Consider the following 57671-nt stretch of genomic DNA (forward strand, 5'->3'; position numbering starts at 1 on the left):
TAAGCCCGCCTGCGCAGATGGTACTGCAGTTATGTGGGAGAGTATGTCGTCGCCTTTCTTTGAAAAACCCTATCCAAAACGGATAGGGTTTTTTGTTTATAAAGAGTTTTTTACTTTTATATTAAATCCAATTTATACAATCATTCATATTCTGTTAAATTAAAGTCAATTTTGAGTTTTAAATTATAGTGAATTAGCCATATTGAATGCTAAACTGTATTTTTGTATTGTAATATTATAATTGAAATATGAAAAAAAGTATTGTATTGCTGACATTATTTGTTATCTCAAATTTAAGTGCTCAGCAACGCCCTAAGTTAGTTGTAGGTATCGTAGTCGATCAAATGAAAATGGAATATTTATATCGGTTTTCTGATGATTTTTCCCCAAATGGATTTAAGAGGTTAATGAATAATGGATATGTTTTTCAGAATATGCATTACAATTATATGCCAACATATACCGCTCCGGGCCATGCTTCAATTTATACAGGTACAACGCCTTCTACTCATGGAATTGTAGGTAATGAGTGGTTTAGCAGAACACTAGGAAAAGATATGTACTGTACTGACGATGCAGGAGTGAAAACACTAGGAGATGGAACAGTGGAAGAAGGAGCTATGTCGCCGAAAAATCTTCAAAGCACTACAATTACTGACGAAGTGAGAATGGCTACTAATTTCCAAGGAAAAGTAATTGGAATGAGTCTTAAAGATCGCGGGGCAATTTTACCGGCTGGTCATTTCGCTAATTGGGCATTTTGGTATAGTAAAACTGGTGCTTTTATTTCAAGTACTTTTTATGGTGATAAATTACCGGAATGGGTTACTCAGTTTAACAATGAGAAGCATTATATGCCTTATATTAACAAAGGCTGGGATTTATATAAACCAACTGCAACTTATAATGAGAGTCTGGCAGACAATAATCCATATGAAGGAAAACTTTATGGTAGTGCCGCACCAGTTTTTCCATATGATTTGAAAACAATGTACGAGAAGAATGATGCCGGAATCATCAGAGCTACTCCATATGGAAATGATTTATTGGCTGAATTTGCAATGAAGGCGATCGAAAAAGAAGAATTAGGTAAAGATAATATTACTGATTTTTTAACTGTCAGTTTTTCTTCGACAGATTATGTAGGGCATTTATTGGGACCTCGTTCTATGGAGCTTCAGGATACCTATTTAAGATTAGATCAAACTATAGCAGACTTTTTGACTTATTTGGATACGACTATTGGTAAAGGTAATTATCTTTTATTTTTAACTGCCGATCATGCTGGTGCAGAAAATGTTATCTATTTAAAAGACCATAAATATAATGTTGATAATTATCCATCAAAAGACGTTAAAAAGAGTTTACAAGACTTCTCTGTTAATACATTTGGTGTGGATTTAGTTTTGAATTATTCTAATTTCAATCTATATTTTAATAAACAAATTATTAAAGAAAAAGGTTTAGAACTATTAAAAGTAAAGCAAGCTTTTAAAGATTTTTTAATTACTCAGCCACAGGTTAAAAGGGTTTATACTGAAGAAGAAATCTTGGCTAATTCGGGAAATGATTATTATTTAAATTTTGTAGCGAAAGGATATGACGTTACGCAAGATGGAGATATAGTTATAGTAGATAAACCTGGTGATATCGAATATGCAACTACAGGAACTTCACACGGAACACCTTACAGTTACGATACTCATGTGCCAGCTATATTTTTTGGTTGGCATATCAAAAAAGGGGAATCTTATGATAAAAAGGCAATTACTGAAATTGCACCAACAATAGCTCAGAAAATTAAAGTCACTTTCCCAAATGGAACTGAAGCAAAAGTATTGCAGGAAGTTTTGGATGAAAAGAAAGAAGAGAAAAAATAAGATATTTATAAACCTGTCATCATTTTAAATGACAGGTTTTTTTATGCCATAAAAAAAGGCCTTTCAATTAAGAAAAGCCTTTTAAAATTGAGTGTTTAGTAAGCACTTATTTTAATGTTAGCACTATGCGTTTGCTAACACTAATTCTTCGTTGAAAGGTAAATTCCAAGCTTCAGCTACTCCTTTGTAAAGGATTTTTCCGTTAGCAATATTTAGTCCTTTTTTCAATTCTTCATTTTCGGCACAAGCTTTTTCCCATCCTTTGTTAGCCAATTGTACTGCATAAGGCAAAGTAGCATTTGTTAAAGCTAAAGTTGAAGTATAAGGTACAGCACCTGGCATATTAGCTACACAGTAATGAACAATATCATCAATAATAAAAGTTGGATTTTCGTGAGTTGTTGGAGTACAAGTTTCAATACATCCACCTTGATCTACGGCAACGTCTACAACAACAGTTCCTGGACGCATTAATTTAAGCATATCACGAGTAATTAAGTGAGGCGCTTTTGCTCCTGGAATTAAAACCGCCCCAACGATTAAATCAGCTGTAGCGATCGCTTTTGTAATATTATAGTGGTTAGACATTTCTGTATTTACGTTTGCAGGCATAATATCGTCTAAATAGCGTAAGCGTGGCAAACTTAAATCCATAATAGTTACCTGAGCACCAAGACCAGCTGCCATCTTTGCAGCTTGAGTCCCTACAATACCTCCTCCTAAAACTAATACTTTAGCTGGTGGTACACCTGGAACACCTCCTAAAAGAATTCCTCTTCCTTTTAATGGTTTCTCAAGGTATTTTGCTCCTTGTTGAATAGCCATACGACCTGCAACTTCAGACATTGGAACTAATAATGGTAAACTACGATCTGCTTTTTCAACTGTTTCATAAGCTAAACATACAGCACCTTTTTCAAGCATAGCATGAGTTAATGGTTCTGAAGATGCAAAGTGAAAGTAAGTGAAAAGTAATTGATCTTTTTTGATTAATGGATATTCAGAAGCAATTGGCTCTTTTACTTTAATAATCATTTCTGCAATTGCATATACTTCTTCAATAGTTCCTAAAACTACTGCTCCTGCATTTGCATACTCATCATCACTAAACCCACTTCCTAGACCTGCAGTAGATTGTACATAAACAGTATGTCCGTGTTTTTTCATTTCAGAAACACCAGCTGGAGTTAAGGCTACACGGTTTTCGTTATTTTTAATTTCTTTAGGAACACCTATTATCATTTGTTATATTTTTTTAGTTTTTTGAAATTGTTTTTACAAATTTACAGACAGAGAATATATTATGGAGAAACGATCTATAAATAAGAAAATATTATTTTATTTAGTATTTTTACAGAAAAATATTCTTTTTAAGATGTGTTTTTATTCTTTAAAAAGAAAAAATGACTGATTTTTAATTATTATTTATATCGTTTTCGTTATGGCTTTAGATGAAATTGACAAAAAAATCCTACGCCTTTTACAGGTAGATGCGCACTATACACTAAAAGATATTGCAAACAAAATAAATTTATCATTAACGCCAGTTCATGATAGGGTTAAACGCCTTGAAAAAGAGGGGGTTATTGAAAAATACGTTTCGATTTTAAATAAGAAAAAGCTTGGAAACAACTTAACAGTATATTGCCAGGTGACACTTACGAAACAAACCTATGATACTTCTGAAGGTTTTAATCAGTCGATTTTAAATATGCCTGAAGTTGTAGAATGTAATTATGTGTCTGGAAATTTCGATTATATGCTTAAAATTATAATTCCTGATATGGAAAGTTATCATCATTTTCATCAAAAAAAATTGTCTGTTTTACCCGAAGTCTCATTGATTAATACTGTTTTTGTAATATCTGAAGTAAAAAGTACCACAGTTCTGCCTATTTAAATAAACAAAAAACCATCAAAAGATTTGATGGTTTTAAGCAATAGTTGGTTTTGGTTTATTTTAGTAGTAAGTAAAACGTCTTACTTTGGCAATATATTTTGCTAAACGAATTACTTGATGGCTATAACCATATTCATTATCATACCAAATATAAAGCACAATATTTTTCCCATCTTTAGAAACAATTGTGGCATTACTATCGTAAATTGACGGAGCCGAAGTCCCAACAATATCAGAAGAAACAAGTTCATTATTTAATGAATATTTGATTTGCTCTACCAGTTCGCCTTCTAAAGCATATTTTTTCATTATTTTATTAATAGCAGCTATAGACGTTGCTTTTTTAACTTCAAGATTTAATACAACTAAAGAGCCATTAGGAACAGGAACTCTAATTGCATTTGAAGTTAACTTTCCTTCAAGAGATGGTATTGCTTTTGCGACCGCACTTCCTGCACCAGTCTCTGTAATAACCATATTTAACGCTGCAGCTCTTCCACGACGGTATTTTTTGTGCATATTATCAACCAGATTCTGATCGTTTGTATAGGCGTGAATCGTTTCCAAATGGCCTTTTACAACTCCTAGACTATCTTCTACAACTTTTAAAATAGGGGTTATAGCATTTGTAGTACACGATGCCGCCGAAAAAATATCTATTTGATCTGGATCGTATTCATTATGATTAACACCATGAACTATATTGGCAACACCTTTTCCTGGTGCGGTCAACAATACTTTACTAACTCCATTCGAAGTTAAATGTCTTTTTAAAGCTTCTTCTGTTGTAAAAGCTCCAGTATTATCAATAACTAAAGCATCACTAATGCCATATTCTGTGTAATCTATTTCTTCTGGTGTATTTGCATTGATGATATGAACCGTAGTTCCGTTAATAATCAAAGCATTATTTTTTGGATCAACAGTTACTGAACCTTGAAAATCTCCATGAATAGAATCGTATCTTAATAAAGAAGCTCTTTTTTCTAAAATAGAGACATCGTTTTTATCCCGGGTTACAATTGCTCTCAGGCGCAATTGATTTCCCTTTCCGGTTTTAGACATTAATTCTCTGGCCAATAATCGGCCTATCCTGCCAAAGCCATACAAAACAACATCTTTTGGCTGAATTTCTTTTGTAGATTTGGCTTTTTTCAATTTATCCATTACAAAATATCGTGCATCCGGATATTTGTCTTCTTCCAGATAATATTCGTATGTCAATTTTCCTAAATCTAATTTTGCAGGTGGAAAATCTAACGATAGAATAACTTTTGCGATTTCAACCGAATCAAAAATACTAATTGGTTTGCCTACAAATTCAGCCGCATATTGATGTAAATTGATAATGTCGCTGACATTTTTATCTAACAATTGATTTTTAAATAAAACCATTTCGATTGATTTGTCATACCATAAATCACTTATGACCTTTATTAATTCGACACCGGCTCTTCTTCGGTCGACTTGTAATGATACCTCTTTTTGGTACAAAGATTTTTTACTCATAATTGATTGAATTGAAAAAATAAAATGCTCACTATTTTAAAATTTTGCGCAAAAGTATCCATTTCAATCGATTTCGTAAACTATTTTAGCATTTATTTTGAATAAAAAAAAGTCACCTTAATTTCTAAGATGACTTTTTTACATTTTAAATTTTTAAAATTTTTAAGTCTCGGTATCAGTTTTCAATCCTTTAAAACTGCAAACGGCGACTGACAACTACGATTAAATGATGATTCTAAATATTTCACCATTTTTATTTATCATTTCAATTCGAACACTTTGGCCTTCATCTTTTCTGTTTAAAAGTTTTGAAACCGTTTCAACATTTGTTGCTTTCACATTATCGATGCTTAAAATGATACTGCCTTGTAATTCGTTTTGATATTGCATTAGATTCTCATTGGTTATGTTTTTAATTTTTACTCCATAATCAATTTTGAATTTCTTTTTATCTACAGCATCAATATTTTCTAATTCGATTCCTTTAAATTCAGTGCTAAAAAACTCATTTTTACTTAAAGTTACCGGAACAACTTTTGATTTGCCTTCTCTAATATAAGTTACTTGTACCACATCATTTGGTCTTTTAGTGTTAATATAGCCCGAAAGATCTGCAAAAGTTGATATGTTTTGATTGTCAAGTTTTACAATAATATCTCCTTTTGTAAGACCTGCTTTTTGAGCTCCTGATTTTGGAGTAACTTTATTAATGTAAAAACCTTGTGTTTCAGAGATGCCTAATTCTTTAGATGCACTACTATTTAATTCGCCACCTTCAACGCCTAAGATTCCTCTTTGAACATTTCCAAACTCCATAATGTCCTCAATAATTTTACGGGCATTATTGGATGGAACTGCAAAAGAATATCCAACATAAGACCCCGTCATTGAAGAAATCATAGTATTAATACCAATTAATTCACCACGGGTATTAACTAGTGCACCACCACTGTTTCCAGGGTTCACAGCAGCATCAGTCTGAATGAAGGATTGTATCCCGCTTGTATCTAAGTTTCTGGCTTTCGCCGAAACGATCCCGGCAGTCACTGTAGAAGTCAAATTATATGGATTTCCAACTGCCAAAACCCATTCACCAACTTTGACACTGTCAGAATTTGCAAAAGCAGAGTAAGGAAGTTTTTCATCTGCATCAATCTTTAATAAAGCAATATCCATTTTAGAATCGGTACCAATTAATTTTGCCTTATAAGATTTTTTGTTGTTCAAAGTAATTTCAATTTCAGTGGCATCCTTAATAACGTGATTGTTCGTTACAATATAACCGTCTTCAGAAATAATTACACCAGAACCGGTTCCTACTTGTTCCTGCTGCTGTTGTCCCCCATAACCGTAGAAAAATTCCAGCATAGGATTGCTTACCGTCCTGCGGGAAACATTTTTTACGTGAACAACAGTATGAATTGTTTTATCTGCAGCTTCTGTAAAGTCAACAGTTTCGGCTGCTAAACCAACATTTTTTCCGTATGAGTCGGGGGCAAGAGTTACAACAGAATTTCCTTTTCCAAAAACAGAATTGTTACTCTCAAATAATAACTTGTATGCACCAAGAGTAGTAGCACCACTCATTAATGACACTAAAAATAAGGTTGAAAATCTTTTCATAATTAGAATATAGGTTTAAGTTATTTACACGTAAAATTAATTGAAAAAATTATTTTGTAAAATGGTTTAACGCTCTTTAACAATGATTAACATTTCATTAATTAATAGTTCGTACTTTTGTACTTATTAATAGGATAAAAATGCAAATAGAATTTTATAAATATCAGGGTACTGGCAACGATTTTGTAATGATTGACAATCGTACTAATTTTTTCCCAAAAGAAGATATCAAACTAATTGAGCGCTTATGCGACAGACGTTTTGGAATTGGTGCAGATGGTTTGATTCTGTTAGAAAACGATTTTGAAACTGATTTTAGAATGGTTTATTATAATTCGGACGGAAACCAAAGTTCAATGTGTGGCAATGGCGGTCGATGTTTGGTTGCATTTGCCAATCAATTGGGCGTTATTGACGATAAAACTACCTTTATTGCGACAGATGGTTTACATCATGCATCAGTAGGGAACGACGCTATTATTTCATTGCAAATGATTGATGTTGATAAAATTCAAAAGAAAGATTCTTATACTTTTTTAAATACAGGTTCACCGCATCATGTTCAAATTGTAGATGATTTAGAACATTACAATGTAAAAGAAAACGGTGCTGCAATTCGTTATGGTGAATTATATGGAGAAAAAGGAAGCAACGTAAATTTTGTAAAAAAAGTGGATGATAGTACTTTTTCACTTCGCACTTATGAAAGAGGTGTTGAAGATGAAACCCTTGCTTGCGGAACCGGAGCAACAGCAGTTGCAATCGCTATGAATGCAACTGGACAAACAGACAAAACTTCAATAAACTTAAATGTTGAAGGTGGAAAACTAGTAGTTTCTTTTGATAGAATGGGAGATCATTTTTCTAATGTTTTCTTAACCGGTCTGGCCAAATTTGTATTTAAAGGTACAATTGAAATATAAAATTCCAAATCGAAAAATCTACACTCTAAAATCTTAAATCTAAAATGATAACACTCAAAGGCGATTCTGTTTATCTGCGTGCGTTAGAACCTAATGATTTAGAGTTTGTATATGCGATGGAAAATGACCAAAGTATTTGGGAAGTCAGCAATACACAAACACCATATAGCCGTTTTTTGGTTCGTCAATATCTTGAAAATGCACATCAGGATATTTATGAAGCAAAGCAGTTGCGTTTGGCAATTTGTCAGGACGAAGATTTTCCTGCTATAGGATTGATTGATTTATTCGAATTTGATCCAAAAAATAACAGAGCGGGAGTTGGAATTGTGATCCAAAATAAACAAAACAGAAACCAAAATATTGGTTCAGAGGCCTTAGAGTTGTTAATTAAATATTCGTTTCATAATTTAAATTTGCATCAATTATATGCAAATATTAGTGTAGGAAATGTAGCAAGTATAGCTCTTTTTACTAAATTTGGGTTTGAGAAAATAGGAATTAAAAAAGATTGGATTTTGCTAAATGGCCACTATCAAGATGAAGCAATTTTTCAGTTAATTAACAAACAAATTTAAATTTTTAGCTTTGAGTATAAAAAAGATCATCACATTAAGTGCCGTAGCCGTAATTTCAGTTTTAATAATTTACGGATTTATTTTAATCAGCAGAATTTTTAGCGCCAACACTAAATTCGAAGAAAAAGAAGTTTACGTATACGTTCCAACCGGAGCTAATTATACAGATGTAAAAAAAATATTAGCGCCTTATCTTAAGAATTATGATAATTTTGAAATGGTAGCCAATAAAAGAAGCTATCCTGAAAATGTAAAATCAGGTCGTTTTTTACTTAAAAAAGACATGAATAATATTGACCTGGTTCGTGCAATGCGATCAAATGTTCCGGTTAAATTAGCTTTTAACAATCAGGAGCGTTTGGAAAATTTTGCGGGAAGAGTAGGCTCAGAAATTGAAGCCGATAGTTTATCATTAATGAAAGCCATAAAAGATTCTACTTTTTTAAAAGAAAATGGTTTTAATGAAGAGAATGTTTTTGCCATGTTTATTCCAAATACCTATGAAATTTACTGGAATACTTCTGCAGAGAAATTCCGCGATAAAATGATCAAGGAGTATCATAATTTCTGGACAGCGGAAAGAATTGCAAAAGCAGAAAAACAAGGATTAACACCGGTTCAGGCAACAATTTTAGCTTCGATTGTTCATAAAGAATCTGTAAAAAAAGATGAAAGACCGCGCATTGCAGGCGTTTATTTAAACAGATTACGTTTAGCGATGCCTTTACAAGCAGACCCAACCGTTATTTATGCATTAAAACTAAAAGCGAACGATTTTGATCAGGTAATTAAAAGAGTTTTCTATAATGACTTGATAATGAAATCGCCATATAACACTTACGTGAATGTTGGACTTCCACCAGGCCCAATTGCAATGCCAGACATTACGGCTCTTGAAGCTGTTTTAAATCCTGAAAAACATGATTATATTTATTTCTGTGCAAGTGTAGACCGTTTTGGTTATCATGAATTTGCTTCAACTTATGAGCAGCATCAGGTAAATGCAAAAAAATACTCAGATTGGATCGCTAGTCAGGGAGTAACAAGATAAAAAGTATAAAACATATTAAAGAACCGAAGTTTTAAAAGCTTCGGTTTTTTTATTTCCAATATTTGTGTTTATGAACTTCTTATTTTAGAGGTGAATATTAATATGTTTTAATTAAAAATGGCAATTAATTAATGCTGAATTTGCTCTTTTTGCCAAGAATATTAATTTAATAACCTTTTTGCTTCGATTTTTTAACCTACAATCAGAATAATTTTAGCCCAAACATTTAAATTAAGTCAAAAACGATCTAAATACTGTAGGTTTTTTATTTCAATTTTAACATAATTGCTAAAAATTTGATAAAAATGATACTTTTAAAGATTTTTTTTTCGCCATTTAACAGCTTAATTTGATTTTTATCGACCGCCCGAAAAGTGCATCAATAAAGGGATTAAGGGGAATTTAAGATTTTGTAATAATTGCTAAAATATTGAAAATCAGTCTTATTTTGTATTTCTTATCTTTGCACCGTAGAAATTTCAAAAGGGTGACAGCGTTTTGAAGAAAAACAATTTATGATAAAGAAATGGTATTATTACACAAGTTTAATCGTTATTATTACTTTTTTAAGCCTCGGGTTTAAACCCTTTAACCTAAAAACCAAACCTTGGTTTTTAATCGAAAAAACAGATGGAGCCGAATACTCCCTTCCATCTCAAGACAAGGATGATTATCCTGTTGAAAAAAACTTAAACATTCCATACACCGGAAATCATCTTATAGGTTTTAAAGAAGCAGTTGCTTTTAAAGAATCTCAGGGAAAATACCGAAAAGTAAATTCTCTTGGCTACATGGGAAAATACCAATTTGGTTCTAAAGCTTTGAGAGCCATAGGTGTTAAAAACAACAAAGAATTTCTAAAGGATCCAGCTTTACAAGAAAAAGCCTTTATTGTATTATTATCTATCAATAAATGGATTTTGCGTAATGAAATTCAAAGGTATGAAGGGAAAATCATTAACGGTGTCGAAATTACTGAATCCGGAATTTTAGCTGCTGCGCATCTAGGTGGCGCAGGATCGGTAAAAAACTTCTTTAGAAACAAAGGAAACAGACATTTTAGAGATGCTTACGGCACTTCATTAAGAAGTTATATGAAAGCCTTTGGAGGTTATGATCTTTCTTATATTGAAGCAGATAGTAACGCGACAATACACGATTAACAAAAATTGTAAAAATAAAAAATCCCGATTATTCGGGATTTTTTTATGCCTTGTTTTTAATCAATTAATATTTTTAAAATTTTAATGGCAGCTTCGCTAATTTTAGTTCCTGGGCCAAAAATAGCAACAGCTCCGGCGTCAAATAAATATTGATAATCCTGTGCCGGAATTACACCGCCAACAATTACCATAATGTCTTCTCTGCCATGTTTTTTAAGTTCTTCAATAACTTGGGGAACCAATGTTTTATGCCCTGCTGCTAAAGATGAAACACCTAAAATATGTACGTCATTTTCTACCGCTTGTTTTGCAGCTTCTGCAGGAGTTTGAAATAACGGGCCAATATCAACATCAAAACCAACATCGGCATAACCAGTCGCTACAACTTTTGCGCCTCTGTCGTGGCCGTCTTGCCCCATTTTGGCAATCATAATTCTTGGGCGTCTTCCTTCGTGTTTTGCGAAAGCATTAGCTAATTGCTTGGCTTTTTCAAAATTTTCGTCGTTTTTTATTGCTGCACTATACACACCGCTAAAGGATTTAATTTGTGCTTTATACCTACCGAAAACAGTTTCAAGGGCATCGCTTATTTCTCCCAAAGTTGCCCTGTTTCGGGCAGCTTCAACAGCAATTTCCAGCAAGTTTCCTTGTTTGGTTTTGGCACAAAGAATTAATTTTTCGAGTGATTTATTTACTTCTTCTGTATTTCTTTTTGACTTTATTTCCTCCAATCGATCAATTTGCTGTTTTCGAACCATTTGATTGTCTACATCCAAAATATGCAAAGGATCTTCTTTTTCTAATCGATATTGGTTTACACCAACAATAATATCTTGTCCGCTATCAATTCTGGCTTGTTTTCTCGCAGCGGCTTCCTCAATTCGAAGTTTCGGAATTCCTGCTTCAATGGCTTTTGTCATTCCGCCTAATTCTTCCACTTCTTCGATAAGTTTCCAGGTACTTTCAAGAATCTCATTAGTCAAACTCTCTACGTAATAACTGCCCGCCCAAGGATCAACGGTTTTAGTAATTTTAGTTTCTTCCTGCAAATATATCTGCGTATTACGTGCAATTCTGGCAGAAAAATCAGTTGGTAAAGCAATGGCTTCGTCAAGTGCATTTGTGTGCAAAGACTGAGTGCCTCCAAAGGCTGCTGCCGTCGCTTCGATGCATGTTCTGGCAACATTATTAAAAGGATCTTGTTCTGTTAAACTCCATCCGCTTGTTTGGCAATGTGTTCTTAAAGCCAGAGATTTATCGCTTTTAGGATTAAACTGTTGTAATAATTTTGCCCAAATCATTCGCCCAGCACGCATTTTTGCAATCTCCATAAAATGATTCATCCCAATTGCCCAAAAGAAAGACAGACGGGGAGCAAACTCATCAATTGACATTCCTGTTGATAATCCGGTTCTGATATATTCCAATCCATCAGCCAAGGTATAAGCTAATTCAATATCGGCAGTTGCTCCGGCTTCCTGCATATGATAACCGGAAATAGAGATAGAATTGAATTTTGGCATTTTTTTGCTGGTAAACTCAAAAATATCAGCAATAATCTTCATCGAAGGCGTTGGCGGATAGATATAAGTATTTCGAACCATAAACTCTTTCAAAATATCATTCTGAATTGTTCCTGAAAGCTTTTCAATTGCAACACCTTGTTCTTCTGCGGCCACAATATAAAAAGCCATTATAGGCAAAACAGCGCCATTCATGGTCATAGAAACCGACATTTCATCCAAAGGAATCTGATCAAAAAGCACTTTCATGTCTTCAACAGAATCTATGGCAACGCCAGCTTTTCCAACATCACCAACAACTCTTTCATGATCAGAGTCGTAACCACGGTGCGTTGGTAAATCAAATGCTATGGATAATCCTTTTTGCCCTGCAGCCAGATTTCTTCTGTAAAAAGCATTGCTTTCTTCTGCGGTTGAAAATCCGGCATATTGGCGAATTGTCCAAGGACGTCTCACATACATTGTAGCGTAAGGCCCGCGCAAATTGGGTGCAAAACCAGCTCCAAAATCAAGAAACTCTAAATCTTCAATATCTTTTTCAGAATAAGTTTCTTTCAACTCAATTCCTTCGGCTGTAAAAAAGTTTTGAGTTTTGGGTTCAGAGTTATGCGTCACTCCGTGCAACGTATCACTTTTAACATCTAACTTTATATGTTTAAGGTCTTTTCTTATCATTGAAATACTCTTTTTGAGTAGGTTATTAATTACTTCGAAAAATGATTATTCTTGTTCAAGTCGCTCCTGTTCCATCTTTTCGGCCAATCTCTTTTCTATAATTGGTGTAATTAATGTTTTTCTTGGTTTTATTTTTACAAAAGGAAACAGCTCTAAATCATGTTTCATTTTGTCTTCTTTATTTGGATATTTATTTGTGCCAAGCAAAACTTCTTTTTTAGCATCAAACAACTCTTGTTCTTTATTGGCGCTTTCCTGAATTTTCTTTTTGATGGTTCCGTCGTTCAAAAGTTTTAGGAAACCTCCATTGGCTTCAATATCTTTAAATAGTGTCAAACTTTTTTCTGCCAATTGCATCGTTAAACTTTCGATATAATAACTTCCATCAGCAGGGTTGTTTACTTTGTCAAAATAACTTTCGTGTTTTAAAACCAATAATTGATTGCGGGCAATTCGATCGCCAAATTCGTTGTCTTTGTGATACAAAGAATCATAAGGTAAATTAGCAACTGCATCTGCACCGCCTAAAATAGCCGACATACATTCTGTCGTTGTACGAAGCATATTGACATTATAATCATAAATTGTTTTGTTGCGTTTCGTTGGTGTAACTAATAAATGACAATCTAAATCAGGATTATATTCAGCAGCAATTAATTTGAAAAGCATGCGCAAAGCACGAAGTTTTGCAATTTCAAAGAAATAATTAGTTCCTACCGAAACCTGAAAAACAATTGGTTTGGAAACATTCGGCAAACGATTCAGATATTCATTGGCGTGAGCCAGACTATAAGCGATTTGCTGTGTAATATTTGCGCCTGCATTTTGATACAAACCCAAATCAACACTTAGTAAAGAAAGATTTGTAGTTGTTTTTAAAATTTTTTCAATCGTTTCAAAATTATTTTTATCAGATGTTGAAAACCAGTTTCCTTCTCTCGCAAAATGACCAATCGGATCTAAGTTACAGTAAAAAATCGCTTTTTTCTGAATCGAAATGGTATCTAATAATTTTACGAAATCGATTGAAATAAATTTCAAATTAAAGTAAACGGTTCTGTTTTCTAAAGGAAGATTTTCTAATAATTTCTGAATATCAATTTTTTCGTTTTCGATAGTAAAACGTAAACTTTCAGCACCTCTTTCGATAGTGTTTATGGCTCTTTGAATTGATTTTTCAATATCATAAACAAAGATATTTTGGCAAATCTTAAAATTTGAAGCACTTGTTTTTACAGAAGCAGTTTTAGAGAATTCATCTCTGTGGTAAAATGGTTTTACCTGAATATCTTCGGGAGAATTCCAAATTACGGTTTCGTTATAATCAGCTCCATCTAATTCAAACTGAATTTTTTGCTTCCATTGTTTGGATGAAATCGGATTAAAATCGTCGAAAAGGGTAGTAGCCATTTGGTGTTTTTTTCTGATTATTCTTTATCTTGAATAGTGTCTCCTTCAAAGTGAATGATGTAAATATCCTCGCTGTCTTTTTTCATGAAATATTTTTCGCGGGCATATTTTTCTATTTGTTCAGGATTTTTTAATTGTTTGATTTGTTCCTGATCCTTTTTAATTTCCTCTTTATAATAACTTTTATTGTCTTCGAGTTCATTAATTTGATTGTCTAAAAAACGATGATCAAAATAGGAGTAATTGTCTAAAAATAACATCCAGACCACAAAAAAGAGTAAAACCCAGACATATTTATTGCCTAGAAATTTAAACCAAGATTTGTCTTTATACGGATTTTTCATTTTAGTTTTCAATTTTACCCGATAGTCGAAAGCTGGTCACGATCACTATCGGGATTATGGAATAAATTTACAATAAAAATTATGAAATTCGCTGATTAATTACAGCGCGAACTACATCGATTGCAACAGTATTGTATTTGTCATTTGGTATGATAATATCTGCAAAAGCTTTAGATGGTTCTATAAATTGCTCATGCATAGGTTTTAATGTGTTTTGATAACGAGTTAAAACTTCATCAATATCACGGCCTCTTTCAGAAATATCACGTTTTAAACGACGAATTAATCTTTCATCAGAATCTGCGTGAACATATACTTTGACATCAAAAAGCTCACGAAGTTCCGGATTTGTTAAAATCAAAATACCTTCAACAATCATTACTTTTCTCGGATGGGTAGAAACCGTATCATCTGTTCTGTTGTGCTGAATAAAAGAATAAACCGGCTGATCTATAGTTTCTCCTTCTTTTAATGCTTTTAAATGTTTTACCAGCAATTCAAAATCAATAGCGCGCGGGTGATCAAAATTTATTAATGCTCTTTCGTCAAACGACAAATTATGGGTTTCTTTATAGTACGAATCCTGAGAAATTACGCCTACTTCAGTGTCTGGTAATTCATTCATAATCTGGTGTACTACCGTTGTTTTTCCACTTCCTGTTCCTCCTGCAATTCCAATAATGAGCATAAATTTGATGTTATATATTTATTCGGCAAAAATAATAATTTAAGTGAATTGTCTCAACATATTATTTATTTAAACCATATAAGTGATATATGTAAATTTAAGCAGACAGATATTTAAACAATTTATTACTTCATTGAACTTATATTACTTATATGGTGAAAAAGATAAAAAAAATCCCGAAAGCGAACTAACGGGATTTTGTGCAATCAGTATAGTTTTAATAAAATATTCTGAATTTAGTAAGCACTTGTAATTATTTATTCTTTTTTGCTTTTATCATCATTTCAAGCTGATCCCAAAGTTCTTCCGGAATCGCTTCTAATAAATTAAATTGTCCTGCACCTTTCAGCCATTCGCCGCCATCAATTGTAATAACATCTCCATTTACATAAGCTGAAAAATCAGACACTAAATAAGCTGCAAGATTTGCTAATTCCTGATGATCACCTACACGTTTCAATGGTACTTTTTTTGCCATATCAAATTTCTCGGCAAGATCTCCAGGCAATAATCTGTCCCACGCACCTTTAGTAGGGAAAGGTCCCGGAGCGATTGCATTAGAGCGAATTCCGTATTTAGCCCATTCAACAGCAAGACTTCTTGTCATAGCCAAAACTCCGGCTTTTGCTGTCGCACTTGGCACAACATACGCAGAACCTGTCCAGGCATAAGTAGTAACAATATTCAAAATCGTAGCCGATTTTTGTTTGCTGTCAATCCAGTGTTTTCCAAAAGCAAGCGTACAGTTTTTCGAACCCTTAAGTACGATATCGATAACAGTATCAAATGCATTGGCAGATAAACGCTCAGTTGGAGAAATGAAATTTCCTGCCGCATTGTTTAAAAGAACATCTACTTTCCCGAAAGCTTTTAAAACTTCCTGAAGCATATTTTCTACTTCTTCATAATGACGAACATCACATTGAAGTGGTAAACATTTTCCACCAGTTTCAGTTTCAAGTTCAGTAGCAGTATTTTTTAGCTTTTCTAAATCTCTTGAAGTAATCGCTACCTGAGCTCCTAATTCTAAAAAATATTTAGTCATTGCTTTTCCTAAACCGCTTCCGCCGCCTGTAACCACTATAACTTTGCCCTTTAAAGCATCGTCGCGTAACATTTTATCTGTATAACTCATACTTTTCTTTTTTACAATATTAATTAAATAAAATAGGATGCGCGCATAATATTGTTATAAAATTTTAAAAAATTTTATATTTTGCATATTTTTTTTGCTGCAGATTCTAGAGTGAAATCATCTTTGGCAAAACAAAAACGTATTAATTTTTGGTCTTTGTGATCAGAATAAAAAGTTGAAATAGGAATCGCGGCAACACCATGATCGGTAATTAGTTTTTTGCAAAAAGTGACATCATCTTCATCTGATATGTTGGCATATGAAGCCACCTGAAAATAAGTTCCTTCACAAGGTTTTAATTCAAATCGGCTGTTTTGAAGCAATTTCTGGAAATAATCGCGTTTTTCCTGATAGAATTTTCCAAGTAAATTGACATCGACAATATTTAAATACTGGCTAATAGCAATCTGTGAAATACTATTTACGCTAAAAACCAAAAACTGATGTACTTTTTTAATTTCTTTCATTAAATATTCCGGTGCTATTGTATAGCCAATTTTCCAACCGGTAATATGAAATGATTTTCCAAAAGAAGAAACCATAATGCAACGATCTAAAAGAAAACTTTTAGTATGTGCAGAAATATGTTTTTCTTCAAAAGTAATGTATTCGTAAACTTCATCAGATAAAACAAGAATGTCAGAGTATTTTGAAAGCAATTTTTCCAGTTGCAAAAAATCATTTTGAGTTAAGATTTTCCCCGTTGGATTATGCGGATTATTGATAATAATCATTTTCGTTTTTTCAGAACAAGCCTTTTCGATCGTTTCCCAATTTGGTGTGTAGTCATCATTTAAAGCAACTCTGACAGGTTTTGCGTTACAAAGTAAAACCGGAGATTCATACGAATCATAACTCGGATCTAAAATAACTACTTCATCGTCGGTTTTTACCAAAGCCAAAATCGAAGTAAAAATTCCCTGAGTAGCACCAGCCGTTACCAAAATTTCTGTTTCAGGATCAATAGTTCTGTTATAAGAACTTTGAACCAATTTTGAAATCTGGTTCAGCAAAGGCGGGTAACCCGACATTGGAGTATATTGATGCACATTTTCTTTGGCAAGTTTTGCAATAATATCGGTTAATCTTTCATCAACTGGAAAATTCGGAAATCCCTGTGAAAGATTAATTGCATTATATTCAGCTGCCATTTTAGACATTACCGTGAATATGCTTGTAGTTATGTTGGGAAGTTTACTCATTAGAAAGTTTAATTAGGGAAAACTTGTGAGCGAATAGAAGATATGACTAGCTTACAGTTATCAATCCGGCATTTAAAGTTCTCACTTCTTTATTTTTATGTTTGCCGGGATTCCATTTTGGGGCTAATTTGATAACTCGAAGAGCTTCGTCGCCAGTTCCATAGCCAAGATCTCTTAATATTTTTATATCACTTAATGAACCGTCTTTTTCGATGATAAAAGTAAAATAGATTTTCCCTTTCAATTTTGGTTTATCTGCTGGCTTGATAAAATTTTTATCAAGAAAACTATTAAATACAGCCACGCCGCCAGAAAATTCAGGTTTTACATCTACAGCTTGAGTACTATAAACTAAATTTTCATTATTGATGCCCGACACATCATCCACGTTAGATTTTTCAACTTCTTTAGTTGTTTGTGAAAATGTAATTTGGGCAAAGCAAATCAAGATCAGAAGTAGAAACTTTTTCATAACGGACGGTTTTAAGATTTACATTTTATGAAGGATAAAAATTGTTGGTCGGTTATGTAAATCAACCTTAATTTTTTTCCAGTCGGCAACGCGCATTGTTTTAATGAATTCTGTTGGTAGCGTAATATCTGTAGCAATACAAAGATGTGTTGCAGGATTTAGAATTTGTAAAAGATCTTCAACCAGTTTATTGTTTCTATATGGTGTTTCAATAAAAATTTGTGATTGATTTTTATCTTGGGATAATTTTTCAAAATGTTTTAAAGCCGATTTTTTCTCGTCTTTATCAATTGGTAAATATCCGTTAAACGTAAAACTTTGTCCGTTCATTCCGGAAGCCATCATTGCCAATAAAATAGAAGAAGGACCGACTAAAGGCACAACCTGAATTCCTTTTTCGTGCGCTAATTTTACAATTACAGCACCTGGATCGGCAACTCCCGGACAGCCCGCCTCGCTCATTAAACCCATATTTTTTCCTTCTAACAAAGGTTTAATAAAGTCTAAATGTTCGCTTGGTTCAGTACGTTTATTCAAAGTAAAAAGAACCAATTCTGACTGCTTTTTTTCAGGATAAACTGCTTTTATTGACTTTCTTGCGGTTTTGTCATTCTCAACAATATAATAATCTATAAGTTCAATACTTCTTTTTACTGTTTGCGGCAAAACATCCATTGGATCGCTTTCGCCCATAGTAGTCGGAATTAGATATAGTTTTCCTAAAAGTTTCATGTGATTTATTTATAGATTATAAAATGAAAAATTTTCAATTATTACGCAATGAATAATTGAAAATAAATAAGTTAAGAATGTTTTTCGATGAGTTTATTTGCAATGATATCTGTCACTTCATTAAGCATTTGATATACATTGTCAAATCCGTTAGAAACGCCAAAGTAAGGATCGGGTACATCAACATTTTCATCTGGAAATAATTCATTTAGAATTAAATGAACTTTATTTTTATGTTCTGGTGTTTTGGCATGATGAATAACATCACGATAATTCGAATTGTCCATTACATATATATAGTCAAATTCGTCAAAATCAGAAATTTTAAATTGTCTTCCTTTTTGACCATCAATGCACAAACCGTTTTTTTGGGCAACAGCGATAGAACGTTTATCCGGCGAATGACCTACATGCCAGGAACCAGTTCCGGCCGAATCAACTATAAATTTTTCGTTGGGTAATTTTGATGCTAAAATCCCTTCGGCTAAAGGTGATCTGCAGATATTTCCCAAACAAACCATTAAAATTTTTACTGGCATGATGCGCGTTTATAGCGTTAGTTTTTTGTTGATGTCTTCTACAAATTTCTTGAATTGTTTGTCTGTAGAAACTAAATTGTCAACTGTTTTACAAGCGTGTAATACGGTAGCATGATCGCGATCTCCAATTTGTGAACCAATGTTTGCCAAAGAAGCTTTAGTAAATTTCTTTGCAAAAAACATAGCCAATTGTCTCGCCTGAACCACGTGTCTTTTTCTTGTTTTAGATTGAAGTGTTTCAATATCCAACTGAAAATAATCCGACACAATTTTTTGAATATAATCGATAGAGATTTCTCTCTTTACGTTTTTAACAAATTTTTCTACAACGCTTTTAGCCAACTCAATTGTAACTTCCTTTTTATTGAAAGAAGATTGGGCAATTAAGGATATAATTGCACCTTCAAGTTCACGAACATTGGTTTTGATATTGCGGGCAACATATTCAATAATGTCTTCCGGCATTTCAACACCGTCGCGGTACAGAATGTTTTTTAAGATCGAAATACGAGTTTCGTAATCCGGCTGGTGTAACTCTGCAGATAATCCCCATTTAAAACGAGATAATAAACGCTGCTCAATATCCTGCATGTCAACAGGAGCCTTATCCGAAGTTAAAATTACCTGTTTTCCGTTTTGGTGCAGATAATTGAAAATATGGAAAAATACGTCCTGAGTTCCTGATTTTCCTGATAAAAACTGAACATCATCAATAATTAAAACATCGATTAACTGATAAAAGTGAATGAAATCATTACGATTATTCTTTTTTACAGAATCAATATATTGTTGTGTGAAAATTTCGGCAGAAATATATAAAACCGTTTTTTCCGGATATTTATCTTTTACTTCAACACCAATAGCATGTGCTAAGTGTGTTTTTCCTAAACCAACTCCACCAAAAATCAATAACGGATTAAATGAAGTTCCTCCAGGTTTATTGGCAACAGCCATACCCGCAGAACGAGCCAAACGGTTTGAGTCTCCTTCTAAGAAATTATCAAAACTATAATTTGCATTTAATTGCGATTCAATTTTTAAATTTCTAATTCCCGGAATTACAAACGGATTTTTAAGTTCTGGATTTAAGTTTTTAAACGGAGCATCAACCTCTTGCGGTTTCATTGGTACTCTATTGGCACTTGGCAACTGTTCGGTAAACGGTTGTTTATTGCCATAAGTGTTTTCCATTTTAATTTTATAGAGTAACTTTGCGTTTTTTCCCAGTTCTTTGGTAAGCGCAACTTTCAATAATTTTACGTAATGCTCTTCGAGCCATTCGTAGAAAAATTTACTTGGAACTTGAATATATAACGCGTTGTCGGTTAGCTCAACTGATTTGATTGGTTCGAACCAAGTTTTGTATGCTTGATCTTGAATATTGTCTTTTATAAAGGACAAACAGTTTTCCCATACCGATTGAGCAGTTTTAGTCATAAATTCAGATAAATTTTTTTATTATTGATAAAGATTCTCCTAATAAAAATGGAGCAATTTTATTCCGTATTTCGGGATAACAAATATGTGAACAAATTTCTGTAAAAAAAAATATTTTGCCCTCTAATTTTATAAAAAAAAGTTGTAAGTGAACTTTTAAAAGTTTAAATTTTTTAATCTGTAAATAATGAAAAATCATCAAACGCAAGTGCGTGTTCGTTACTCTGAAACCGATCAAATGGGAGTTGTTTATCACGGAAATTATATCCCGTATTTTGAGATCGGGCGCGTGGAATGGCTTAGAAATAAAGGGATTTCGTATAAAAGCATGGAAGAAAGCGGAATTGGATTACCAATTGTTTCAATGCAGATAAATTATAAAAAATCGGCGCGTTACGATGAGCTTCTTACAATTCATACAACTTTCAAAAGTCAGTCCTCTGTTAAGATTGAATTTGACTGCGCAATCTATAATGAAGCGAATGAGTTATTAACAACTGCGATGTTTATTTTAGTATTTATTTCGTTAAAAACAGGTCGCCCAACAGCCCCTCCGGATTATATTTTAGAATTATTTAAAACGCTTGTATAATTGTTAAAACGCACTGTGTTTTTATATTAAATTATATAATTTTGATGTCAATTTCAAACATTAAATCAAAAATGTCGAATATCATTTCGGCATTTTTTTTGCGCGTTTTTGTTATTATTTTTCCAATTGGCAAACCTGATTCTTCGTCAATTTCCATTTCCTGAGAAACAATTTCAAGCTTCTTTTCTTTAATTACCCGCATTACTTTATTCATGTTTTTATAATCAAAAGAAATTAAGAAATGCACATCAATTGTTTTTTCTACAATTTCACAAACTTCCAATGTCATTTGTGCTGTTGTTTTGTAAGCTGCAATTAATCCGCCAACACCTAATTTAATTCCGCCAAAAATGCGAACAACGACTACAAGAACGTTAGTCAGGCCAAAAGATTGTATTTGCCCGTAAATTGGTGCTCCGGCTGTGTTGCTTGGTTCGCCATCATCATTAGCGCGATAAGAAATTTTTGGAGCCGTACCAATTTGATACGCATAACAATAATGTACCGCGTGCGGATGCTGTTTTTTTAAGTTCTCTATTATAGGTTTTACCGCATCCTCATTTTCTATAGGAAAAGCATATCCAAAGAATTTACTTCCTTTTTCCTTAAAAAGTACTTCCTCAGATTCAAAAGCAATGGTTTGATACGTATCGTTATATTCCAAAAGTAAATTTCTAAATTATGTTTATTTTTTTTAGCCACGAATTTCACGAATTCACACAAATTACTTTATTTAATTATTATAACAAAGCTTTGCGAACTTCCCTTGAGAATCAACTCAAATCAAACTTTGTGAACTTTGCGTAAAACTTTGCGCCTTTGCGGTAAATTTCTAAGCTACAATATTTTTTTATCAAATAAATCAACCACATCTTCGTGGCCAACCTGTAAATTCCAAACATGAAGCCCTAAAGCCGCGGCTGCATCTGTATTTTCTTTTTTATCATCTACAAACAAAGTTCGTTTGGGAGATAATTCGTGTTTGTTAATAATATATTGATACGCTTCCGGATTTGGTTTTCGCTTTCCAATTTCAAATGAAAAATAAACTTTTTCAAAGCATTGATAAAAATCACTGTAGAATGAAATTCCAGTTGTGTTTTGAAAAGTTTCAATATGAATAGAATCCGTATTGCTCAATAAAAACAAACGGTATTTTTTTGAAAGCATTTGCAGAAATTCTAATCGGTACAATGGAAAATCAGCCAAAACGGCATTCCAGGCTTCCAGGATTTCTTCTTTAGAGGCATTTGGAAGCTGTTCCTGAAAACCTGCCAAAAAATCATCATGCGAAATATCTCCAGTTTCAAACAAAAGATTTAATCGGTCAAATTCAGAATTCCATTCTGTCATTCCTAATTTCTGTAATCCCGAAATAGTGGCTTGTTTATCTAAATTGATAAAAATATCTCCAAAGTCAAAAATTATAGTATCAATCATGATTTCTAACGTATATTAATTCATCGCCTTGAATGAAAGTTTTGGTTGCATTTTTCTTTAGAATAAATGGAGCTTTGGTTCCTTTTTCGAAAGAAGTTTTTCCGATAAAAATTCGCGCTTCATCCCAAACGTTTTCATCTATAAAAGATTGTAAAGTTTTTAAACCGCCTTCAATAATAATAGACTGAATTTGATTTTGATATAAAACATCTAAAATCTGCTGAATTATATTCTGATCAAAATCAATAATCTCAAAAGTTGTGTTTTCTGTAGAAAAGTTACTTTCAGATTTTGTAAATACAATCGTTTTTACGCTGTCATCAAAAATAAAACTGTCTTTAGAAATTCGGTTATTTTGATCTAAAACTACTCTTACGGGATTGTTTCCAACCCAATCTCTTGTGTTCAATTTTGGATTGTCATCAATAACCGTCTGCGTGCCTACCAGAATTGACTGTTCTTCACTTCGCCATTTATGTACCAATTGTCTCGAGTATTGATTGGTAATCCAAATGGGTTTTCTGTCCTGGTTTATATCTTTTTCAGGGGCTAAAAAACCATCCTGACTTTCTGCCCATTTCAAAATAATATAAGGTCTCTTTTTATTATGAAAAGTAAAAAAACGTTTATTAAGTTCGTTGCATTCTTTTTCTAAAACACCAACCGTAACATTGACACCGGCGGCAATTAATTTCCTGATTCCGTTTCCGGCTACTTTTTCATTTGGATCGACAGTTCCCACTACAACATTCGGAATTTCATTTGCAATAATTAAATCACAGCACGGCGGCGTTTTTCCAAAATGACTGCAAGGCTCTAAACTTACATAAATTGTTGCTTTTTTTAAAAGTGATTTGTCTTTTACAGATCGAACGGCATTGACTTCGGCGTGTGGTTCTCCGGCTTTTTTATGCCATCCTTCGCCAATAATTCTATCTTCATAAACGATTACACTTCCCACCATTGGGTTTGGATATGTAGTTCCAAAACCATTTTGAGCCAGTTCAATGCAACGCTTTATGTATTTCTCATGTATATTCACTTTACAAAAGTAGTTATTTTTGCCTTTATTGTCTATAGATTTGGTATAGTTGTGAAACATTCTGATTTGTTATAAAACTATCGGAAAAGTATTTCTACTTTTGTAATAAATCAGACGAATTTGAAATATGGAAAATTGGATTATCAGAAGAATTAAAAAAGAAGACAATCAGGCAGTTGCCCAATTAATAAGATCGGTTTTTGACGAAATGGAAATCCCAAAAATTGGAACAGCTTATGCAGATCCGTATTTAGATTTGATGTTTGAAGAATATAATAAACCACAATCTGTTTATTTTGTTGTGGAAAATGAAGGTGAAATTGTTGGCTGTTCCGGCATTGCACCTTTAGAAAATGGTGATCCAAAAATTTGTGAATTGCAAAAAATGTATTTTTTGCCTAAAACCCGCGGATTAGGAATTGGAAGTCAAATGATGGAAAAATGCTTGTCGCAGGCAAGAGATTTTGGCTTTGAAAAATGCTATATAGAGACGATGCCTTTTATGCATGCCGCTCAAAAATTATATAAAAAATCAGGTTTTGAGTATTTAGATGCTCCATTAGGTTGTACTGGACATAGTTCTTGTCCGGTTTGGATGTTGAAGGAATTGTAAAATAAGATTGTAACAAATTTTAATTTGCAATACTTATTGTATAACAGGGTTGGATTTAGCTAAAAAATGCTCAAAACGAAATGAGAATCAAACAATATAGAACTCAATTTATAAAAGAACTTTCTCCTTTTTATGATGCTTATGAAGCAGAGAGTTTTTTTTATCTAATATTAGAAAATAAACACAAGCTTAGACAAATTGATTTGGCACTCAATCATGAATTAACTTTTTCGGATGCTGATTTAGCTGTTTGGAGTGGTTTTTTAAATGAGTTGAAAAAAGAAGTCCCAATTCAGTATTTACTGGGGAAAACAAATTTTTATGGTTTGGATTTTGAAGTAAATGAAAATGTTTTGATTCCGAGACCGGAAACGGAAGAATTGGTCGAATGGATTATAAATGAAAACAAAAAAGAAGAAAAATCTAAGAAAATAAAAGTTTTAGATATCGGAACCGGAAGCGGCTGTATTGCAATTTCTTTAGCAAAAAATCTCCCAAATGCCGAAGTTTACGGAATTGATGTTTCGAAAAAAGCGATAGAAACTGCAAAAAGAAATGCCATCAATAATAATGTTGATGTTACTTTTATGTATTTGGATATTTTAGATACAGATGTACTTACTTGTAATTTTGATATTATTGTTTCTAATCCGCCTTATGTGCGTAACTTAGAAAAAGAAGAAATCAAAAAAAATGTCCTGGATTACGAACCACATTTGGCACTTTTTGTAGACGATAATGATGCTTTGATTTTTTATAGAAAAATAGCTGCTTTAGCAAAAAGTGGGCTTAAAGATGATGGGCAATTGTATTTTGAAATCAATCAGTATTTAGGGAAAGAAATGACCGATTTATTGGAGAAAATGGATTTTAAAAACATCGAATTAAGAAAAGATATCTACGATAACGACCGCATGATTTCCTGCAAGGTTTCTATTTAGTCTCAGTTTTGAGTCTCAGTTCACAGTTTTTACTGTAAACTAAAAACTGCGACTGAAAACTGCGACTGAAAACTAAATTATTCGTAACGCAAAGCCTCAATAGGGTCTAATTGCGAAGCTTTTATTGCGGGATATAATCCGGAAACTATCGCTACCATAAAACTAGTTGCAAAAGCGGCAAAAATCGCCATCCACGGAATCACAAATGCAAAACTCATTGCGGCCGCAAATGCAAAACCAATTAGAATTCCCAATACAATTCCAACCAAACCGCCAATTTGTCCGATCAATAAAGTTTCGATAAAAAACTGAACAGAAATTGTGATTTTTGTTGCGCCCAAAGCTTTTCGAACACCAATTTCGCGAGTACGTTCTGTAACCGAAACAATCATAATATTCATTAAGGCAATTGATGAACCTAAAATTGTAATAATACTGATAATCCAAGAAGCCCAGCCTAAATATTTAGTTATTCCGAGAATTCTGTTGATTAAATCGTCGCTTCGGCCAATTCCAAAATTATTATCACGAACCGGACTCAATTTACGAACTCTTCGCATTGTACTTGTAGCGTTATCAACAGCTTCGTCTAAAAGTTCTTTTTTAGAAACCATGACGCTCATTGTATAATTGATATTTGGTGCAGTAAATAAGGAACGCGCCACCTGAATCGGAATCAACACACGTAAATCCTGACTGTTTCCAAACGTTGAACCTTTTTCTTTTAAAACACCAATAACTTTAAAACGCGCTCCGCGAATTGAAATAACTTTGTCAATTGGTTTAATGTCTTTTAATAAACCTTTTTCAAAATCAGAACCTACAATACAGGAATAAGTATTGTTGTCAATGTCAAATTGGTTGAAAGAACGACCTAAAGTAGTTTCTAATCCCGAATTTGAAATAAAATGCTCGTCGACACCAACAATTGTAATTTCAGGATCGGTTTTTTGATCTAAATACTTTACCTCGGCAGTTGTTGTGGCTGTAAACGAAAGAGAAGTTTCTGTAAAAGGGTATTTGAATTTGTTTTTGAAAGCAACAGCCTCGGGATATGAAATAATCGGATTTATAATTTCCCGTTCATTTCCTCCTCGGTTTTTAACGTTATTTTCGTATTGATTGATGTTGAAAGTATTAGCTCCCATTGAAGCAAAATTGGTAGAAACAGTATTTTCAAGTGCTGTTACGACGGTCAAAATCCCAACCAAAGCGGTAATCCCGATAGCAATAATTAATACCGTAAGAATGGTTCGCAGTAATTGTGTTTTGATTGAACCAAAAGCAATTCGGATATTTTCTTTAAATAATTTTAGCATCATGACCAATTTGTCACGAAAATACGTTTTTTGTTACAAGTTTGTTTTCGAACTGCCAATATTTATTTTAAAAAATAAGATATTTGCAGTCCATTAGAAATAGAGAAATCTAAAAATAAATAATCCAAAAAGATTTTAATTCAGATTTCTAAAAGCAAATCTAAAATCTAAAATCAGAAATCTAAAATAAAAAAGATGGCTTCAAAACCAAGCATACCACAAGGAACAAGAGATTTTTCGCCTGCAGAGGTGTCAAAACGTCAATATATTATTCAGACGATAAAAAACAATTTTGAGAAATTTGGCTTTCAGCCGATCGAAACTCCGTCGTTTGAAAATTCAGATACCTTAATGGGAAAGTATGGAGAAGAAGGAGATCGCCTGATTTTTAAAATACTGAATTCAGGTAATTTTTTCTTCAATAAAAATAAAATTGAATTACCGGAATCTATAGAATCGCTTCAATTAAATTCGGCAGAAACAATTGATTTGAATCAAAGAATAGAGCTGAATAAATTTACAGGAAAAATTTCGGAGAAGGCTTTGCGTTACGACTTGACGGTTCCGTTTGCAAGATATGTTGTGCAGCACCAAAATGAAATTGAATTTCCTTTTAAAAGATACCAAATTCAGCCAGTTTGGAGAGCAGATCGCCCACAAAGAGGACGTTACAGAGAATTTTATCAATGTGATGCCGATGTTGTAGGTTCAAAATCACTTTGGCAGGAAGTAGAATTGGTTCAGTTATATGACACAGTTTTTACTTCTTTAGGTTTAGAAGGCGTTACGATTAAAATCAATAACAGAAAAATTTTATCTGGAATTGCAGAAGTGATTGGTGCATCTGATAAATTGATCGATTTTACGGTGGCATTAGATAAACTGGATAAAATTGGTGAAGACGGCATTAAAAAAGAAATGATTGAAAAAGGAATTGCCGAAGAAGCATTGGTGAAAGTACAACCGCTTTTTAATTTTACCGGAACTTTTTCAGATAAAATAAAGCAGCTTTCAGAATTATTAGCTTCTTCGGAAGAAGGATTGAAAGGAGTGGAAGAATTGAAATTTATTTGTGACAATGTGGCAACTTTAGGTTTAGCAACAGCGACATTAGATCTTGATGTGACATTAGCGCGAGGACTAAATTATTATACCGGAGCTATTTTTGAAGTAGCAGCACCCAAAAGTGTTTCGATGGGTTCTATCGGAGGAGGCGGAAGATATGATGACTTGACAGGAATTTTTGGTTTGAAAAATATGAGCGGTGTCGGAATTTCTTTTGGTTTAGACCGAATTTATTTAGTTCTTGAAGAATTGCAATTATTTCCTGAAACTGTTGCGGCAACATCAAAAGCATTATTTATTAATTATGGAGATGCTGAGGCTTTATACGCATCGCAGGCGATTCAGAAATTGAGAAAAGAAAATATAAAAGTAGAATTGTATCCGGATAATGTAAAAGTAGGGAAACAGTTTCAATACGCAGATAAACGCTTGATTCCGTTTGCGGTAATTGCTGGCGATCAGGAAATTGCATCCAATTCATATTCGCTTAAAAATTTAGTTTCAGGCGAACAGGTTTCCGTTGATTTTGAAGGATTGAAAAATGCTTTGTTGGCTTAAGATTTTTAAAAGCAAAGTTTTTTCGCCACAGATTTACAGATTAAAAATGATTTTTATTCGTGAATTGCGACGAAATTAACCGCAAAGAACACTACGATTTACACAAAGTTCGCAAAGTTTTTGTTTTGTTAGAAGAAGGCAAACTTCGCAAAGCTTTGGATATGATTGTTTTAATGAATTGTTAGCGTTTATCAGCTTAAAATCTTTTTAAATCTGCCTAAAATAGTTGCCAAAGAAGAAAAAAAACTTTTAATTTGCCGACCTTAAGTTACGGGCGTAGTTCAAGGGTAGAATAGCGGTCTCCAAAACCGTTGATGGGGGTTCGAATCCCTCCGCCCGTGCAATTTTTTACCGCAAAGAACGCAAAGATTCTTATCTAAGAATACTTAAAAAAAAATATAAAGTTCGCAAAGCTCAATTAATAAGCTTTGCGAACTTTGTTTTTTTATAAAAGTTAAGAGGGAAAAAATTTACCGCAGAGAACACAAAGTTTTTTTAAATTGTAAGTTTAGTAAAAAACACAAAGTTCACAAAGCTTTGCGAACTTTGATTGTGTAAACACAACTTAAATCTTAGTGATCTCTGCGGAAAAAACTTTGTGTTCTCTGCGGTAAATTTTTCTTTCTCAAAAAAGCATAAAAAAAAGCTTCGTCTGAAATAGGCGAAGCTTTTTTTAATATAAGGTAAATTTGAATTAATAATTATTTTGAGGCCTAGGCCAACCCTTAAATTCAATTTTGATAGGTAATAATTTAGATTATAATTTTGTCCTCAAATATACCATAAACTAAAACGTAATAGTCTTAAAATTATACTAAATTTTAAAGTAAGAAAATTATTTATATAAACAGCCAAATTTTAACAGCGTGACAATTTGACATTTTATAAGATTTGGCAGTACTTTTGCAATCCAAAAGAAAGAATTGAAAATGAAGTTTAAGAATATTTTTAAAAATACAAGTAATATGACTACGGAAAATACAGAATTCGATCAGGAATTAGATGATGTAACGTTAGAAAACAATGCCAACGGTGAGCAGTTAATTGTTGAAGAATTAAGTGTTGAAGAGCAATTGGCTCAAGACTTGGCAAAAGAAAAAGATAAGTTTTTGAGATTATTTGCCGAATTTGAAAATTACAAAAAAAGAACTTCAAAAGAGCGTATGGATTTGTTTAAAACAGCAAACCAAGAAGTTTTGTTAGCGATGCTTCCTGTTTTGGATGATTTTGACAGAGCAACTGTAGAAATCAACAAATCTGACGATGAAAATTTGAAAAAAGGTGTTGAGTTAATTCACGAAAAATTGAAAAGCACTTTGGTTTCTAAAGGTTTAGAGCAAGTTGAAGTAAGAGCAGGTGATGCTTTTAATGCTGATTTTGCTGAGGCAATTACCCAAATTCCAGCTCCGTCTGACAAATTAAAAGGGAAAATTGTTGATGTTATTGAAAAAGGCTACAAATTAGGAGACAAAATTATTCGTTTCCCTAAAGTGGTTATTGGAAACTAAAAAATGCAAATGAGATTCTGAAAGTCAATTTTTTAATTATTGAAATTTGGAATTTTAGATTTGGAATTTAACCTAAATTATGAAAAAAGATTTTTACGAAATACTAGGCATTTCAAAAAATGCTGACGCTGCCGAAATAAAAAAAGCTTACCGAAAAAGTGCTTTAAAATATCATCCGGATAAAAATCCGGGCGACAAAGAGGCAGAAGAAAACTTTAAACTTGCTGCAGAAGCTTATGAAGTTTTAAGTGATCCTAACAAAAAAGCAAAATACGACCAATACGGACATCAGGCTTTTGATGGTTCTGGAGGATTTGGCGGTGGTCACGGCGGTATGAATATGGATGACATTTTCAGCCAGTTTGGTGATATTTTTGGTGGAGGATTTGGCGGTTTCGGTGGAGGCGGAGGCGGTCCTCGTCGCGCTAAAGGAAGCAATCTTCGAATTAAAGTAAAATTGACTTTAGAAGAAATTGCAAATGGTGTTGAGAAAAAAGTAAAAGTAAAACGTAAAGTTCAGGCTAAAGGTGTTACATACAAAACATGTTCGACTTGTAATGGTCAGGGACAGGTAATGCGTGTAACAAACACAATTTTGGGTAGAATGCAATCTGCATCAACTTGCCCTACTTGTGGTGGTTCTGGACAAATTCTGGATAAAAGACCGTCTGAAGCAGATGCTCAGGGAATGGTTCAGGAAGATGAAACTGTTTCAATCAAAATTCCTGCAGGAGTTGTGGACGGTATGCAGCTTAAAGTTTCTAACAAAGGAAACGACGCTCCTGGAAATAGTGTTCCTGGTGATTTAATTGTTGCAATTGAAGAGTTAGAGCATGAATTTTTGAAACGTGAAGGCGAAAACATTCATTTTGATTTATATATCAGTTTCCCTGAAGCAGTTCTAGGAGTTTCTAAAGATATTGAAGCAATCAACGGAAAAGTTCGTATTAAACTGGAAGAAGGAATTCAATCAGGAAAAATATTAAGATTAAAAGGAAAAGGTATTCCAAGTATTAACGGATACGGAAGCGGGGATTTACTGGTACACGTAAATGTATGGACACCTAAAACATTGAATAAAGAGCAAAAACAATTTTTTGAAAATGCTCTTAACGACGAACACTTTGTTCCAAGTCCTGAAAAATCAGAAAAATCATTTTTTGAAAAAGTAAAAGATATGTTTTCATAACAGAAACTTTTTCTAAAAAGAGAAAATAAATTTTTAAAACCCATTCTGAAGTAAATTTAGAATGGGTTTTTTATGTATTATTACTTAGAATCGGTACTAATTATTTACTTTTACAGTCGCTAGGCCACAATGGTCAAACTGACGTAGAAAATTCTAAAAACAGCATGAGCAACTTACTCGAAGTACATAAAGTCGTAAAACAATATGGCGATTATGTAGCGCTTAACGAAGTTTCATTAAATGTGCCCAAAGGCAGCATTTACGGATTGTTGGGTCCAAATGGAGCTGGAAAAACTTCCCTTATTCGAATCATCAATCAAATTACACTGCCGGATAGCGGTCAGATTATTTTGGATGGAGAAAAATTGCAGCCAAAACATGTGCAGAATATCGGTTATCTTCCGGAAGAAAGAGGTTTGTACACTTCTATGAAAGTGGGAGAGCAATGTTTGTATTTGGCACAAATGAAAGGACTTTCTAAGGCTGAAGCTAAAAAGCAACTGGATTTTTGGTTTGATCGTTTGGGAATTCAAGGTTGGTGGAATAAAAAAATTCAGGAACTTTCTAAAGGAATGGCGCAAAAAATTCAGTTTGTGGTTTGTATTCTGCATAAACCAAAATTATTGATTTTTGATGAGCCTTTCTCCGGTTTTGACCCAGTAAATGCGAATGTGATTAAAGATGAAATTTTGGCATTAAAAGAACAAGGCGCCACAATTATTTTTTCGACACACCGTATGGAAAGCGTTGAGGAACTTTGTGATCATATCGCCTTAATTCATAAATCGAATAAATTAATCGAAGGGAAAGTCAGTGATGTAAAACGCGAGTTTAAAACCAATAGTTTTGAAGTTGGAATCCTGACTAATAATGTCGAAGGTTTGATGTACGACATTACCCAAAAGTTTACTGTTTCTCCGGCTAATTTTAAATCTTTAAATGACGATTTAAAACTAAATATTCAGATAGGAAATGCAGCTCCAAACGAGTTATTGCATATCCTGACACAACGCGGACAAGTAACACATTTTGTAGAAAAAATCCCGAGTGTAAACGATATTTTTATTCAGACAGTTACTGAAAAAGTTTAGATTTCAGATTTCAGATTTTAGGTGTGTAAACCTGGAATCTAAAATCTAAAGTCAACAATCTAAAATCTAAAATAAAAAAATGAGCATTATTTCATTAATTATTAAACGAGAATTTATTGCAAAAGTGCGCAATAAGTCTTTTGTTGTTATGACTTTTTTGAGTCCGTTACTGTTTGTGGCAATTGCCGGATTTATTGGTTATTTAAGTTCAATGAAAGCCGAAACCAAACGAATCGCAATTCATGATGAAACAGGTTTGTTTGCAGATGATTTTGTAAAACAGAATAAAAAAGACGGAGAATACAGATATCTAAATCTTTCTGAAATTGATACAAAATCTTTGAAAGATAGTATTGTAAAAGAGAATTTTACAGGGTTAATTATTATTCCAAAAACGAGTAATTTAAAAGATTTAGAAAGTAGGATAGATTTTATTTCGAATAATAGTCCAAGTATTGCTTTCATAGAAAATACGCAGGATGTTATTGCTGATAAAATTACAAAGCTAAATTTTGAACAGGCAAAATTAGATACTTTAGCCATTCAAAAAGCACATGCTGAGGTTAATATTCATTTGGCAAAAGCTTCAGGAGAAGAAAGTTTAAAAGGACTGAACGAAATAAAAATCGGAATTGGAGGTGCTTTTGGATATTTAATCATGATGTTTATTATCATTTACGGAAATATGGTAATGCGAAGCGTGATCGAAGAAAAAACCAATAGAATTATCGAAATCATTATTTCATCAGTAAAGCCATTTCAGTTAATGATTGGTAAAATTGTTGGAACTTCCCTTGCCGGATTATTGCAATTTATCATCTGGGCGATAATTGGTTTGGGATTGATGTTTGCAGCGTCGGCATTTTTTGGCGTAAATGTCGGTCCAACAGCTAAAATTCCACCAGAATTAATGCATTCGGCACAACAGGAATTTTCGGGAACAGCACAGATGTATATTAGCGAATTATGGAATTTACCAATTGCCAGTATTATAATTGGTTTTGTAGTTTATTTTATCGGAGGATATTTTTTATACAGTTCATTTTATGCCGCAATTGGTGCCGCAGTAGACAATCAAACCGATTCGCAGCAGTTTTTATTGCCAATCATAATGCCACTTATTTTAAGTGTTTACATAGGATTTTTTACAGTAGTAAATGATCCTCACGGAACAATTGCGGTTGTATTTTCGATGATTCCGCTTACGTCGCCAATTGTTATGTTAATGCGAATTCCGTTTGGCGTGCCGTGGTGGCAAATTGCAATTTCGGTATCATTATTGTTTGCAACCTTTTTCCTTGTTGTCTGGTTCGCCGCAAAAATTTACCGCGTTGGTATTTTAATGTATGGCAAAAAACCAACATGGAAAGAATTGTATAGATGGCTGAAGTATTAGTTTGTATAGTTACAAAGGTTCAGAGTTACAAAGGAACAAAGGTTTTTTGAATACACTCACCTTCGTAATTTAAAACAAGACATTGTAGAATTTTACAAAGAGCATAAATTAATAAAATAATGTAGTTTCAAAAGTATAATGGCAGCAAAGATTTTAAACTTTGTACCTCTGAACCTTTGAACCTTTGAACCTCAAAAAAATGAGTAAAATACTAATTATAGAAGACGAAGCAGCGATCAGACGCGTTTTAGTAAAGATTTTATCAGAAGAAAATGATACCTATCAGGTTGATGAGGCGGAAGATGGGGCTGCGGGACTTGACAAAATAAAAAACAACGATTACGATTTGGTTTTGTGCGATATCAAAATGCCAAAAATGGATGGTGTTGAGGTTTTGGAAGAAGTAAAAAAGATTAAACCGGAAATTCCGATGGTCATGATATCAGGTCACGGTGATATGGAAACGGCGATTCATACCATGCGTTTAGGAGCTTTTGATTATATCTCAAAACCGCCGGATTTAAACCGTTTGCTGAATACAGTTCGTAATGCTTTAGACAAAAAACAGCTTGTAGTTGAAAATAAAATTCTGAAGAAAAAAGTCAGTAAAAACTACGAAATGGTAGGCGAGAGTGAAGCCATCAGTCATATTAAATTAATGATTGATAAAGTTGCCCAAACCGAAGCCAGAGTGTTAATTACAGGTCCAAACGGAACAGGAAAAGAATTAGTAGCGCATCAATTGCATGAAAAAAGCGAGCGTGCTAATTTTCCTTTAATTGAAGTAAACTGCGCTGCAATTCCGAGTGAATTAATCGAAAGTGAATTGTTCGGTCACGTTAAAGGTGCTTTTACATCGGCAGTGAAAGATCGCGCAGGAAAATTTGAAGCAGCAGATAAGGGAACTATTTTCTTAGATGAAATTGGTGATATGAGTCTTTCGGCGCAAGCCAAAGTTTTACGTGCTTTGCAGGAAAGTATGATTACGAGAGTTGGGGCAGAAAAAGATATCAAAGTTGATGTTCGTGTTGTGGCTGCAACCAATAAAGATTTGAAAACAGAAATTGCCGAAGGTCGTTTCCGTGAAGATTTATACCATCGTTTGGCTGTGATCTTGATTAAAGTTCCGCCATTAAATGAAAGACGTGATGATATTCCGGCTTTAATAAGACACTTTGCGGAGAAAATTGCTTCGGAACAAGGAAATGTTGTCAAAGTATTTTCGCAGCCAGCCATAAAATTATTGCAGGAATACGACTGGACAGGAAATATTCGTGAACTTCGAAATGTAGTCGAAAGATTAATCATTCTGGGAGGAAACGAAATTTCTGAAACAGACGTGAAAATGTTTGCAAGCAAATAGTGATTTTATTTTTCGATCAGAAATCTAAAATCTAAAATCTAAAATTAGAACATGAAATTAAAAAAGATAAACGAGAAGTTACAAGACGCTTTAATTGAGAATGGTTTGACGGAAGCAAATGTATTGCAGATGGAAACTTTTTCGACCATAAAAAGTGGGGCCGATTGTATGATTATTTCTCCAAAAGGAAGCGGGAAATCGACAACGATTGTATTGAATGTTATTCAGCAATTGGCCGGTCAGACAGAAGAATCGCCACGTGCTTTGATTTTTGTAGAAGACAAAGCCAAAGTGCTGGAAATGGAAGAACTTTTTGAAAAATACGGAAAATATACCAATCTTGAGGTTTATGGAGTGCATGACAAAGGTGACATGGATTATGATAAAAACTACATTTCAACCGGAATCGACGTTTTAATTGGAACACCAAATAAATTGAGCGACATGTTTACAACGGCGGGTTATAATGTAAACCGTTTAAAAATGTTTATTCTTGACGATGCAGATCCTATTTTGAAATTACGTCATGAAACTAAAATCATGCGTATTTCAAACAGTATTACCAAAACGCAACGTATTATTTTTGCTGAAACTCTGACAGAACGTATTGAGATTTTGGCAGATAAAATGCTTCTGGAACCTTATTTTTTTGATATGGATGAAGAAGGTGAAGAAGAATTGGATGAAGAAGAAGGTTTTATCGAAGAAGAGTAATTTATTAGTCTCAGTTTTCAGTCTCGGTTTTCAGTTTTCATACTATAAACTGAGACTGAGAACTGCAACTGAAAACTAGAAACTAAACTATATGGAAATACTCAAGACCTTTAAATTTCTAACAATTGTGCTTTTGTTATTTTTTGTTGTTATTTATATTTTGGTAGTTTCTTATGTATATTTTAATCAGGTTGGAATGATTTTTCAAAGCGCAAGACTTCCAAAAGATTTTAAGTTTGATTATCAGCAAAAATTTGAAGAATTAAATATTAAATCCTTTGACGGGATTAATTTAAACGGTTTGTTATTCAAAGCCGAAAATTCTAAAGGTTTGATCTTTTATCTGCATGGAAATGCCGGAACATTAGAAACCTGGGGGAAAATCGCCAAAGTGTATACCAAACTAGGGTATGATATTTTTATTTTGGATTACAGAAGTTTTGGAAAAAGTGAAGGAGAAATTGAAAATGAAGAGCAATTAAATAAGGATGTTTCTGTTGTTTATAAAAAAATGCTTGAAAGATATCCTGAAAATAAAATCATTATTACGGGTTATTCAATAGGTTCAGGATTGGCAACTATTTTAGCTTCTCAAAACAAACCCAAAGCTTTAATTCTTCAGGCGCCTTATTATAGTTTTACAGAATTATCGAGTTCGAGAGTTCCGTTTTTTCCTAATTTCATGAAGAAGTTTAGTTTAGAAACCAGTGATTATTTGCCAAAAATAAAAGCGCCTATTTATATTTTTCACGGAATGGAAGATCAGCTGATTCCGTTTAAAAATTCCGTTCGATTGAATGAATTGTTAAAATCAGATAAAAATTTGTTTCTGCTGAAAAATCAGGATCATATAGGAATAAATGAAAACGAAGATTTTCAAAATCAGCTAAAAATAATATTACAATAAAAATTAAAAACAAAATGTTATGGGATTAATGAAGGTGTTTTCAGGAAGTGAAGTATTAGCAATTGCTTTACAGGAAAAATTAGAACAAGCGGGAGTTGAAACCGTAAAGAAAGATAATATTCAATCTGCTCGTTTGGCAGGTTTTGGACAAACCGATTTAGCCGTTGAAGTTTTTATTCAGGAAACTGATTTTGCAAAAGCAAATCCGGTAATTGAAGATTTTAGAATGAGTATCTAAATTAGTTTTCAGTCGTAGTATTCAGTCTCAGAGAGCACTGCAAACTGCGACTGAATACTGAACACAAAAAAAACATGCAATATAAAATGCTGGTGCTCGACATGGATGATACTTTGTTGACAGACGATCATAAAATTTCAGAATTAAATAAAAAAGTCCTTCTTGAAGCTCAGGCAAAAGGGGTGCGTGTTGTTTTGGCTTCGGGTCGTCCAACATCGGCAATGACGGCTTATGCTAAAGAATTAGAATTAGATTTAAACGATTCGTATATTATCTCGTTTAATGGCGCTGTAATTAGTACAGCAAAAGATGACCTTATATTATTTGAACAGTGTTTAACTCCGGAGCAAATTCATGATTTATACGATTATAGTGTAAAGATGAAAACACATATCATAACCTATCTTGATGGTGAAATAGTGAGTGAAACAGATTCTGAATATATCGAAATCGAAAAAGAAATCACAGGATTGCCTCATAATAAAGTACCTGACTTTAAAGCTGCAGTAACTAAACCTGCTGTAAAATGTATTTTGTTGGCAGAACCTTCTTATTTAAAAGAAGTAGAAAAAGATTTAAAATTAGCAATGCCACATTTGAGTGTTGCCATGTCTAAACCTTTTTTCCTGGAAGCTGCTCAAAATGGCATTGATAAAGCAAACAGCCTAAAACTTTTGGCCGAAAAACTAAATATTCACCAAAGTGAAATTATTGCTGTTGGAAACGCAGGAAATGATTTAACAATGATCGAATATGCTGGTTTGGGTGTTTGGGTTGATAATGTAACGCCTGAATTGCGTGGCAGAGCCAATGTAATTGTAGCTTCTAATAATGATGATGGAGTTGCCGAAGTGGTGCAGCGCTACATCTTAAATAATTACATCCATGAAGAAATCAATTGAGACAGAACGTTTGCTTTTGAGAGAATTAAACCTTTCAGATGCAGATGGGATGTTTGAATTGGATTCGAATCCAAATGTCCATATTTTTCTGGGAAAAAAACCTGTAAAGAGTATTGAGGAAAGTATAAGTCAGATTGAAAATATCCAACAGCAATATGCAGATTTTGGTATCGGCCGCTGGGCTGTCGTTCTTAAAGAAACCAATGAATTTTTAGGCTGGTCAGGAATAAAATTCATTACGAATGAAATCAATAAACACCAAAATTTTTATGAAATTGGTTATCGGTTTATTGAAAAGCATTGGGGAAAAGGATACGCAAGCGAAGCCGGAAAAGCCTTTATTGAATATGCTTTTAATGAAATGAAAATAGATTGCCTTTATGCTTATGCAGATGAAGGAAATGAAAACTCAAGAAAAGTTCTTGAAAAATTGGGTTTTCAATATGTAAATTCGTTTTTGTATGAAGACGAATTAGAAGTTTGGTACGAATTTAAAAATCCGAACAAATAATATTAAATCAGAGAAATGTGTCCAAATCTTTATAAACTTTCGTAATGAGTTTGCAAAGATTTGGAGAACAGTTCGTTGTTTTATTCTCTGAGAAATTAATTCTTTATTATTTTTTAGCTACAGAAACAAAATATTTATTTCCATCACCCATTGTTAATTTTACACGTTCGTCGCAAAGATCAATAGCAAAATTTACACTTTCGTAACAGCTGCAAGTAGTGTTTTTGTCTTTAGACATTTCAGTTTTGCAATTGTTGTTTTTAAAAGTAGCTAATTGTGGTGTATACAAACTTACTAAATCTGTAGAAGCCGTTACTAAAGAAATGATACTTGCAGAATTGTTGTTCGCAATTCTATATACAATTCTATCAGTATAGTTTACTTCGTTTACAGTTACTTTACGAATGTAGGTATAAGCAGTTGATCCTTCACCTGGTTCTTTTACTTCAAACTTAAAACCAACCGCACGAATAGCAATGTCAAATTGTGATTGAGAGTTTAAACTCGCCCAATTTGTCAAAGTACTAATAGATGGGAATGGATTAGTAGTAGCGGGAGCAGCAGCTTGTTGCGTTTGCGCTTGCGAAGTGAAAAAGGTTAAGAACATCAAGCAGATTGTGGGTAAAAATGCTTTCATAATAAGTGTGGATTTTTTTAATTTTTTGCCTACTCTTTATGGTTTTCGGCTTACCCATTTTTATTTATAACAAAACAACAATATAACGACTAAATTTCAAAATTGTTATCGTTAAATCTACGGTTTATTAAATTATTTTATGTTAAAATTTTTATCTAATTATAGCATAACTGCAAACGATAGCTTTTTCAAAGCTAAATGTAAGAAAAATTTAATTTGACTGTAAATAAAATGCATTTAAACGACAAAATTTGCTTTTAATCGATGTTTTGTCATTTTATTCTTATTGAATTATTTTTTTTACTTTACAAATAAAACTTATTTTTTGATTCTACGAATAGAGTTTACTGTTTTTTTAGTCTTGTTTTAATAGATGTTTACTTCAAAATATTGATATATAGTATATTATTGATTTTATTTTAAAGAATATTGTATGTAAATTTGCAAACTCTCTAAATTGAGATGTAAATATAATATCTTACTACTTAAAACGTAGTCTATTCCTATGGAAAATAGAAAAAAAGTTGCTTTTTATACGCTTGGATGCAAATTGAATTTCTCAGAAACTTCTACAATTGCCCGAAACTTTAATGATGAAGGTTTTGATCGTGTTGATTTTGAAGAAGTAGCCGACATCTATGTAATCAATACTTGTTCTGTAACTGAAAATGCAGATAAGCAATTTAAGCAGGTTGTAAAAAAGGCAATGAAACTAAACGAAAAGGCTTTTGTTGCCGCCGTGGGTTGTTATGCGCAATTAAAACCAGAAGAATTAGCTGCTGTTGATGGCGTTGATTTGGTTTTGGGTGCTACTGAGAAATTTAAAATTACCGATTATATTCACGATTTAAGCAAAAACGATATGGGTGAAGTGCACTCATGCGAAATTGCCGAAGCGGATTTTTATGTAGGAAGTTATTCTATTGGAGATCGTACCCGCGCTTTTTTGAAAGTTCAGGATGGCTGTGATTATAAATGTACATATTGTACAATTCCTTTAGCAAGAGGAATTTCGAGAAGTGATGCTTTAGAAAATGTTTTAGAAAATGCAAAAGAGATTTCGAAGCAAAACATCAAAGAAATTGTTTTAACCGGAGTAAATATTGGAGATTACGGAAAAGGAGAATTCGGAAATAAAAAACACGAACATACTTTTCTTGATTTAGTTCAGGCTTTGGATAAAGTAGAGGGAATCGAACGTTTGAGAATTTCGTCTATAGAACCTAATTTATTGAAAAACGAAACCATAGAATTTGTTTCTAAAAGCAGAACTTTTGTACCGCATTTTCATATTCCGCTGCAATCTGGAAGCAATGATATTTTGAAATTGATGAAACGCCGTTATTTACGTGAAATATATACAGAACGTGTGAATAAAATTCGCGAAGTGATGCCACACGCTTGTATTGGTGTTGATGTAATTGTTGGTTTTCCGGGAGAGACAGATGAGCACTTTTTAGAAACCTATCATTTCTTAAATGAAATGGATATTTCGTATTTACATGTATTTACCTATTCTGAAAGAGACAATACCGAAGCTGCCAACATGCCCGGAATCGTTCCTGCGAATGTTAGAGCAAAACGCAGTAAAATGTTACGTGGATTATCAGTAAAAAAACGTCGCGCCTTTTATGAAAGTCAGTTAGGAACAAACAGAACCGTTTTGTTCGAAAGTGAAAATAAAGAAGGATACATACACGGTTTTACCGAAAACTACGTAAAAGTAAAAACACCGTGGAATCCTGAGTTGATCAATACATTACAGGAAATCAATTTAACAAAAATTGACGAAGACGGAAGCGTACGCTTAGAGTTTTTAAATAAGTTGGCGGAAGCGTAACAATATACATAAAGCATGTCATTGCGACGAACGAAGCAACCGCACTAACAATAAGCAAATTTGATAAGACATACTAAGTGAGATTGCTTCGTTCCTCGGAAAGACAAAACACAAAAGCCCTTTTTTTATTTAAAAAAGGGCTTTCTCATTTTCTATAAAAAAGTAGTTTATTTCTTTTCTTGCTGAAGCATTAATTTCAATGAATTAATATAATCTGTATCAAATTCGATTACTCTGATTTTCTCGGGATTAAAACTTAATTCACCACCAAACTGACCTTTTGTGTCTAAAAAATCAATTGTAAGTTCTTCATCGTTCAATTCGATCAATTTTCCTAAATAAGCAGATTTTGCAGATTTTTTGGAAATCTGTAAAACACCATATTTATTGTTTATGAAATGTACAATCGACGCCAAATCCCTAATCGGAATAATATCTTCGGCATTTGTTTTTAAACCTTTCAGGCGAATTACTTTTTCGGTAAATTCCAGATCTTCATCTCTGTGAACAGCTTCGATATTCTTGTTTTTTAAAATCACAAATCCATCCAAAATAAAATCTACCGGATTGTTTCTTAATAAAATCCAGTCATCAGAATAATCAATAAGAAAACCTGTAAAAAGCTCTTTTTTGTCGCTAAATTCAATAGCTATTAATTGTCTTAAATATTGTTCCATCATGTTTTTTAAAGCTTTTAGGTCTTTGTCAAAGTTTCAAACTTTGACAAAGATTAAGGTACGATATTTTCTGGAAACTCCAATAATTTAAGTTCCAAATTCCAATTTTTAATATGATTAAAACTTCCACTAACAGTTGAAATTTGGAAATTATTTTTTAGAATTTGTTACTTATGGGTTCGTCGACCAAATACTGCTATTTTTTATAAAGACCCTGCGGCTTAATTTCAGTTGTGCAATAATTAATTCAGCAATATCTTCAGATTGCATAACCTTTTCAGGATTACCATCTGTCAGGTTTAAATCTTTAGCCATATCAGTCGCCACCGTACTTGGCGTTAAAGCTGTAACGCGAATATTGTGTTTTCTCATTTCCTGCATCAAAGAATCTGTTAATCCTAAAACAGCAAATTTTGAAGCACTGTATGCACTCGTTAAAGCATTTCCGTTTAATCCTGCCGTCGATGAAATATTAATAATATCTCCTGTTTGTCTTTCAATCATGTTTGGAATCACGGCACGTGTTGCATAATATGTTCCCATTAAATTTACCTGAATAATTTTTTCCCACGCGTCCGGTTCTAATTCCAGGAATTTCCCAAAAGAAGCAATTCCGGCATTATTAATTAAAATATCGATGGTTTTAAATTCTGTCAAAGCTTTTTCAACTGCTTTGTTTATAGAGTTAATGTCTGAAACATCTGCAGAAAGCGCTAATGATTTTACACCCAAATTTGAAGTTTCAATCGCAAGCTGATCAACATCTGATTGTGTTCTTGAAACTAAAATTACGTTTACACCTTCTTTGGCTAATGCAATCGCGATTGCTTTTCCAATTCCTTTTCCTGCTCCGGTAATTAGTGCATTTTTATTTTTTAAGTCTGTCATGATTTATATATTAGAAATGCAAAAAGCATCATTTTAAGTCATACAAAAATAAAGCTTTTGATAACTAAAATGATGCTTTTAGAAGTTTTCTTAAACTAAGTTTAACAAACTGTTTTTATTCTTTTAAAACCATATCAATGCACATTACGGCTGCAAGAATTAATTGTCTAAGCGGACTTTCAGGTGCTACAGTTTCTTCTATTTGAAGTACGTAATTATCAGCACTTGTAAAAAGTTCTCTTCCCATTCCTGCCCATTTTTTACTAACCTGAGCAAGTTGTTTGTTTTCATGCGAAAATTTAAAATCCCAACCCGTCCATTTTCCCTGAAGTGTTGCAACCGGTTTTTCGTTTTTATCCAAAATTTCAAATTTTCCCCCAAATGAAAAGAATTTCTGTTTAAAAGTTCCCACCAAACGATCCTTTTCGTCCAAAACTTCAACAGTAGAACGAAACCAGGCAATGCCGCGTCTCACTGAAATTAATTTCTCTCCGGAAGCTGTTGTAATTTCAATATTAAAAGGCGTCATTCTTTTATAATCGGTAAAACGGAAAACTTTGGTAAAAAAGCCAAGATTATTTTCACGGCAATTCATGATAATCTGATTGCTTTCAGGATCATAAATGTCATAGTTGTTTGCGGCCTTGAACATTCCAACGTGTTCTTTTACAAGGAATAGGTTTTGATTTAAAATTGGGTTCATTAAGTTTTGTTTGAAATTGATTTATAATATTTTAATTTATTCTAAAAGAAAGCGCACTTGCACAGAAGTTACAATCTTAATTTTTTCAAATTCAATATTAGGTTCATTTGTCTGTTCTTCTGAAGAAAGGGTTTTTGTCCCTCTAATTCTTATTTCTGCAACGTTTCCTGATAATTGATTGAGATAGTCAAAGTTATTGATTTGTATGGCATTTCCAACTTTTTGATTTAAAGGTTTGCTAAAACTTTCAGCGATTTGTTTGGCACGAAGAATTGCTTTTTCATTTATTAGAAGTTTGATATTTTTTTGCTGATCGTTTTCAACTTTCTCAATTTGAGCATTAGAAATACCAATTTTTTCTAATCCAATAAAAACATTTGAAGCCGTTTTAGCATCGCCAACTAAAATAGAATAGGATTTACTTTTGAAAACGTCATTTTGTTTTAAAAGATAAAATTTAAAATTACTGGACATATCGCTCACACTCACATTTTTATCTGTGTTGATGCCAATTTCTCGTAATTTCTGGATCATTTCTTTTTCAAGATCTTCTACAGATTTTTTTCCTTTTGAATCTTTTTCGGTTAACAACACATTAATCCAGATTTTATTCGGTAAAACTAAGGTATCGGCCTGACCGGAAACTTCAATAAAAGGTTTGTCATTTACACTTTTGTTTTGAGAAAAAGCATTTATGGTGATGAATATTAATAATGTAAAAAGTAAATTTTTCATGGTATAAAAATTAAATGATAAATGGGTATAATTCTTAAAGTTTAAATAAACACATAGAAACATAGCTCTCTATTTGTGAAAAAAGAATATAAAAAGAAACTAGTTTCTCAAACATAGCTCTGTGTGTTAATGCAAGTGAAACGCCTTTTTAGGTTTGCAAAATCTATGTTTCTATGTGTTAAAATAAATTATGTTCAACTGTTTAAATTGCAATAAAGTATTGATTTAATAAACCTGTTTTGCGCTTTCAATAAGTCGGATAAGTTCTGCTTTATAACCTTCAGAATCGTTTGATGTTCCTTGTTTGGCTAGTTTTAAAATATCTTCTGATGATTTATTTGCAATTAGTTTTGAATCTCTTAATTTTAATCCAAACCACGCAACCGCAGTACTGAATTTAAAATCATCACTTGATTTGTCTAAAGCAACCGATTTGTTTTCGATTACTTTTACCATTTCGATGCTTTTATCGCCATCTGGTTTTTTGTAACGGAATTTTACCGTGGCCAATTCACCAGCATAGTTATTCGTGCTTTCGGGAACTGTAGTATATTTTAAAGCATCCGGTTGTTGGTTTAAGTAGTCGCTCGTAACTCCGGCCGGAATAATTTCATACAAAGCCGTAACGGTATGATTGCTTCCTAATTCGCCCGCATCAATTGCATCATTTTTAAAATCTTCGGGACGCAATTTTCTGTTTTCATATCCAATTAAACGATACGCCTGAACTTGTTTTGGGTTAAATTCTATTTGAATTTTTACATCTTTTGCAATAGCGAACATCGAACCTTTAAACTCTTTTCCTAAAAATCGATTTGCTTCCTGAATATTGTCGATATAAGCGTAGTTTCCATTTCCTTTATCAGCCAGCGTTTCCATTTTACTGTCTTTGTAATTCCCCATTCCATAACCCAGACAAGTAAGGAAAACGCCGGTTTTTCTTTTTTCTTCAATCAGTTTTTCCATGTCGGAGTTAGAAGTACTGCCTACATTAAAATCACCATCTGTTGCCAGAATCACTCTGTTATTTCCATTTTTAATGAAATTTTCAGCAGCAATTTTATATGCCAATTCAATTCCGGCTCCTCCGGCAGTACTTCCTCCGGCATTTAAGTTTTCAAGCGCATCAACAATTGTTTTTTTCTCATCTCCAGATGTTGGTGCCAAAACCAAACCTGCTGCACCCGCGTAAACTACAATCGCAACTTTGTCTTTGTTTCGCAATTCGTTTACCAATATTTTCAACGATTGTTTCAATAAAGGCAATTTGTTAGGATCGCTCATCGAACCCGAAACATCGATTAGAAATACAAGATTGGATGCAGGTAAATCGTTTGTTGGAATATTTTTTCCCTGTAAACCGATTTTCAAAACCCTGTTTTTAGCATTCCACGGAGATTCGCTTACTTCCGTATTTATTGAAAAAGGATTTTGATCTTGCGGTTGCGGATAAGTGTATTTAAAGAAGTTGACCATTTCCTCCACACGAACAGCATCTTTAGGAACAGATTGTCCGTTATTAATAAAACGTCTCACATTGGTGTAAGAAGCATTGTCAACATCAATAGAAAATGTAGAAAGCGGTGCCGTTTTTGGGCTTTCAAAAGCATTTTCTACAAAAGCATCGTAATCTTCGTTATTTGGTTCGGTTGGTTGAATTGTATTGATAGGTTTTAATTTATCATTCATTTCTTTTTCAGAAAGATTTTTATACATATCGCCTTTGGTAGCAATGACAACAACTCCGTTTGCACCTTTATTTCCATAAATTGAAGTTAAGTTTTTGTCTTTTAAAACTTTCACATCCTGAATATCATTCGGGTTTATTTGCGCCATTTGATCGGCTTTTATGGCAACTCCGTCGACAATATATAATGGTTCATTTTTAGATGAAATAGATTGTGTGCCGCGAATTGTAATAGTCGATCCGGAAATATATTGTGAACTATTTTGTACACTTGGTGCAACCAAAGTTCTTCCCTGAACAGATTCCCTGGCAGATTTTGCTGCCATTTTTCTTTTCTCAGATCTATAACTATTATTTTCATATTCTGTAGCTATTCCGGAACCCATAGTAATTACTTCCTGCAGTTGATTAGAGTTTTCTTTCAACGTAACATTCATTACATTTGAATCTTTTACAACTATGGTTTCAGAATGCATTCCAACATAGCTAAACACGATTTTATCTCCTTTTTGAGCTTTAATAGAATATTGTCCATCATAATTGGTAGTAGCTGATGTTTTTGTTTTTTGAATGTAAATATTAACTCCCGGAAGCGGGTTCGCGCTTACATCTGAAACAATTCCCTTAATTGTTTTTTCCTGTGCAAATGTTACGAAACATATAAGCATAGTAATGGCTGATGAAATAAGTTTTAGACTTTTCATGATAGTGATTTTTTAAATTAATGTTCGGAATTTATCTTTGCCAAAGTCTCAACTCCGGCAAAGATTTTTTGAAGTAAGAATTATTTTTTGTTAACCGGTTTTCCTGTTTTGGTAGTAATAATAACAACTCCTTTTTTGCCTTTTTCGCCATATTTTGATGTGGCTTCAAGATCCTGAAGTATTGTTATGGTTTTGATTTCCTGTTTGTCTAAAGGCGCGTACGGACTTGTTGGATTTGGACCATACAAATCATTTTCAGAATAATAAATTCCGTCAATAATATATAAAGGTTCGTCCAGAATTACTAACGAATCTACATTTGAAGGTTCCAGATTTGACATTTCTGCAGACATCATTTTGTCTTTTTTGGCGTCATCGCTATTGGCCATCGCGTTTCCGTTTATAACAACCAGCGGAGCGCTTTTCTTAGCTTTTACAGAAGATTGCTTTTCAGCGAAAGCCACTCGGGCAGATTCTTTTTGTACTGCTTTTGAATAACCGAAACTTTCATTTTTATCTTGTTCAACTGAAACTTCTTCTTCTGCATATTTTGATGCAGATTGAACCGGAGCTGCCACAACGACCTCATTAAGAACTGTTGCTGGCGATACTGCATCTGCAGTTGGTTCACTAAACGAACGTTGTATTTCGTTTACCGCTATTTTTTGTTGTTGCTGAATTTGTTTGTCCAGAATTTTAACAGCATCTTCTTTCGGAACTATTTCAGGATTTTCAACAGCGACACCATCTTTTTCTACAATAGCATTCTGAGTTTTCGTTTCAACAGAATCATTCACAACAACTTGATTATTTTGAATTTCCTTTGTTTTATCTGATAGAAAAAACTGAGATCCTAAAGAAATTAATAATAAAAGAGAAGCTGCAATGGCAATTTTTTTCCATAACGCGATTGTTTTCTTATCTTCTTTTTTGTCGAGTTTTTCTTCAACGCGCGACCAGACTTTTTCCATTCCCGGAAAATCTTTCAGCTCAGCATTTTGTGCCGCTTCTTTAAATTTATCGAATATTTTATCTTGATTGTCCATGACTACTTTGCTTTTTGGTAATACAATTTGTTTACTAATTCCTTCAACTTGGTTTTAGAAGCATTCAATTGTGATTTTGATGTGCCTTCAGAAATGTTGAGCATGCCGGCTATTTCCTTGTGTCCGTAACCTTCTATAACAAAAAGGTTGAAAACAGTTTTACAGCCATCCGGAATGTGGTTCAATAAATTGAGTAAATCTTCTTCTTCGAGTGAATTGATCTCGTCGGTAAAAGGTTGCGAAAGCAGTTTGACATCATCCAAATACATATTAAAGTTTGTATTTTTCTTGATCGTTGCCAAACAATGGTTAACCGCTATTTTTCTTGCCCACGCCTCAAAAGCTTTATCTTCTTTTAGCTGTTCTATTTTTGTAAAGATGGTATAGAAAGCGTCAGCCATAGCTTCTTCGATTTCTTCTTCCTTCTTTAAGTATCGTTTGCAAACGCGATACAGTTGTGGAGCCATATGCTCATAAACCTGACGCTGAGCGTCGCGGTTCATTTTTTTGCAGCCGGATATTTGAGTTTCGTTTATCACAATTGGTGTCTTTCTTATATAGAGAGATAAAAAGATAAAAAGGTTGGGACGGGGATTAAAAAAAGTTTTTTTTTAGAGGTTCATAGGTTCAAAGTTACAAAGGTTCATAGGTTTTATATTTAGAAACGTATTTGTAGGCGCATTTGTAGAGACGTACAGCAGTGCGTCTCCGCAAAGATATTTACCAATTTTATGTCATTGCGAGGAACGAAGCAATCTCATGTTGATTTTTTTATTAGCAGCCTTCCTTATTTTAGTGTGGTTGCTTCGTTCCTCGCAATGACAAACTGAACGTATTATTTAATCGGCAAAACCAATTTGAAAATCTTCGTCTCTAAAAGATCCGTATCATTATCCTCGCACAATAAAAATTCAATTTTATCATTTGATTTTTTATAGAAAGTCAAACCTTCAAATTTATTGGTTGACGTAATTTTTTGAGTGAAATCAATTTTCATGGTTTTAAGATCGATTCTTCCGATGAAGCTTCCCAAAATGTCTCCGTCGTCGTAAGTTGATTTTGTGTCTTCGGCAGTACAAAGGAAATAGATTTTGTCTTCGACTAAAATAGCATCGGTAAAACTGGAGCGAACACCTTTTATTTTTGGTAGTTTATAATTGGTGGCAACCAAAGCAAATTCTTCGCCCAAATTTTTGGCGTGAATGGTAAAAATGGTGTTTTTGTTGGAGATTCCATTTCCGCGGTTGAATAAATACCAGTTTTCACCATCAAAAATAGCGCCTTCCAAATTAAAATCTTCCGGTTTTATAGATCCAAAACTTTGCATTACGGCATATAAATCAACCAAATTATTTTTTTGTAAAATGGTTTTGGTTTTTAAATCAAAAGCAATCATTTTGTTTCTTTTTTCGGTTGAACCGGAACCAAAAACATAAAGTGTATCATTATGATGCGTAACAGATTCAAAATCTGGTTTGATTTTTTTCGGAATATTTTGCGACGGATTATCAATTAATGGATGATGACTTAATTGCTGATTCTGCATATTGTATTCGTATAAAAAGCCGCTGTTATCGCCAATGATATACAATGAATCGTTATTAAAAAATAATCCTGATGCCGAACCGATTCCGATGATTTGAAATAATATTTCTAATGTAAATTTTTCCATGGATGATGTTTTGAACTTAAACCTAGCCGCTGATAGCAATGAATAGTAGTTCCGATAGCTATCGGAATTCGTAAAATTAGTATATTTATAATATAAAAATAGAAATATATGAAATCTATAGATCCGAATGATTTTAAAGTTACAGATAAAATAAAATTATCCAAGATTCCAACTTTGTTAGATATAGAAGCTGATGATGAAGAGAAGGAAGAAAAAATGGACAAAGTGAGAGACAAATTAAGCGATTTGCAGGATATAATGTATTCGTATAATAAGTACAGCGTTTTAATTTGTCTGCAGGGAATGGATACTTCGGGAAAAGATAGTTTGATTCGGGAAGTTTTTAAAGAATTTAATCCGCGTGGTGTAGTAGTACATAGTTTTAAAACGCCCAATTCGACGGAATTAGAACACGATTATTTATGGCGTCATTATATCGCTTTGCCCGAAAAAGGAAAGTTTGCGATTTTTAACCGTACGCATTACGAGAACGTTTTGGTTACACGCGTACATCCGGAATATATTTTGGCAGAGAATTTACCGGGAATAAATTCTGTGGACGATATTACACCTAAATTTTGGAAAAAGAGAATTGAGCAAATCAATAATTTCGAAAGTCATATTGTCGAAAACGGAACGATTGTCATGAAGTTTTTTCTACACTTAAGTAAAGAAGAGCAGAGAGAACGATTGTTACGACGCTTGGAAGAAGGAAAGCACAATTGGAAGTTTTCTCCGGGAGACCTGAAAGAGCGCGAACATTGGGAGGAATATCAGCAATATTATGAAGAAGCCATAAACAGAACTTCGACAGAACATGCGCCGTGGTATGTTGTTCCAGCCGATGATAAAGAAATGGCGCGCTATATTGTGGCTAAAATTATCTGGGAAGAAATGAAAAAATACACGGATATTAAAGAGCCGGAATTAGACGATAAAATAAAAGCCAACTTTGAAATGTATAAGAAGGAATTGTCAGGAAAGAAGTAATTTAGATAATTTGTCGAATTGAGATAATTAGATAATTGTTGTCTGGCTGAGTAAATATGTTCTTTATTATATAGAGAAATTGGAACTTCTATAAAATTATAAACCCGACAGATTGTGAGGATCTGCCGGGATTATTACCAAAAACAAAAGAATAAAAATGAAAGTATTTTTTACAAATCAAATCCATACGCTAAACGAAGCGCAACCTGATTTGTTTTAAATTTATTATAATCTTCGTAACGTACACTGATATCAATGTATTTGTTAGCGTATCCAATTCCCGGTGCCCATAAAAAAGTAGTATTGTCATAACCATTTGTTACGGCAAAACCGGCACCGACTTCACCAAGAACATAAAATTGATCTTCCCATACAAAGGCTTTAAAACCAGCTTTTGCCGGAATAAATCCAAGATCATCTACATCAACTCCATTGTCATCTTTACCCATAAATAAATTTGTAAAACCTGTAGTTAATGTTAAAGAAGTTCTTTTAGATAAATCATATTGCAAACGCACGTCTCCACCAAGAGACCAATCGTAAGCATTATCAGTTGGTAAACCACCGTTTACCCCAAAACCTAATCTAAATCCCTGATCGTAATTTTTAATTTCTTCAGAAGTAGTTTCCTGAGCAAAAGTTGTGTTGGCAGATAAAAAAGCAAAAGCAGCAAGGCATATAAATTGTAATCTTTTCATGATAATTTTTTTTGAATTATTAATACTGTAAAATTAAACGCAAGACTTTTGGTGTTTGTTATATAATTTTTTGAAATTTTTATATAATCTGCTATCGAGCTATTGAATGCTTAATATTGGCTTATAATTTTAATAATACATAAGAATTCAAAGCTTCTGATTATCTTTACCAGCCTTTAACGACAGCAGAAATATAGGTGTATATTCACTTTCATTACTTAACCAAAAAATTAATCGATAATTCATCTTCAAATAACTAAATTTGACGATTAAAAAATATACGCTACAGATTTTTAAATCTTTTTTAATCCTTTAATCTGTGGCAAGAAAAAAAATAAACAAAAAAATAAATTAATAAAAATGGAATTACCTAAATTTTTACTCGGAGATAATACTGATTTTCCAGATGATATTTTTATCATTCACCTTGATTACCCAAGATTTATAATCAATTTAAAAGATGATGAGGTTGAATTTATGGAAGAAGCCGAAGATCTTGATGAAGCAGAATTAAACGCAGAAATGGAAGGATTAATTGTTTTGGCTAATGAGTTTTATGACAGAGAAATAAACCGTTACGAAGAATAGTAGAGACGCACCGCAGTGCGTTTTTTCGTTACAGGTCTCAACCCAAAATATTAAATCTTTATGATGAAAAAATTAAGTTTTCTAAAACCCATTTTTAATTTCATAGCAATTGGATTGCTAATTACTACTTTAAGTCGAATCTTTTTATTTTTTATTTTTAAAGACAGAGTAGTAGAAACCCCAAATTTCTGGTATATCTTTCCAATCGGTCTTCGAATGGACTTAATTCTATTGTGTTATTTGTCTTTTCTCCCGGCGGTATTAATCACTTTTTTACCCAATAAATGGCTAAAGTTTACCAATAAATTTCTGGTAATTTATAGTTTTTTATTCCTGTTTCTGATTTTGTTTGTAGAATTGGCTTCGCCGGATTTTGTAAAACAATACGATACACGTCCGAATAAAATTTTCTTAGATTATCTGATTTACCCGAAAGAAGTAGTTGGAATGCTTTTAAAAAGTTATCTGACTTCAATTATTGTGACTTTCCTGATTTTGGGAGTTGTAATTTATTTGGCGCTCAAAAAAGGACAAAAATATTTTCATACCACAAGTACAGAATATAAATTCAAACTGATGCTTTTTCCATTGGTGGCTTTTTTATTGTTTTTCGGAGCACGCTCAAGTTTGGTTTCAAAACGTCCAATTAACGCCAGTAATGCTGTTTTTTCTACAGATCAATTGACAAATTGTTTAGGTTTAAATTCATTTTATACTGTTGCTTTTGCTGCTTATTCGATTAAAAACGAAGGAAACACAAAAATGTATGGTAAAATGGACGAAGCCGAAGCAATCGCTCGTGTAAAAAAATACATGATAGCCGGAAAAGGTGATTTTAATGATGCTGATATTCCGTTTTTACATGTACAGCAGCCGGATTCTGTTATGAAGAAACCCTATAACTTAGTAATCTTTTTGCAGGAAAGTTTAGGAGCTGAGTATGTTGGAATTTTAGGTGGAAAACCATTAACACCAGAATTTGATAAATTATCTAAAGAAGGTTTATTGTTTACCAACTTATATTGTACAGGAACCAGAAGCGTACGCGGAATTGAAGCAGTTGTAACCGGATTTTTGCCGTCTCCGTCGGAAAGTGTTGTGAAGTTAGGAAACTCTCAACAAGGATTTTTTACGCTTGCAGATGCTTTAAAACAAAAAGGTTATGACACCAGTTTTATTTATGGCGGAATGGCGAATTTTGATAATATGGCTTCATTTTTCAACGGAAATGGCTTTGAGGATATCGTAGATCAAACAGATTTTGAATCAGACGGAAATAAATATGCTTTTAAAGGAACCTGGGGTTATTCTGATGAAGATTTGGTAACAAAAGCAAATAATTATTTTAAAGCAAAAGGGGAGAAACCTTTCTTTTCTTTAATGTTTTCAACTTCAAATCACGAACCTTTTGAATATCCAACAGGAAGAATTAAAACGTATGATAAAACAGCTGCGACTGTAAATAATGCAATGAAATATGCCGATTTTTCGATTGGGAAATTCTTTGAAATGGCAAAAAAAGAAGCTTATTTCAAAAACACGATTTTCATCGTAATCGCGGATCATAATACAAGAACTTACGGAAAAAATTTAGTACCAATAAATAAATTCCATATTCCGGCCTTAATTATGGGACCAGGAGTTGCAAAAGGAGTTTCGTATAGTAAACTGGCAAGTCAAATTGATATTCCGCCAACATTATTGGGTTATTTAGGAATTCCTTTCGAAACGCCAATGGTGGGAAGAAACCTAAATCAATTAGATCCCAAAACGCAGGGAAGATCGATTATGCAGTTTAATGATATTAACGCCTTTAGGGTTGAAAATCAGGTTGTGATTATGCAGCCAAATTTAAAGCCATTGCAATTCGAAATCAAAAATGATACAACCTTAATTCCTGTAAAATTAAATGAAGAATTAGCAAAAGATGCTTTGGCGCATGTAATAACAGCGGGAAATTTATATAAGGAAAATAAGTATAAGTTAAGAGGAACTAAATAGGTCCAAAGGAACAAAGGTTCAAAGCGACAAAGGTTTTTACTCTGTACCTTTGAACCATTGCTACTTTGTACCTTTATTAAAATACAATTTCAACAAATTCTGAGCAGCTGCAAAAGGTGAGATTTCATCGTTTTGCACTGCTTTTTTATTTTGTTCTAATTGAGAAATGATTTCTGGCTGATTGTAGAAATTCTGTTTCAATTGCTCGTTTATGGTTTCCATCATCCAGAAATGATTCTGTTCTTTTCTTTTTTCCTGAAAAAAACCTGTTTCATTTGTCATTTCAAAATATTGAGATATGGTGTCCCAAATTTCTGATACACCATCTTTTGTAATAGCGCTGCAAGTAGTAACTTTTGGCTGCCAGTTTGATTTTTTGGGAGGAAATAAATGCAAAGCCCTGTTGAATTCCAATTTCGCCTGATTTGCTTTTTTGATATTGTCGCCGTCAGCTTTGTTAATGACAATTGCATCTGCCATTTCCATAATGCCGCGTTTAATGCCCTGAAGCTCGTCACCGGCACCTGAAATTTTCAGCAATAAAAAAAAGTCTACCATGCTGTGAACAGCAGTTTCGCTTTGTCCAACGCCGACGGTTTCTATAATGATCGTATCAAAACCTGCGGCTTCGCATAAGATAATTGATTCACGGGTTTTTCTGGCCACGCCACCCAAAGTATCTCCGGAAGCACTTGGCCTGATAAAAGCATTTTCATCTTTCACCAGTTCTTCCATTCGGGTTTTATCGCCCAGGATACTTCCGTGTGAAAGCGAACTGCTTGGATCAACGGCCAAAACAGCAACTTTTTTACCCAGCTGTGTCAGGAAAGTTCCAAAAGCTTCGATAAAAGTACTTTTTCCAACGCCGGGAACACCTGTAATTCCTATTCGGATCGATTTATTGGCATGTGGCAAACATCCATTAATAACTTCATTTGCTTTTTCCGCATGTTCGGGATTGGTACTTTCTACTAAAGTTATGGCACGGCTTAAAGAAGTTCTGTTTCCGTTAAGAATTCCATCAATCAATTCATCTGAAGAAGGTTGCTTTTTCCTGTTTTTCTGAATTTGATTTATAGCAGAAATACTGGTGATTTCTGGAGGCGAAATTCCGGCTTTTTCTTGTAAACTGCTCGATTGTTTATTTGAACTTGACAAAATACTTTTTTTGGTATTGTAAAAGTACAGAAAACAAAAACAGTTTCAAAAAAAGGATTTTTGAAACTGTTTAATATAGAACACGAATTTCACAAATTAACACAAATTAATGCAGACTCTTTAAAAATTTTTGATTCGTGAAAATTAGTGAAATTTGTGTTTTAATATCCTGCTGTAAAACGAACCTGATGATGTTTAGGATTTTCGGTTTCGTCTGCAATAACAACTGCTAAATCTTCTACAGAAAGAATACTTCTTTGCTCATCATTAAAAACCGGATTTTCTAAACCTAAGCGGTATTTTCCTGTTCTTCCTGTTGTAGTTCCTGCATGCATTTCGAAAGCCGGACTAAAAAATGCCCAGTCTAAATCTTTTTCTTCTTTAATGATATTTAAATAATCTCTTGCAGCGCTGGCTCCCGGATAGATTTCTTTAGGAAAATCAGGAGTGTCAACAGCTTGTAAATCTGGCGCAACAAATAAGCTTCCGGCACCTCCAATTGTTATAAAACGTTTCACGCCAGATTTTTTTGCAGCTTCCTGAATAGCTTTAGAACCTGCCAGAAAATCGTCATAAATATTTGGGTTTGTCCAACCTGGATTGTATGCGTTTATAATAACGTCATGTCCTTTTAAAACATCTGCCAATGCTTCAACATTAAAAATATCTGCAGCAACCCATGTTGCGTTTGATGTTTCTTTCGGATTTCTGGCAATAGCAGTAATGTTGTGATTTCTGTTTGCTAATTCGTTTAAAATAGCTGAGCCAACAAATCCTGTTGCTCCAATAATTGCGATTTTCATAATATATAATTTAATAGTAATAAAAAATGTTACAGTTTTGTGTAAAAAAATAGTTTTAGAACTGATTCGAAAAATCTTCCAAAGAAATTCCTTCAAGTTGTAAACTAACTTTTTGATTCATATCTGCATATAAAGCAGATAGGTTTTGATTGATTTTTTTTCCAACAGGACAATCCGGATTGGGCTGATTTTTGGCATAACCTAAATTAATGGTTTCAAAAGTCATTTCAAAAACCTCTTTTAAAGTGATTTTACCTGGATCAACAGACAATTTTGTTCCGCCATTTTTGCCTTCTTTACTTTCTACAATGTTGTGTGATTTTAAATTGGCAATTTCTTTTCGAACCAAAACAGGATTCAAATTAATGCTTCCCGCAATATATTCAGATGATAAATAATCATTTGGATATTTTGTAAGCAAAGTAAGAATGTGAATCGTTATGGCAAATTTACCTGAAATCATACTGTAATAAAATATGTTACAAATGTAAGATGTTTTATGAAATAAAAAAAGTTTTAACTAAAATTTAATTAAAAAGCTAAGATGAAACGGGAAGTTGTGCACATCATTTTGTTTAAATAATGTGCATTCATTTGATTGGCTATTTGATTTTTGATTGATTTCTGATCGAAAAATAATAAACCCAAAGTATAAAAAGAAGCTGCAGTGGTATTCTAAACCATAGATACGAAATGCCTTTACCGCTATAATCGGCGGTTTGTAAATTTATATTATGACATGCAGCGTAGATATTTGCAGGAAGCAACATTATAAAAAACACTATAAGTAGTTTGCCCGTAAGTGATGTTGTTTTTGGTATCAGAAGCCCTGCCGCCGCAACTAATTCTATGATTCCGGTAATATATACAATTGTGATAGGCGAAGGCAAAAAAGCGATCATCATTGCCATTCCCTTTGCAAACTTAAAATGACCAATTGCCGTAAATACAAGCATGGCGGTCATTGCTATTCTGCCAGCCTGTGAAATTTTAAATTTTTTAGTTGTTAATTTTATAATAAGTAAGGCACTTGCAAAGACTCCGAATAAAATAATTAAAGTTTTCATATCTTTTTTATACAAAGTTGCATCCTAAAGAGACCTAAAAAAATGAACCTGGGTTAATAAATGCGTTTTTTTATTCTGCTCAAAGCTTGTGGAGTAATGCCAATATAAGAAGCAAGGTATTTTTGAGGAATTTTTTGAATCAATTGTGGCTGCTCTGTAAATAAATTGAGATAGCGTTGCTCAGCAGAATCGTTAAGGAGCGAAAGTTCCCGTTTGGATTTTTTTAGAAATAATCCTTCACTTGCAAGACGCCCAAGAGTATTACCAATTTTTGTTTCGGTATAAATATCCTGAAGATCACTATATGATATGCGCCACAGTATAGTGTCAGCAAGGGTTTCAATAGTATAATTTACAGGTTGTCTTGTAATAAACGAATCATATCCACTTGCAAATTCACCATCAAATACAAACGTAAAAGTGAGATCATTATCTTCGCCGGGAATATAATACCGAACTACTCCTTTCTCTATAAAGGAAAGATAATTTTCAACATGCCCCTTTCAAGTATAGGCGTTTTCTTTGAAAATTCCTGACGTATTAGCTTTGACGAAAAAGTATTCCAGTCCTCATCTGAAAGTTTTGCCATTCTATCAAAATTATCTCGTATTCGCTGCATTGCTTTTTTTAATTACAGATTAAAAGTAATAAAAACTTTATGAAGCCGTATAATTTGTTTTATACATCAGCTTATAAATGTCTATTTTTGTGGCTACTTAACAATATGAACAACTTTATTTTAATATTCTTCTTTTTGTTTCTGGGATTGCTTTTAAAAAATATAAAGCAATTTCCAACGCATATCTATAAGAGTATCAATAAAATTGTCATTTATTTATGTCTGCCGGCAATTACTTTATATCATATTCCGAAAATAAAATGGAGCAATGAATTATTGTTTCCGATAGGAGCGGGCTGGATTAGTTTTTTACTGGCTTTTGTTTTTTTTCATTTCTTAGGAAAAAGATTGGGCTGGTCAAATAAATTGATCGGTTGCTTAATTCTAACTGCAGGATTAAGTAATTCCTCTTTTCTTGGATATCCAATCGTTGAAGCTTTATTTGGGAAAAAAGGTTTAGAAACAGCTGTTTTGGTCGATCAGCCGGGAACATTTGTTGTGGTTTCTACTTTGGGTGTTTTCGTAGCGGCTTTTTATTCGAAAGGAAGTCCTGATGCTTTGAGTATTTTTAAGAAAATAATTTTATTTCCGCCGTTTATCACTTTTGTTGTAGCTTGTTTGATGAATGTTTTTCAGTACGATCTAGAACTTAGTCTCCAATCTATTTTATTAAAAATTGGAAGTTTGGTTACACCATTGGCTTTATTTTCTGTTGGATTACAATTGAGTTTTGATCGAAAAAGTCGTCATTGGCAATTTTTACGACTTGGGCTTTTTTTTCGATTAATCGTTACTCCATTTATAATCTTGGTATTATATGTTTTTGTTTTTAATCAGCATACTGAAGCAATCAAAATAACAATAATAGAAATTGCAATGGCACCTATGATTACAGGTGCAATTTTAGCTTCGACTTATGGTTTAAAGCCAAAATTGAGCAGTATGATGATTGGTTTCGGAATTCCGATTTCGTTTGTAACCCTTG

At 33.2% G+C, this 57671-nt stretch carries 56 protein-coding genes, 1 tRNA gene and 1 pseudogene (1 of these 58 running past the window's edge); 26 read left to right on the forward strand and 32 right to left on the reverse strand.

What is annotated here, in order from left to right; genetic code table 11:
* The first annotated feature begins 248 nt into the window (after nucleotides 1–248).
* Nucleotides 249–1880 carry an alkaline phosphatase PafA gene (gene pafA / locus SD960_RS20325; RefSeq protein ID WP_318805658.1) on the forward strand — a complete coding sequence of 544 codons (1632 nt, stop codon included), beginning with the start codon at nucleotides 249–251 and terminating at the stop codon, nucleotides 1878–1880.
* Nucleotides 1881–2003: 123 nt separating this feature from the next.
* Here pafA and ald read toward each other — a convergent pair whose 3' ends face one another.
* A complete protein-coding gene (gene ald / locus SD960_RS20330; protein WP_318805660.1) occupies nucleotides 2004–3122 on the reverse strand; it encodes an alanine dehydrogenase in 1119 nt (372 codons plus the stop codon).
* 199 nt (nucleotides 3123–3321) lie between these two features.
* Here ald and SD960_RS20335 point away from each other — a divergent pair, with 199 nt between their 5' ends.
* Nucleotides 3322–3780, forward strand: a complete 459-nt coding sequence (locus SD960_RS20335) for an Lrp/AsnC family transcriptional regulator (protein ID WP_042565119.1) — start codon at nucleotides 3322–3324, stop codon at nucleotides 3778–3780.
* A gap of 60 nt (nucleotides 3781–3840) precedes the next feature.
* On the opposite strand, the gene SD960_RS20340 is transcribed toward SD960_RS20335, so the two are convergent.
* A complete protein-coding gene (locus SD960_RS20340; protein WP_318805661.1) occupies nucleotides 3841–5289 on the reverse strand; it encodes a glyceraldehyde-3-phosphate dehydrogenase in 1449 nt (482 codons plus the stop codon).
* 222 nt (nucleotides 5290–5511) lie between these two features.
* Nucleotides 5512–6912, reverse strand: coding sequence for a trypsin-like peptidase domain-containing protein (locus SD960_RS20345; protein WP_318805662.1), 1401 nt, complete (start codon nucleotides 6910–6912; stop codon nucleotides 5512–5514).
* 140 nt (nucleotides 6913–7052) lie between these two features.
* Here SD960_RS20345 and dapF point away from each other — a divergent pair, with 140 nt between their 5' ends.
* The 4 genes from dapF (at nucleotide 7053) to SD960_RS20365 (ending at nucleotide 10627) form a co-directional block, all read left to right on the forward strand.
* Nucleotides 7053–7835 carry a diaminopimelate epimerase gene (gene dapF, locus SD960_RS20350; RefSeq protein WP_318805663.1) on the forward strand — a complete coding sequence of 261 codons (783 nt, stop codon included), beginning with the start codon at nucleotides 7053–7055 and terminating at the stop codon, nucleotides 7833–7835.
* Between the two features lie 44 nt (nucleotides 7836–7879).
* Entirely contained in the window at nucleotides 7880–8413 is a 534-nt protein-coding gene (locus SD960_RS20355; protein WP_318805664.1) for a GNAT family protein, read from the forward strand.
* A 10-nt stretch (nucleotides 8414–8423) separates the two neighbouring features.
* Nucleotides 8424–9464, forward strand: coding sequence for an endolytic transglycosylase MltG (gene mltG / locus SD960_RS20360; RefSeq protein ID WP_318805665.1), 1041 nt, complete (start codon nucleotides 8424–8426; stop codon nucleotides 9462–9464).
* 515 nt (nucleotides 9465–9979) lie between these two features.
* On the forward strand, nucleotides 9980–10627 hold the full coding sequence (locus SD960_RS20365; RefSeq protein WP_318805666.1) for a peptidoglycan-binding protein LysM: 648 nt from the start codon (nucleotides 9980–9982) through the stop codon (nucleotides 10625–10627).
* Nucleotides 10628–10683: 56 nt separating this feature from the next.
* Here the strand turns inward: SD960_RS20365 and scpA are convergent, their stop codons facing one another.
* From scpA to dnaA, 10 genes are all read right to left on the reverse strand, one after another.
* Complete coding sequence (gene scpA, locus SD960_RS20370) at nucleotides 10684–12825, reverse strand: methylmalonyl-CoA mutase (RefSeq protein WP_318805668.1); 2142 nt, start codon at nucleotides 12823–12825, stop codon at nucleotides 10684–10686.
* 45 nt (nucleotides 12826–12870) lie between these two features.
* Nucleotides 12871–14235: a methylmalonyl-CoA mutase subunit beta gene (locus SD960_RS20375; RefSeq protein WP_318805669.1), complete on the reverse strand. Its 1365-nt coding sequence runs from the start codon at nucleotides 14233–14235 to the stop codon at nucleotides 12871–12873.
* A 17-nt stretch (nucleotides 14236–14252) separates the two neighbouring features.
* Nucleotides 14253–14579, reverse strand: a complete 327-nt coding sequence (locus SD960_RS20380) for an FtsB family cell division protein (RefSeq protein ID WP_042565130.1) — start codon at nucleotides 14577–14579, stop codon at nucleotides 14253–14255.
* Nucleotides 14580–14658: 79 nt separating this feature from the next.
* On the reverse strand, nucleotides 14659–15267 hold the full coding sequence (gene udk, locus SD960_RS20385; protein ID WP_042565131.1) for a uridine kinase: 609 nt from the start codon (nucleotides 15265–15267) through the stop codon (nucleotides 14659–14661).
* A gap of 253 nt (nucleotides 15268–15520) precedes the next feature.
* Nucleotides 15521–16402 carry an SDR family oxidoreductase gene (locus tag SD960_RS20390; protein WP_073395479.1) on the reverse strand — a complete coding sequence of 294 codons (882 nt, stop codon included), beginning with the start codon at nucleotides 16400–16402 and terminating at the stop codon, nucleotides 15521–15523.
* Nucleotides 16403–16476: 74 nt separating this feature from the next.
* Entirely contained in the window at nucleotides 16477–17604 is a 1128-nt protein-coding gene (locus SD960_RS20395) for a methionine aminotransferase (RefSeq protein ID WP_318805672.1), read from the reverse strand.
* Between the two features lie 46 nt (nucleotides 17605–17650).
* Nucleotides 17651–18076 carry an energy transducer TonB gene (locus tag SD960_RS20400; protein ID WP_318805673.1) on the reverse strand — a complete coding sequence of 142 codons (426 nt, stop codon included), beginning with the start codon at nucleotides 18074–18076 and terminating at the stop codon, nucleotides 17651–17653.
* An 18-nt stretch (nucleotides 18077–18094) separates the two neighbouring features.
* On the reverse strand, nucleotides 18095–18808 hold the full coding sequence (locus SD960_RS20405) for an SAM-dependent methyltransferase (RefSeq protein WP_318805675.1): 714 nt from the start codon (nucleotides 18806–18808) through the stop codon (nucleotides 18095–18097).
* A 71-nt stretch (nucleotides 18809–18879) separates the two neighbouring features.
* Complete coding sequence (locus tag SD960_RS20410; protein ID WP_318805677.1) at nucleotides 18880–19347, reverse strand: low molecular weight protein-tyrosine-phosphatase; 468 nt, start codon at nucleotides 19345–19347, stop codon at nucleotides 18880–18882.
* A gap of 9 nt (nucleotides 19348–19356) precedes the next feature.
* Nucleotides 19357–20784 carry a chromosomal replication initiator protein DnaA gene (gene dnaA / locus SD960_RS20415; RefSeq protein ID WP_072973220.1) on the reverse strand — a complete coding sequence of 476 codons (1428 nt, stop codon included), beginning with the start codon at nucleotides 20782–20784 and terminating at the stop codon, nucleotides 19357–19359.
* Nucleotides 20785–20971: 187 nt separating this feature from the next.
* On the opposite strand from dnaA, the gene SD960_RS20420 reads away from it, so the two are divergent.
* Complete coding sequence (locus tag SD960_RS20420) at nucleotides 20972–21376, forward strand: thioesterase family protein (RefSeq protein WP_318805680.1); 405 nt, start codon at nucleotides 20972–20974, stop codon at nucleotides 21374–21376.
* Between the two features lie 31 nt (nucleotides 21377–21407).
* Here SD960_RS20420 and SD960_RS20425 read toward each other — a convergent pair whose 3' ends face one another.
* The 3 genes from SD960_RS20425 to ribD form a co-directional block, all read right to left on the reverse strand.
* Entirely contained in the window at nucleotides 21408–22040 is a 633-nt protein-coding gene (locus tag SD960_RS20425; protein WP_318805681.1) for a YigZ family protein, read from the reverse strand.
* 173 nt (nucleotides 22041–22213) lie between these two features.
* The gene (locus SD960_RS20430) at nucleotides 22214–22816 is read right to left on the reverse strand and encodes an HAD family phosphatase (protein ID WP_318805683.1); all 603 of its coding nucleotides are present in this window, start codon (nucleotides 22814–22816) and stop codon (nucleotides 22214–22216) included.
* Nucleotides 22809–23858 (reverse strand): bifunctional diaminohydroxyphosphoribosylaminopyrimidine deaminase/5-amino-6-(5-phosphoribosylamino)uracil reductase RibD, encoded by a 1050-nt coding sequence (gene ribD, locus SD960_RS20435; protein WP_318805767.1) that lies wholly within the window; start codon nucleotides 23856–23858, stop codon nucleotides 22809–22811. The genes SD960_RS20430 and ribD overlap by 8 nt, the downstream gene beginning before the upstream one ends.
* A 127-nt stretch (nucleotides 23859–23985) precedes the next feature.
* On the opposite strand from ribD, the gene SD960_RS20440 reads away from it, so the two are divergent.
* Nucleotides 23986–24471 carry a GNAT family N-acetyltransferase gene (locus tag SD960_RS20440; RefSeq protein ID WP_318805684.1) on the forward strand — a complete coding sequence of 162 codons (486 nt, stop codon included), beginning with the start codon at nucleotides 23986–23988 and terminating at the stop codon, nucleotides 24469–24471.
* Nucleotides 24472–24551: 80 nt separating this feature from the next.
* The gene (prmC, locus tag SD960_RS20445) at nucleotides 24552–25412 is read left to right on the forward strand and encodes a peptide chain release factor N(5)-glutamine methyltransferase (protein WP_318805686.1); all 861 of its coding nucleotides are present in this window, start codon (nucleotides 24552–24554) and stop codon (nucleotides 25410–25412) included.
* A gap of 77 nt (nucleotides 25413–25489) precedes the next feature.
* On the opposite strand, the gene SD960_RS20450 is transcribed toward prmC, so the two are convergent.
* Nucleotides 25490–26734, reverse strand: coding sequence for an ABC transporter permease (locus tag SD960_RS20450; protein WP_318805687.1), 1245 nt, complete (start codon nucleotides 26732–26734; stop codon nucleotides 25490–25492).
* A gap of 192 nt (nucleotides 26735–26926) precedes the next feature.
* Between SD960_RS20450 and hisS the strand changes: the two genes are divergently transcribed.
* The 12 genes from hisS (at nucleotide 26927) to SD960_RS20510 (ending at nucleotide 38173) form a co-directional block, all read left to right on the forward strand.
* Complete coding sequence (hisS, locus tag SD960_RS20455) at nucleotides 26927–28354, forward strand: histidine--tRNA ligase (protein WP_318805688.1); 1428 nt, start codon at nucleotides 26927–26929, stop codon at nucleotides 28352–28354.
* 270 nt (nucleotides 28355–28624) lie between these two features.
* Nucleotides 28625–28695 (forward strand) — tRNA-Trp (locus tag SD960_RS20460).
* Nucleotides 28696–29283: 588 nt separating this feature from the next.
* A complete protein-coding gene (locus SD960_RS20465) occupies nucleotides 29284–29862 on the forward strand; it encodes a nucleotide exchange factor GrpE (protein WP_042565144.1) in 579 nt (192 codons plus the stop codon).
* A gap of 79 nt (nucleotides 29863–29941) precedes the next feature.
* Entirely contained in the window at nucleotides 29942–31051 is a 1110-nt protein-coding gene (gene dnaJ / locus SD960_RS20470; RefSeq protein ID WP_318805691.1) for a molecular chaperone DnaJ, read from the forward strand.
* A 164-nt stretch (nucleotides 31052–31215) separates the two neighbouring features.
* Nucleotides 31216–32142: an ATP-binding cassette domain-containing protein gene (locus tag SD960_RS20475; RefSeq protein ID WP_318805692.1), complete on the forward strand. Its 927-nt coding sequence runs from the start codon at nucleotides 31216–31218 to the stop codon at nucleotides 32140–32142.
* 79 nt (nucleotides 32143–32221) lie between these two features.
* Nucleotides 32222–33538 (forward strand): ABC transporter permease, encoded by a 1317-nt coding sequence (locus tag SD960_RS20480; protein WP_318805693.1) that lies wholly within the window; start codon nucleotides 32222–32224, stop codon nucleotides 33536–33538.
* A gap of 199 nt (nucleotides 33539–33737) precedes the next feature.
* Nucleotides 33738–34901, forward strand: a complete 1164-nt coding sequence (locus tag SD960_RS20485; protein WP_042565148.1) for a sigma-54-dependent transcriptional regulator — start codon at nucleotides 33738–33740, stop codon at nucleotides 34899–34901.
* A 51-nt stretch (nucleotides 34902–34952) separates the two neighbouring features.
* Nucleotides 34953–35615: a DEAD/DEAH box helicase gene (locus tag SD960_RS20490; RefSeq protein WP_318805697.1), complete on the forward strand. Its 663-nt coding sequence runs from the start codon at nucleotides 34953–34955 to the stop codon at nucleotides 35613–35615.
* Nucleotides 35616–35706: 91 nt separating this feature from the next.
* Nucleotides 35707–36522 (forward strand): alpha/beta hydrolase, encoded by an 816-nt coding sequence (locus tag SD960_RS20495; RefSeq protein WP_318805699.1) that lies wholly within the window; start codon nucleotides 35707–35709, stop codon nucleotides 36520–36522.
* A gap of 19 nt (nucleotides 36523–36541) precedes the next feature.
* Nucleotides 36542–36760, forward strand: a complete 219-nt coding sequence (locus SD960_RS20500; RefSeq protein ID WP_318805701.1) for a putative signal transducing protein — start codon at nucleotides 36542–36544, stop codon at nucleotides 36758–36760.
* A gap of 74 nt (nucleotides 36761–36834) precedes the next feature.
* Nucleotides 36835–37662 (forward strand): Cof-type HAD-IIB family hydrolase, encoded by an 828-nt coding sequence (locus SD960_RS20505; protein WP_318805703.1) that lies wholly within the window; start codon nucleotides 36835–36837, stop codon nucleotides 37660–37662.
* On the forward strand, nucleotides 37646–38173 hold the full coding sequence (locus tag SD960_RS20510; RefSeq protein WP_318805706.1) for a GNAT family N-acetyltransferase: 528 nt from the start codon (nucleotides 37646–37648) through the stop codon (nucleotides 38171–38173). The genes SD960_RS20505 and SD960_RS20510 overlap by 17 nt, the downstream gene beginning before the upstream one ends.
* Before the next feature lie 106 nt (nucleotides 38174–38279).
* Here the strand turns inward: SD960_RS20510 and SD960_RS20515 are convergent, their stop codons facing one another.
* Nucleotides 38280–38810 carry a hypothetical protein gene (locus tag SD960_RS20515; RefSeq protein WP_318805708.1) on the reverse strand — a complete coding sequence of 177 codons (531 nt, stop codon included), beginning with the start codon at nucleotides 38808–38810 and terminating at the stop codon, nucleotides 38280–38282.
* A gap of 505 nt (nucleotides 38811–39315) precedes the next feature.
* Here SD960_RS20515 and mtaB point away from each other — a divergent pair.
* Nucleotides 39316–40650, forward strand: a complete 1335-nt coding sequence (gene mtaB / locus SD960_RS20520; protein ID WP_318805709.1) for a tRNA (N(6)-L-threonylcarbamoyladenosine(37)-C(2))-methylthiotransferase MtaB — start codon at nucleotides 39316–39318, stop codon at nucleotides 40648–40650.
* Nucleotides 40651–40817: 167 nt separating this feature from the next.
* Here mtaB and SD960_RS20525 read toward each other — a convergent pair whose 3' ends face one another.
* From SD960_RS20525 to SD960_RS20560, 8 genes are all read right to left on the reverse strand, one after another.
* Nucleotides 40818–41327: a hypothetical protein gene (locus SD960_RS20525; RefSeq protein ID WP_318805768.1), complete on the reverse strand. Its 510-nt coding sequence runs from the start codon at nucleotides 41325–41327 to the stop codon at nucleotides 40818–40820.
* A 171-nt stretch (nucleotides 41328–41498) separates the two neighbouring features.
* Entirely contained in the window at nucleotides 41499–42215 is a 717-nt protein-coding gene (locus SD960_RS20530; RefSeq protein WP_318805710.1) for a 3-ketoacyl-ACP reductase, read from the reverse strand.
* A 115-nt stretch (nucleotides 42216–42330) separates the two neighbouring features.
* On the reverse strand, nucleotides 42331–42918 hold the full coding sequence (locus tag SD960_RS20535; protein ID WP_318805711.1) for an LURP-one-related/scramblase family protein: 588 nt from the start codon (nucleotides 42916–42918) through the stop codon (nucleotides 42331–42333).
* Nucleotides 42919–42954: 36 nt separating this feature from the next.
* The gene (locus SD960_RS20540; RefSeq protein ID WP_318805712.1) at nucleotides 42955–43653 is read right to left on the reverse strand and encodes an SIMPL domain-containing protein; all 699 of its coding nucleotides are present in this window, start codon (nucleotides 43651–43653) and stop codon (nucleotides 42955–42957) included.
* A gap of 225 nt (nucleotides 43654–43878) precedes the next feature.
* On the reverse strand, nucleotides 43879–46044 hold the full coding sequence (locus SD960_RS20545; RefSeq protein ID WP_318805713.1) for a YfbK domain-containing protein: 2166 nt from the start codon (nucleotides 46042–46044) through the stop codon (nucleotides 43879–43881).
* 80 nt (nucleotides 46045–46124) lie between these two features.
* Nucleotides 46125–47090 carry a hypothetical protein gene (locus SD960_RS20550; protein ID WP_318805714.1) on the reverse strand — a complete coding sequence of 322 codons (966 nt, stop codon included), beginning with the start codon at nucleotides 47088–47090 and terminating at the stop codon, nucleotides 46125–46127.
* 2 nt (nucleotides 47091–47092) lie between these two features.
* A complete protein-coding gene (locus SD960_RS20555; protein WP_318805715.1) occupies nucleotides 47093–47593 on the reverse strand; it encodes a sigma-70 family RNA polymerase sigma factor in 501 nt (166 codons plus the stop codon).
* A gap of 332 nt (nucleotides 47594–47925) precedes the next feature.
* Complete coding sequence (locus tag SD960_RS20560) at nucleotides 47926–48762, reverse strand: DUF6929 family protein (RefSeq protein ID WP_318805716.1); 837 nt, start codon at nucleotides 48760–48762, stop codon at nucleotides 47926–47928.
* 108 nt (nucleotides 48763–48870) lie between these two features.
* Between SD960_RS20560 and SD960_RS20565 the strand changes: the two genes are divergently transcribed.
* Nucleotides 48871–49752, forward strand: coding sequence for a PPK2 family polyphosphate kinase (locus tag SD960_RS20565; protein ID WP_318805717.1), 882 nt, complete (start codon nucleotides 48871–48873; stop codon nucleotides 49750–49752).
* A 170-nt stretch (nucleotides 49753–49922) separates the two neighbouring features.
* On the opposite strand, the gene SD960_RS20570 is transcribed toward SD960_RS20565, so the two are convergent.
* Nucleotides 49923–50450, reverse strand: coding sequence for a hypothetical protein (locus SD960_RS20570; protein WP_318805719.1), 528 nt, complete (start codon nucleotides 50448–50450; stop codon nucleotides 49923–49925).
* Between the two features lie 360 nt (nucleotides 50451–50810).
* On the opposite strand from SD960_RS20570, the gene SD960_RS20575 reads away from it, so the two are divergent.
* A complete protein-coding gene (locus SD960_RS20575; RefSeq protein ID WP_017495128.1) occupies nucleotides 50811–51038 on the forward strand; it encodes a hypothetical protein in 228 nt (75 codons plus the stop codon).
* Nucleotides 51039–51098: 60 nt separating this feature from the next.
* On the forward strand, nucleotides 51099–53039 hold the full coding sequence (locus tag SD960_RS20580; RefSeq protein ID WP_318805723.1) for an LTA synthase family protein: 1941 nt from the start codon (nucleotides 51099–51101) through the stop codon (nucleotides 53037–53039).
* Nucleotides 53040–53099: 60 nt separating this feature from the next.
* Here the strand turns inward: SD960_RS20580 and meaB are convergent, their stop codons facing one another.
* From meaB to SD960_RS20605, 5 genes and pseudogenes are all read right to left on the reverse strand, one after another.
* Nucleotides 53100–54197, reverse strand: coding sequence for a methylmalonyl Co-A mutase-associated GTPase MeaB (gene meaB, locus SD960_RS20585; protein WP_318805724.1), 1098 nt, complete (start codon nucleotides 54195–54197; stop codon nucleotides 53100–53102).
* A 161-nt stretch (nucleotides 54198–54358) separates the two neighbouring features.
* A complete protein-coding gene (locus SD960_RS20590) occupies nucleotides 54359–55000 on the reverse strand; it encodes an NAD(P)-dependent oxidoreductase (RefSeq protein WP_318805726.1) in 642 nt (213 codons plus the stop codon).
* Nucleotides 55001–55055: 55 nt separating this feature from the next.
* Nucleotides 55056–55463 (reverse strand): Rrf2 family transcriptional regulator, encoded by a 408-nt coding sequence (locus tag SD960_RS20595; RefSeq protein WP_318805727.1) that lies wholly within the window; start codon nucleotides 55461–55463, stop codon nucleotides 55056–55058.
* Between the two features lie 139 nt (nucleotides 55464–55602).
* A complete protein-coding gene (locus SD960_RS20600; RefSeq protein ID WP_318805728.1) occupies nucleotides 55603–56067 on the reverse strand; it encodes a hypothetical protein in 465 nt (154 codons plus the stop codon).
* Between the two features lie 53 nt (nucleotides 56068–56120).
* Nucleotides 56121–56686: pseudogene (locus SD960_RS20605) on the reverse strand (Crp/Fnr family transcriptional regulator).
* Nucleotides 56687–56791: 105 nt separating this feature from the next.
* On the opposite strand from SD960_RS20605, the gene SD960_RS20610 reads away from it, so the two are divergent.
* On the forward strand, nucleotides 56792–57671 hold the 5' portion of the coding sequence (locus tag SD960_RS20610; RefSeq protein WP_318805729.1) for an AEC family transporter. The gene runs 32 nt beyond the window's last position; 880 of the gene's 912 nt are visible here — the first part of the coding sequence; the start codon lies at nucleotides 56792–56794; the stop codon falls past the right edge of the window.

Origin of the sequence: Flavobacterium sp. MMLR14_040 (genome assembly GCF_033657265.1) — a bacterium.
Classification (GTDB): domain Bacteria; phylum Bacteroidota; class Bacteroidia; order Flavobacteriales; family Flavobacteriaceae; genus Flavobacterium.

What these genes read in the sequence shown, in the direction of transcription:
- SD960_RS20430 (WP_318805683.1), bottom strand. Translation starts at nt 22,816, where the DNA reads ATGATTGATACTATAATTTTTGACTTTGGAGATATTTTTATCAATTTA.
- SD960_RS20540 (WP_318805712.1), bottom strand. Translation starts at nt 43,653, where the DNA reads ATGAAAAATTTACTTTTTACATTATTAATATTCATCACCATAAATGCT.
- dnaA (WP_072973220.1), bottom strand. Translation starts at nt 20,784, where the DNA reads ATGACTAAAACTGCTCAATCGGTATGGGAAAACTGTTTGTCCTTTATA.
- SD960_RS20535 (WP_318805711.1), bottom strand. Translation starts at nt 42,918, where the DNA reads ATGAACCCAATTTTAAATCAAAACCTATTCCTTGTAAAAGAACACGTT.
- SD960_RS20500 (WP_318805701.1), top strand. Translation starts at nt 36,542, where the DNA reads ATGGGATTAATGAAGGTGTTTTCAGGAAGTGAAGTATTAGCAATTGCT.
- SD960_RS20495 (WP_318805699.1), top strand. Translation starts at nt 35,707, where the DNA reads ATGGAAATACTCAAGACCTTTAAATTTCTAACAATTGTGCTTTTGTTA.
- SD960_RS20450 (WP_318805687.1), bottom strand. Translation starts at nt 26,734, where the DNA reads ATGATGCTAAAATTATTTAAAGAAAATATCCGAATTGCTTTTGGTTCA.
- SD960_RS20380 (WP_042565130.1), bottom strand. Translation starts at nt 14,579, where the DNA reads ATGAAAAATCCGTATAAAGACAAATCTTGGTTTAAATTTCTAGGCAAT.
- SD960_RS20355 (WP_318805664.1), top strand. Translation starts at nt 7,880, where the DNA reads ATGATAACACTCAAAGGCGATTCTGTTTATCTGCGTGCGTTAGAACCT.
- SD960_RS20475 (WP_318805692.1), top strand. Translation starts at nt 31,216, where the DNA reads ATGAGCAACTTACTCGAAGTACATAAAGTCGTAAAACAATATGGCGAT.
- SD960_RS20525 (WP_318805768.1), bottom strand. Translation starts at nt 41,327, where the DNA reads ATGGAACAATATTTAAGACAATTAATAGCTATTGAATTTAGCGACAAA.
- SD960_RS20440 (WP_318805684.1), top strand. Translation starts at nt 23,986, where the DNA reads ATGGAAAATTGGATTATCAGAAGAATTAAAAAAGAAGACAATCAGGCA.
- SD960_RS20420 (WP_318805680.1), top strand. Translation starts at nt 20,972, where the DNA reads ATGAAAAATCATCAAACGCAAGTGCGTGTTCGTTACTCTGAAACCGAT.
- ald (WP_318805660.1), bottom strand. Translation starts at nt 3,122, where the DNA reads ATGATAATAGGTGTTCCTAAAGAAATTAAAAATAACGAAAACCGTGTA.
- SD960_RS20545 (WP_318805713.1), bottom strand. Translation starts at nt 46,044, where the DNA reads ATGAAAAGTCTAAAACTTATTTCATCAGCCATTACTATGCTTATATGT.
- SD960_RS20565 (WP_318805717.1), top strand. Translation starts at nt 48,871, where the DNA reads ATGAAATCTATAGATCCGAATGATTTTAAAGTTACAGATAAAATAAAA.
- SD960_RS20580 (WP_318805723.1), top strand. Translation starts at nt 51,099, where the DNA reads ATGATGAAAAAATTAAGTTTTCTAAAACCCATTTTTAATTTCATAGCA.
- SD960_RS20595 (WP_318805727.1), bottom strand. Translation starts at nt 55,463, where the DNA reads ATGATTTCAGGTAAATTTGCCATAACGATTCACATTCTTACTTTGCTT.
- dapF (WP_318805663.1), top strand. Translation starts at nt 7,053, where the DNA reads ATGCAAATAGAATTTTATAAATATCAGGGTACTGGCAACGATTTTGTA.
- SD960_RS20515 (WP_318805708.1), bottom strand. Translation starts at nt 38,810, where the DNA reads ATGAAAGCATTTTTACCCACAATCTGCTTGATGTTCTTAACCTTTTTC.
- SD960_RS20335 (WP_042565119.1), top strand. Translation starts at nt 3,322, where the DNA reads ATGGCTTTAGATGAAATTGACAAAAAAATCCTACGCCTTTTACAGGTA.
- SD960_RS20400 (WP_318805673.1), bottom strand. Translation starts at nt 18,076, where the DNA reads ATGAAAAAGTTTCTACTTCTGATCTTGATTTGCTTTGCCCAAATTACA.
- SD960_RS20490 (WP_318805697.1), top strand. Translation starts at nt 34,953, where the DNA reads ATGAAATTAAAAAAGATAAACGAGAAGTTACAAGACGCTTTAATTGAG.
- SD960_RS20395 (WP_318805672.1), bottom strand. Translation starts at nt 17,604, where the DNA reads ATGAGTAAACTTCCCAACATAACTACAAGCATATTCACGGTAATGTCT.
- dnaJ (WP_318805691.1), top strand. Translation starts at nt 29,942, where the DNA reads ATGAAAAAAGATTTTTACGAAATACTAGGCATTTCAAAAAATGCTGAC.
- SD960_RS20590 (WP_318805726.1), bottom strand. Translation starts at nt 55,000, where the DNA reads ATGAAAATCGCAATTATTGGAGCAACAGGATTTGTTGGCTCAGCTATT.
- SD960_RS20600 (WP_318805728.1), bottom strand. Translation starts at nt 56,067, where the DNA reads ATGAAAACTTTAATTATTTTATTCGGAGTCTTTGCAAGTGCCTTACTT.
- SD960_RS20340 (WP_318805661.1), bottom strand. Translation starts at nt 5,289, where the DNA reads ATGAGTAAAAAATCTTTGTACCAAAAAGAGGTATCATTACAAGTCGAC.
- scpA (WP_318805668.1), bottom strand. Translation starts at nt 12,825, where the DNA reads ATGATAAGAAAAGACCTTAAACATATAAAGTTAGATGTTAAAAGTGAT.
- SD960_RS20505 (WP_318805703.1), top strand. Translation starts at nt 36,835, where the DNA reads ATGCAATATAAAATGCTGGTGCTCGACATGGATGATACTTTGTTGACA.
- SD960_RS20365 (WP_318805666.1), top strand. Translation starts at nt 9,980, where the DNA reads ATGATAAAGAAATGGTATTATTACACAAGTTTAATCGTTATTATTACT.
- SD960_RS20530 (WP_318805710.1), bottom strand. Translation starts at nt 42,215, where the DNA reads ATGACAGACTTAAAAAATAAAAATGCACTAATTACCGGAGCAGGAAAA.
- SD960_RS20390 (WP_073395479.1), bottom strand. Translation starts at nt 16,402, where the DNA reads ATGAGTTATACAGATAAAATGTTACGCGACGATGCTTTAAAGGGCAAA.
- pafA (WP_318805658.1), top strand. Translation starts at nt 249, where the DNA reads ATGAAAAAAAGTATTGTATTGCTGACATTATTTGTTATCTCAAATTTA.
- SD960_RS20575 (WP_017495128.1), top strand. Translation starts at nt 50,811, where the DNA reads ATGGAATTACCTAAATTTTTACTCGGAGATAATACTGATTTTCCAGAT.
- SD960_RS20465 (WP_042565144.1), top strand. Translation starts at nt 29,284, where the DNA reads ATGAAGTTTAAGAATATTTTTAAAAATACAAGTAATATGACTACGGAA.
- SD960_RS20410 (WP_318805677.1), bottom strand. Translation starts at nt 19,347, where the DNA reads ATGCCAGTAAAAATTTTAATGGTTTGTTTGGGAAATATCTGCAGATCA.
- SD960_RS20510 (WP_318805706.1), top strand. Translation starts at nt 37,646, where the DNA reads ATGAAGAAATCAATTGAGACAGAACGTTTGCTTTTGAGAGAATTAAAC.
- hisS (WP_318805688.1), top strand. Translation starts at nt 26,927, where the DNA reads ATGGCTTCAAAACCAAGCATACCACAAGGAACAAGAGATTTTTCGCCT.
- SD960_RS20405 (WP_318805675.1), bottom strand. Translation starts at nt 18,808, where the DNA reads ATGAAACTTTTAGGAAAACTATATCTAATTCCGACTACTATGGGCGAA.
- mtaB (WP_318805709.1), top strand. Translation starts at nt 39,316, where the DNA reads ATGGAAAATAGAAAAAAAGTTGCTTTTTATACGCTTGGATGCAAATTG.
- SD960_RS20375 (WP_318805669.1), bottom strand. Translation starts at nt 14,235, where the DNA reads ATGGCTACTACCCTTTTCGACGATTTTAATCCGATTTCATCCAAACAA.
- SD960_RS20485 (WP_042565148.1), top strand. Translation starts at nt 33,738, where the DNA reads ATGAGTAAAATACTAATTATAGAAGACGAAGCAGCGATCAGACGCGTT.
- SD960_RS20560 (WP_318805716.1), bottom strand. Translation starts at nt 48,762, where the DNA reads ATGGAAAAATTTACATTAGAAATATTATTTCAAATCATCGGAATCGGT.
- prmC (WP_318805686.1), top strand. Translation starts at nt 24,552, where the DNA reads ATGAGAATCAAACAATATAGAACTCAATTTATAAAAGAACTTTCTCCT.
- SD960_RS20570 (WP_318805719.1), bottom strand. Translation starts at nt 50,450, where the DNA reads ATGAAAAGATTACAATTTATATGCCTTGCTGCTTTTGCTTTTTTATCT.
- SD960_RS20480 (WP_318805693.1), top strand. Translation starts at nt 32,222, where the DNA reads ATGAGCATTATTTCATTAATTATTAAACGAGAATTTATTGCAAAAGTG.
- udk (WP_042565131.1), bottom strand. Translation starts at nt 15,267, where the DNA reads ATGCTCATTATTGGAATTGCAGGAGGAACAGGAAGTGGAAAAACAACG.
- SD960_RS20550 (WP_318805714.1), bottom strand. Translation starts at nt 47,090, where the DNA reads ATGGACAATCAAGATAAAATATTCGATAAATTTAAAGAAGCGGCACAA.
- SD960_RS20345 (WP_318805662.1), bottom strand. Translation starts at nt 6,912, where the DNA reads ATGAAAAGATTTTCAACCTTATTTTTAGTGTCATTAATGAGTGGTGCT.
- SD960_RS20555 (WP_318805715.1), bottom strand. Translation starts at nt 47,593, where the DNA reads ATGAACCGCGACGCTCAGCGTCAGGTTTATGAGCATATGGCTCCACAA.